A 56541-nucleotide genomic window follows, 5' to 3' on the forward strand; every position below is an offset into this window, starting at 1 on the left:
TCTGGCCATCCAGGAGGGGCGGGAACGGGGACATGTTCGGACGACGCAGGGCTGCGGACATGACGGTGTCCGAACTGACCGAGCTGGACCGGTCGCGCACGCGGGCCGACCTGCTGTGGGAGCTCTTCCGGCACGCCGAGGCGGAGGTGACGTCGGCGATCGGCTGGTATCTGGCCCGGCGCAGGGGGCCGTCGTTGTGGTCACGTTCGCTGCGGGCGCTCGCCACGCTGCTGGGCATCGTCGGCAGCCTCACACCGCTGGTGCACGCGGCCGCGCCCACGGCCGTGCAGCCCGAGTGGGGTTTCGTGTTCCTGGCCGGTGGCGCCGGCTGCGTCCTCTTCGACCGGATCTTCGGCTTCTCGGCGTCCTGGACCCGCTACATCCGTGCGGAGCTGGCGTTGCAGCAGATCCTCAAGAAGGCGCAGTCCGACTGGGCGCAGGCGTTCCTGAGGACCACCGACTCGCCCAGCGACAAGGAGCAGGCCGCCCTGCTCGGGGTGATCGAGCGACTGCGGGCCGACGCCCAGCGGATCATCGAGGACGAGGGCACGGCGTGGGTCGGCTATCTGGCCGACGGCGTCGAGGAGCTGACCCGCTCCACCAGCGCCGCCGGCGGCCAGCGCTCCCACACCGCGGGCCTGTTCCGCCTCGACCGGACGCCCGGCCGTGACCGGGGCGGCGAGGTCCCGGTACCGCGGTCCCGGGACACGGCGATGTGACACGCGCCCCGGGCACCCGCTCCCGGCGGGAGCGCGGCTACTGCGCCGGAGCGACCCCGGCGCGCAGCAACCCGTAGGTGTACGCGTCCTCCAGGGCCTGCCAGCTCGCGGCGATGACGTTCTCGGCGACGCCGACCGTCGACCACTCGCCCGTGCCGTCGGACGTGGAGATCAGTACGCGGGTCGTGGAGTTGGTGCCGTGCTTGCCCTCCAGGATGCGGACCTTGTAGTCCACCAGCTCCAGCTGGGCGAGCTGGGGGTAGATCTTCTCCAGGCCCACGCGCAGGGACCGGTCGAGGGCGTTGACCGGGCCGTTGCCCTCGGCGGTGGCGACGATGCGCTCACCCTTGGCCCAGAGCTTGACCGTGGCCTCGTTGGCGTGGGAGCCGTCGGGCCGGTCCTCGACGATGGCCCGCCAGGACTCGACCTCGAAGTAGCGCAGCGGCATGCCCTGCACCTCGGCGCGCAGAAGCAGTTCGAAGGAGGCGTCGGCCGCCTCGTACGTGTAGCCCTGGAGTTCGCGCTCTTTCACCCGCTCCACCACCCGGCCGACCAGTTCGCGGTCGCCGCCGAGGTCGACGCCGAGCTCCTTGCCCTTGAGCTCGATGGACGCGCGCCCGGCCATGTCGGAGACGAGCATCCGCATGGTGTTGCCGACCAGTTCGGGGTCGATGTGCTGGTAGAGGTCCGGGTCGACCTTGATCGCGGAGGCGTGCAGACCGGCCTTGTGGGCGAAGGCGGAGAGGCCGACGTAGGGCTGGTGCGTGGAGGGGGTGAGGTTGACGACCTCGGCGATCGCGTGCGAGATGCGGGTCATATCGCGCAGCCGCCCCTCGGGCAGCACCTTCTTGCCGTACTTCAGCTCCAGGGCCGCCACGACCGGGAAGAGGTTGGCGTTGCCGACGCGCTCGCCGTAGCCGTTGGCGGTGCACTGCACGTGGGTCGCGCCCGCGTCGACGGCGGCCAGCGTGTTGGCGACGGCGCAGCCGGTGTCGTCCTGGGCGTGGATACCGAGGCGGGCGCCGGTGTCGGCGAGGACCGTGGAGACGACGGCCTGGATCTGGGCCGGGAGCATGCCGCCGTTGGTGTCGCACAGGACGACCACGTCCGCGCCCGCCTCCGCCGCGGTGCGCACGACCGCCTTGGCGTACTCCGGGTTGGCGCGGTAGCCGTCGAAGAAGTGCTCGCAGTCGATGAAGACGCGGCGGCCCTGCTCCTTGAGGAAGGAAACGGTGTCGCGGACCATGGCGAGGTTCTCGTCCAGGGTCGTGCGCAGGGCGAGCTCGACATGGCGATCGTGTGACTTGGCGACCAGCGTGATCACCGGCGCGCCCGACTCCAGGAGTGCCCTGACCTGCGGGTCCTCGGCGGCGGTGGTGCCGGCGCGGCGGGTGGAGCCGAACGCGACGAGCTGGGCGTGCCGGAAGTCGATCTCCTGCCGGGCGCGGGCGAAGAACTCGGTGTCCCGGGGGTTGGCGCCGGGCCAGCCGCCCTCGATGAAGCCCACGCCGAAGTCGTCCAGGTGCCGTGCGATGGCGAGCTTGTCGGCGACGGTGAGGTTGATGCCCTCCCGCTGGGCGCCGTCGCGCAGGGTGGTGTCGAAGACGTGGAACGAATCGTCGAGCTCGCTGCTAGCGGTCATGGTCTCAAGGCTCCTGAGGATGGGATCTCGGTCGTACCGGAATGACCGGCTCCACCGCCCTCACATACTCCCTCGCGCTCTCGTCTCCGGCTGTGGGTGGGCCAGAAATGCGAAAAACCTCTCGCGGGTGCGAGAGGTCTGCGCGCGGGTCGAGGACGACGGTGTCCGCCCGTACCTGGTCGTACGTGGCGGTCACTGCGGACCGGCGCGCCTGCTGCCAATAATCGTGGCGAACGAGAGCACGGGGGAAGTGTGACACAACCCCCGCGCTTCGCTCACCGCCGTCTCAGGATGCGGTCGGTCACCTCAGGTGCGGACGTGGCCCTCATGGTGCTGTTCCCCCTGTGTTCCCCGTGGACGCTTCTCCCCCGGCCCCGGGCCGAGGCTCACAAGCTCCGACGTCACCACCGACCGGAGGGTCAATCCGCCGTATCGAGTACAACCCGGGCGGGCGCTCGGGCGCCCGCGAGGAGGCTTTCGGCGAGGAACTCGCGTACGTGCCGCAGGACCTGCGCCCGGTCGGTGCCGCGCAGGCCGATCGCCACATGGATGGAGAAGCCGTCCAGCAGCGCCCCGGCCGGACGTCCCGGCCGCCCTGTCCTGGGCGGCCGGTGCGACGGTCGGAGTTCCTGCCGCCGCTCATGGGGCCGACGAGGTGACCTCTGCTGCTTGCCCGACCCGATCGGGCGGTGGGTCGGCATAGGCCCCGGGGGCCGGGGGCCGAGGCCCCGGGACCAAGACGGGGCATAGGCCCCGGGACGAGGACGGGGCATAGGCCCCGGGGCCAGGACGAGGCATAGGCCCCGGGGGCCCGGGGGCATAGGCCCCGGGCCCGGGTCGGCTCAGCCCAGCCGGTGCATCCAGCCGTGCTTGTCCTCGGCCGTACCGCGCTGGATGTCCAGCAGCGCCTGGCGCAGCCGCAGCGTGACCTCGCCCGGCTCTCCCCCGCTCTGCTTCCACTCCGCCCCGGCCCGCTTCACCGTACCGACCGGAGTGATCACCGCGGCCGTACCGCAGGCGAAGACCTCCGTGAGCGACCCGTTCTCCGAGTCCCGCTGCCACTGGTCGACCGAGACCCGGGTCTCCTCCGCCTCGTACCCGAGGTCACGGGCGACGGCGAGCAGGGAGTCCCGGGTGACGCCCTCCAGGATCGACCCGGTGAGCGTCGGCGTGACGATCTTGTTCCCGTACACGAAGTACAGGTTCATGCCGCCCAGCTCCTCGACCCAGGTGTGCTCCACGGCGTCGAGGTAGCAGACCTGGTCGCAGCCCTTGGTGGCGGCCTCGGCCTGCGCGAGCAGGGACGCCGCGTAGTTGCCGCCCGTCTTCGCGTCGCCCATGCCGCCGGGGACGGCCCGGACCCGGTCCTCGGAGACCCAGATGGACACCGGCTTCACACCACCGGGGAAGTACGCCCCGGCCGGGGAGGCGATCACCAGGAACAGGTACTCGTTGGCCGGCTTCACGCCCAGCCCGACCTCGGTGGCGATCATGAACGGGCGCAGGTAGAGGGACTCCTCGCCGCCGTGCGCCGGGACCCATGCCTTGTCCTGCCGGACCAGGGCGTCGCAGGCCTCGATGAACGTCTCGACGGGCAGCTCGGGCATCGCGAGCCGACGGGCGGAACGCTGGAAGCGCTCGGCGTTCTTCTCGGGACGGAAGGTGGCGACGGACCCGTCGGGCCGGCGGTAGGCCTTCAGCCCTTCGAAGATCTCCTGCGCGTAGTGCAGGACCGTGGTGGCGGGGTCCAGGGAGATCGGCGCGTACGGCACGAGCTGACCGTCGTGCCAGCCGCGGCCTTCCGTCCACTTGATCGTCACCATGTGGTCGGTGAAGTGGCGGCCGAACCCGGGGTTGGCCAGGATCGCCTCGCGGTCCACGGCGGAGAGCGGGTGGGCGGAGGGCTTGAGCTCGATCGTGGGCGTCGTCATGGAGTGATGTCCTTCACCGGTTGTAGTGACGGGCCGCGCTCGGTACTGCTCTGATGGTGACCAGTGCTAGGACGTCCGAGCATTCCCTCATTCCGCGGCCTCGCGTTCGATTATCGCCCGGGGGCGGCGGCGGAAGGAACGGGGTGAATGCGGCCCGGTGGTCGATGGTGGCACCCGGCGGGAACATGCGGAAGCCGCCGGGCGCGGATGCGACCCGGCGGCTTGCGGTGTGCAGCGGCGGGTCAGCCGGCTACGCGTACGGCGAGGGCGTCGCCGATCTCCGAGGTGGAGCGCGCGGGCTTGCCGGTGCGCTCGGCGAGGTCGGCGGCGACCGCCTCGTCGATGCGGGCGGCCTCGGCCTCGTAGCCGAGGTGGCGCAGGAGCAGGGCGACGGACAGCACGGTGGCGGTCGGGTCGGCCTTGCCCTGGCCGGCGATGTCCGGGGCCGAGCCGTGGACGGGCTCGAACATCGAGGGGAACTCGCCGGAGGGGTTGATGTTCCCGCTCGCGGCGACGCCGATGCCGCCGGAGACGGCCGCGGCGAGGTCGGTGACGATGTCGCCGAAGAGGTTGTCGGTGACGATCACGTCGAAGCGCTCGGGCTGCGTGACGAGGTAGATCGTCGCCGCGTCCACGTGCATGTACTCGGTGGTGACCTCGGGGAACTCCGCGGCCACCTTGTTGAAGATGTTGGTCCACAGGTGACCCGCGAAGGTCAGCACGTTGTTCTTGTGGATCAGCGCCAGCTTCTTGCGGGGGCGGGCCTGGGCCCGTGCGAAGGCGTCACGGACCACGCGCTCGACACCGAAGGCCGTGTTCACGGAGACCTCGGTGGCGACCTCGTGCTCGGTGCCCTTGCGGATGGTGCCGCCGTTGCCGGTGTACGGGCCCTCGGTGCCCTCGCGGACGACCACGAAGTCGATCTGCGGCTCGCCGGCGAGCGGGGTGGCGACACCCGGGAGGAGCTTTGACGGACGCAGGTTGACGTGATGGTCGAAGGCGAAGCGGAGCTTGAGCAGGAAGCCGCGCTCCAGCACGCCGGACGGCACGGACGGGTCGCCGATCGCGCCGAGCAGGATGGCGTCGTGCCGCTTCAGGGCGTCGAGGTCGGCGTCGGTGAGGGTCTCACCGGTGGCGTGGTAGCGCCGGGCGCCGAAGTCGTACTCCTCGGTCTCCAGCTTCACATCCTGCGGAAGGACGGCGGAGAGGACCTTCAGACCTTCGGCCACGACCTCCTGGCCGATGCCGTCACCGGGGATCACTGCGAGATTGATGCTGCGAGACATGCGGGCACCCTACTCCTCGTCCCATGGGATGACATGCGGTGTCCGTGATGCGGACAGCCGGGAGGCACCGGACCGGGGGACGGCACGCGTCCGCCGGGTGCCGTTCACCCGTATGTGGTGGGGCCGTTGACCTCCGCTGGGAAGTTCACCGGACATGGAGATCCCTCACTTCGGCATCCCGCCCGAGCTCGCCCGCCGGATGAGCATGGCCGAGCAGCACGAGTACCTGCGGACACGACTGTCCCGGCGGCGCACCCTGGTGACCGCGGGCGCGGTGGCGAGCGGACTGCTGACCGGCTGCTCGGGTGCCGGCTCGCGTCCCGGGCAGGGCGGCGCCACGGCGGCCGGGGGCCCGTCACCCGCCACCTCGCAGGCGCCCGGTTCCCTGATCACGCCCTTCGGCCGCCATCTCGCCTTCGGCGCCGACCCCAAGACCCAGATGCGGATCTCCTGGCAGGTGCCGCTCGCCGTGAAGAAGCCGTACGTCCGGGTGGGCCCGCGCCCCGACGACCTCGGCCGCAAGGTCGAGGCGGAGCTGCGTGACCTGCACACCCCGGAGCTGCAGGGCATCCGGGCGGCGGTCGACCAGTACTACCCGCACGCCGCCCTGGACGGTCTGCGCCCGGACACGACGTACTACTACGGCGTCGGCCACGAGGGTTTCGACCCGGCCTCCCCGCAACACCGGCCGACCGTCGCGTCCTTCCGCACGGCACCCGCGCGCCCGCCGGAGCGGTTCGTGTTCACCGCCTTCGGCGACCAGGGCGTCGGCGCGGAGGCGGCCCTCAACGACCGGACGCTGCTGCGCCAGAAGCCCGCCTTCCATCTGCACGCCGGCGACATCTGCTACGCCGACCCGACCGGCAAGGGCAAGGAGTCGGACGTCTTCGACGCCGGACAGTGGGACCGGTTCCTGAAGCAGACCGAGCCGGTGGCCAGGTCGGTGCCGTGGATGGTGACGACCGGCAACCACGACATGGAGGCCTGGTACTCACCGGACGGCTACAGCGGCCAGCTCGCCCGGTTCTCCCTGCCGGACAGCGGTTTCGACGCGCGCACGGCACCGGGTGTGTACGCCTTCACGTACGGCAACGTCGGCGTGGTCGCGCTGGACGCGAACGACGTGTCGTACGAGATCCCCGCCAACTTCGGCTACACGGAGGGGAGGCAGACCGGGTGGCTGGAGAAGAAGCTCGGTGAACTGAGGTCCTCCGCGGACGTCGACTTCATCGTCGTGTTCTTCCACCACTGCGCGTACTCGACGTCCACCCACGCCTCCGACGGCGGGGTGCGCGCCGAGTGGCTGCCGTTGTTCGCCCGGCACCAGGTGGATCTGGTGATCAACGGGCACAACCACGTCTACGAGCGGACCGACGCCATCCGGGACGGCGAGGTGGGCAGGCCGGTGCCGGTCGGCGGGACGACGGATCCGCGGCGGGACGGGATCGTGTACGTCACCGCGGGCGGCGGCGGCAAGGAGCTGTACGGCTTCCCCGGCGGAGTGAAGGAGAGCTACGAGGGGAACACCGCGGACCACGAGCCGGTCGCCACGTTCCGGTGGACCAAGTCCCGGGGCACCAGGGCGGAGTCGGTGCAGTGGTCGCGCGTGCGCTACCGCGGCTTCTCGTTCCTGTCGGTGGAGGCGGAGAGCGGCGCCAGGCCGAAGCTCAAGGTGTCGGCGCTGGCGTCGAGCGGTGAGCGGATCGACCACTTCGAGGTGCGGCGCGGGGCGTGAGGCCCCGCACCGCGCCTCGTCGGGCGGCTCCCGTTCCCGCGGCGGCTCAGTGGCCGCTGGATCCGCCGTTGTCCCTGCGGTCGAGGGCGCGCTGGAGCGCCGCGGCGGCGTTCTTGCGGTCCGACTCGGTCGTACGGGAGATGTGACGGACTCGGCGGACGGTCGTCTCGGCCATGGGAAATCGACTCCTTCGACAGCACGGAGTGCACAGAGAGGGTTGCGAGACGCCGGAAGGGGCGGGGAGCGGTGCCGCAGGGGTTGCCTGCACGGGGCCCGGCTCACGACCGCCATTCGCTTGGTCGAGCGAGACGTTCGGCTCCTACAAAGCTAAGGGAGCGCGGAGCGTCTGTCTCCACAATTACTCGGACTTCCTACTATCTGAGACGGCGAACCGGGGCAGACCGTGCTGAGCTGCGATGATCTCTAGAGCACGTCGCCGTCCCGCCAGTCGAAGAGGAGCGGGTGGGCGGGGTCGAGGGAGCCGGCGGGGGTGGTCCGCACATGGGTGCTCCCCTCCTCGTCCGGCATCCGGACGACTCCGTCCCGAGGGCTCAGGACGTACACCTCCCCCGTCCACGGCTGCCAGCCGCGAGAGGTGTAGAGCCGGGCCCCGTCGTCGCTGGCGGAGAGGGCGCCGAGGTCGTAGGCGCGGTCGACGACACGCTCCAGTTCCGCCATGACCCGGCCGCCGAGGCCGGTGCGGCGGGCGTCGGCGCGGACGGCGACGTTCTCGACGTAGCCGGTGCGCAGCCACCGGTCGCGGTGCCGCACCCGGCGCATCACGACCGCTCCGTGCGCGGCGAGCCCCGAGCCGTCGTGCACGAGGACGTGTACGCCGCCCAGGCCGTGGTCCCAGTCCTCGTCGCCGAAGTCGCCGTCGAACGCGGCGTCCAGGAGGCCGCGTACGGCGTCGAGTTCGGCGGGCGTGAGGTCGGCGGTGTGGGCGGTGCGCGCTCGGGTGGTCATCGGGCCAGTCTTCCGCGCGGACACGCCGACGGGCCAGGTCGTTTTTCGCGACCTGGCCCGTCGGTGAGGCCGGGTGTCAGCCCATGTGCGGGTAGGTGTAGTCGGTCGGCGGGACCAGCGTCTCCTTGATGGCGCGGGTCAGGGTCCAGCGCATCAGGTTCTGCGGGGCGCCGGCCTTGTCGTTGGTGCCGGAGGCACGGCCGCCGCCGAAGGGCTGCTGGCCGACGACGGCACCGGTCGACTTGTCGTTGATGTAGAAGTTGCCGGCGGCGTAGCGCAGCCTGTGAGCCGTGTGGGCCGCCGCGGCGCGGTCGCCCGCGATGACCGAGCCGGTCAGGGCGTAGTCGGAGACGGCCTCCATCTGGGTCAGCATCTCGTCGTACCTGTCGTCCTCGTAGACGTGCACGGCGAGGATCGGGCCGAAGTACTCGGTGCGGAAGACCTCGTTCTCCGGGTCGGTGCACTCGATGACCGTCGGACGGACGAACCAGCCCTCGGAGTCGTCGTAGGTGCCGCCCGCGACGATCGTGCAGGAGGTGTCGTCCTCGGCGCGGTCGATGGCGGCCTTGTTCTTGGCGAAGGCCCGCTCGTCGATGACGGCGCCGATGAAGTTCGACAGGTCGGTGACGTCACCCATCTTGATGCCGTCGACCTCGGCGGCGAACTCCTCCTTGAAACCGGAGTTCCAGATAGAGGCGGGGATGTACGCCCGGGACGTGGCGCTGCACTTCTGGCCCTGGTACTCGAAGGCACCGCGGGTCAGGGCGGTCTTGAGGATCGCCGGGTCGGCCGAGGGGTGGGCGACGAGGAAGTCCTTGCCGCCGGTCTCGCCGACGAGGCGCGGGTAGGTGCGGTACTTCTCGATGTTCGCGCCGACCGTCTTCCACAGGTACTGGAAGGTGGGGGTCGAGCCGGTGAAGTGGATGCCGGCGAGGTCGCGGTGCTCCAAGGCGACCTTGGAGACCTCGATGCCGTCACCGGTGACGAGGTTGATGACGCCCTTGGGCAGACCGGCCTCCTCCAGCAGCTGCATGAGCAGCACGGCGGCGTGCGTCTGCGTCGGGGACGGCTTCCAGACGACGACGTTGCCCATCAGGGCCGGGGCCGTCGGCAGGTTGCCCGCGATCGCGGTGAAGTTGAAGGGCGTGATCGCGTAGACGAAGCCCTCCAGCGGGCGGTGGTCCAGACGGTTCCACACGCCCGGGGCGTTGGCCGGGGGCTGCTCGGCCAGCAGGGCGCGGGCGTAGGAGACGTTGAACCGCCAGAAGTCGATCAGCTCGCAGGGCGTGTCGATCTCGGCCTGCTGGGCGGTCTTGGACTGGCCGAGCATGGTCGAGGCGGCGAGCGTCTCGCGCCAGGGGCCGGCCAGCAGCTCGGCGGCGCGCAGGATGATCGCCGCGCGGTCGTCGAAGGACATGGCGCGCCAGGCGGGCGCGGCGGCCAGGGCCGCGTCGATCGCGTCCTGGGCGTCCGCCTGCGTGGCGTTGCGGTAGGTGCCGAGCACGGCCTGGTGGTGGTGCGGCTGGACGACCTGGAAGGCTTCGCCGCCGCCCATCCGCTTCTCACCGCCGATGGTGCAGGGCAGGTCGATCGGGTTGTCGGCCAGCTCCTTCAGCCGGGCCTCCAGCCGCGCCCGTTCCGGCGAGCCGGGGGCGTAGCCGCGCACCGGCTCGTTGACGGGGGTGGGGACCTGGGTCACAGCGTCCATGTTTTCCGTAACTCCTTACTGAGCGGTGATTCGGTCTCAGCCCTTGGTGAGCATGCTTCGGGCGAAGAAGCGCAGGTTCGCCGGCTTCTCCGCGAGTCGGCGCATGCTGTGCCTTCCCGGGGGGCGACCCCCGGACCCCTGGGAGGGGCCGCGGCACAGGCTCGTTCCATCAGCCACGTGTGATCACACTCCTGGCGAAGAAGCGCAGGTTCGCCGGCTTCTCCGCGAGTCGGCGCATGAAGTAGCCGTACCAGTCGGTGCCGTAGGCGGTGTACACCCGCATCCGGTGGCCCTCGGCGGCCAGCCGGAGGTGCTCTTCGCCGCGGATGCCGTAGAGCATCTGGAACTCGTACTCGTCGGGCTTGCGCCCGGCCCGGTGGGCGAGCTCCTGGCCGATCGCGATCAGGCGCGGGTCGTGGGACCCGATCATCGGGTACCCCTCCCCTTCCATCAACGTCCGCAGGATCCGCACGTATGCCCGGTCGATCTCCTGCCTGTCCTGGTACGCGACCGAGGCCGGTTCCTTGTAGGCGCCCTTGACCAGACGGACCCGGCTGCCGCTCGCGGCGAGGCGGCGGGCGTCGTCCTCGGTGCGGAAGAGGTAGGCCTGGACGACGCAGCCGGTCTGCGGGAAGTCCTTCCGCAGTTCCTCGTGGATGGCGAACATCGAGTCCAGCGTGGTGTGGTGCTCGGCGTCGAGCGTGACCGTGGTGCCGATCTCGGCGGCGGCCTCGACGACCGGGCGGACGTTCTTGAGGGCCAGCTCATGGCCGTCCTGAAGCGCCTGACCGAACATCGACAGCTTCACCGACATCTCGGCGCGGGTGCCGAGCTCCAGCGGTTTGAGGCGGTCGACGAGCTCCAGGTAGGCGTCCCGGGCGGCGGCGGCCTGCGCGGGGTTGGTGATGTCCTCGCCGACGACGTCCATCGTCAGCTCCAGGCCCTGCCCGGTCAGCTTCCGGATGACGGGCACGATGTCGTCGACGTCCTCGCCCGGGATGAAGCGGTCGACGACCTGCTTGGTCACCGGGGCCGCCGAGATCAGGCGTCGCAGCCGGTCGCTGCGCGACGCGGCGAGAATCACGGGACCCAGCACGGGGCACCTCCAGAGCACAAGCAACGTGAGGGCCGGACCTCTCGCGGACGACGCGTCGGGTACGGCACGGAGAACCACCGTGAAACCTAAGGATCCCTTCGATCGTCTGCCATCGACAGCTGTCACGCATCCGTGCCGCAGATCTCAGACAGATGTATGAAGGGGTTCGGGAAGTGCGGGACAATGTCCGGGTGACGTCGGAACACAGGGGCGACTACGAGGAGCTGGTCGACGAGATCTCGGAGCTGCTCGGCGCGCCCGCGACCCTGGAGAACCGGGACTTCGAGCTGATCGCCTTCGGGGCGTACGACAGTGAGGGCGACCTCGATCCGTCGGCCCTGGACCCCGTGCGCACCCGCTCGATCCTCACCCGCCGCTCGACGGCGGCGGTCCGCGCCTGGTTCGAGGGTTTCGGCATCACGCGGGCGACGGGTCCCGTCCGTATTCCCCCGACCCCGAAGGCCGGTGTCTACCGGGGCCGGATCTGCCTCCCCGTCCGCCACCGGGGCGTGGTCCACGGCTATGTCTGGCTCCTGGACGACGATCCCGGCCCGAGCGAGCGCCGGCTCTCCGACGCCATGCGGGTCACGGCCCGCATCGGTGCCCTGCTCGCGGACGAGGCGCAGCACGGCGCCGACCTCAGCCGCGAGCTCCGGGCCGTGCTCACCGCCGAGCGCGGCTGGCAGAGCGACATGGCCGTCGCCGAGCTCCGCACGGCCCTCGGTCCCCGAGCCGACGGCCCGCACACCCTGGTGTGCGTCGCCCCCTGGCCCTCGGCCGATCCGGACGACGCCCCGTCGGTCCGCGCGGTGCCGGGCGCGACGGCCCTGTGCACCCTGCCGTGGGGGACGACGGCCCAGTGCGTGGCCGTGCTCCTGCGCCTGCGCTCCCCCGAGGTCCTGACTCCGGCCACCACGGCGGCGGGGCGGCTGCTGGAGCGGGTGCGCGGGGCGGGCGGCCCGGCGAGCGCGGCCGGGCAGGGGCCGGGTTCGGCTGGTCCGGGCGGAGCCGTCGCAGGCGGTTCGGACGGCGCGGCGAACGGGGTGGGCGGGCCGGCCGGGATGTCACGTTCCGCCAGGTCCCGCCCCACGGCGTCGGCCGACGGAGCGACCGGTGCCACCCCGTCCGGCCGCCGCGGTGGCGCGTCACCCGACACAGGCGGCCCCGCCGCCGGTGTCGCCGCCGGTGTCGCCACCCCCCGTTCCGGCCTCGCCGACCTGGCGGCCGCCTGGTGGGAGGCGTCGGCGGCCGCCCGGGCGGCGCTGGCCGAGGCGCGGCTGGGGCCCGTCGCGCAGTGGGCGTCGATCGGGCCGTTCCGGCTGCTGACCGCCGTGCCCCCGGAGATCGCCCGCGACCCCGTCGCCCGGACCCTGCTCGCTCCGGTCCACCACGAACTCGCCCGGACGGCCGAGGTCTACCTCGACTGCGCAGGCCAGGCCGCCCGGGCCGCCGCCGAGCTGGGCGTCCACCGCCAGACCCTGTACTACCGCCTGTCCCGGATCGAGAAGCTCACCGGACTCGACCTGGACGACGGCGAGGACCGCCTGCTGCTGCACATGACCCTGAAGGCACACCGGCTGTGAGGACCGCCTCATCCCTGCCTCTGCTGCTGGACCTGGACACCACCCTGGCCGGTGGCCGGGACGCCACGTTCCGCGCGGCGGTGGCGGACTTCCTGGCGTTCGCACCCTGCCCGCGCACGACGCCGAGTGGGTGATGACCGTCGAGGCCGCCGGCCGCACGCCCCGCGCCGAGGCGGCCCGGACCGCGGTCGGCGCCACCCGGGCCGCCCCCGACACCGCGTCCGCCATCGACCCACCCGTCGACGCCCCCGGGTGAGCGGGACGCGTCACCTCCCCTCGGCGGCCTCGATCACCCGGCGGAGCCCGGCGGCGCGTTGCTCCGCCTCCGGCGCGCTCTTCGGGTCGAAGGTCCACTGCGCCATGAGCCCCATCATCAGGGTCAGGTAGAAGTACCCGAGGGTGTCCACCTGCTCGTCCGTCACCTCGTCCTCGTGCCCGCCGCGGCCCGCGAGACCCTGGGCGGCGCCCTGGCCGTGGCCGACCGGCTTCCGGGGCGCGCGGGGGACGCCCTGGCGACGGCGGCACGCGAGGCCTTCACCAGCGGCATGCACACGGCGGCGGTCACGGGCGTGGTCCTGCCGGCCGGGGCGGCGGCAGCGGCGGCGGTGACCCTGCGGCGGGTCCCCGCCCGGGTGCCGGTGCGGGAAAACGCCGAACGGGCCGACACTGTCAGCCCGCCCGGGGTGTGAGGATCAGCCCGCTCGCAGTGAACGGGGGCCCGGGGGCGAAGCCCCCGGGAAGGTCAGGCCAGGTTCACGGAACGCGCGGACGTGGCACCGATCTCCGCCGCGACCTCGGCCAGCACGCCCGCGGTCACCGTGTCGTCCACGGTCAGCACCGCCAGCGCCTCGCCACCGGCCGCCGCCCGCGACACCTGCATGCCGGCGATGTTGAGACCCGCCTCGCCGAGGATGCGGCCCACCGTGCCGACGACGCCCGGCCGGTCCTCGTACTTCAGCACGATCATGTGGTCGGCGAGCGCGAGGTCGACGTCGAACTCCCCGACGGCGACGAGCTTCTGCAGGTGCTTGGGGCCGGCCAGCGTGCCGGACACCGACACCTCCTCGCCGTCGGCGAGAGTGCCGCGCACCGTGACGACGTTGCGGTGGTCGGTCGCCTCGGAGCTGGTGGTGAGGCGCACCTCGACACCCCGCTCCTGGGCGAACAGCGGGGCGTTGACGTACGACACCGTCTCGTCGACGACGTCCTCGAAGACACCCTTGAGCGCGGACAGCTCCAGCACCTTCACGTCGTGCTGGGTGATCTCGCCGTAGACCTCGACGTCGAGGCGGACCGCGACCTCACCGGCGAGCGCGGTGAAGATCCGGCCCAGGCGCTCGGCGAGCGGCAGGCCCGGCTTGACGTCCTCGGCGATGACACCGCCCTGCACGTTCACCGCGTCCGGCACGAGCTCACCGGCGAGGGCGAGGCGCACCGAGCGGGCGACGGCGATACCGGCCTTCTCCTGCGCCTCGTCGGTGGAGGCACCGAGGTGCGGGGTGCAGACGACCTGGTCGAACTCGAACAGCGGGGAGTCCGTGCAGGGCTCCTTCGCGTAGACGTCGAGACCGGCACCGGCGACCCGGCCCTCCTTGAGGGCGGAGTACAGCGCCTCCTCGTCGACGATCCCGCCGCGCGCGGCGTTGACGATGCGCACGCTCGGCTTGACCTTGCGCAGCGCCTCGTCGCCGATCAGGCCGAGGGTCTCGGGCGTCTTGGGGAGGTGGACGGTGATGAAGTCGGAGACCTCGAGCAGTTCGTCCAGCGACAGCACCTTGACGCCCATCTGCGCGGCGCGGGCGGGCTGCACGTAGGGGTCGTAGGCGACGACCTTCATACCGAAGGCCGACATGCGCTGTGCGACGAGCGCGCCGATGCGGCCGAGGCCGACGACACCGAGGGTCTTCTCGGCCAGCTCGACGCCCGTGTACTTGCTCCGCTTCCACTCGCCGTTCTTCAGCGCGGCGTTCGCCTGCGGGATGTTGCGGGCGGTGGCGACGAGCAGACCACAGGCCAGTTCGGCGGCGGTCACGATGTTCGAGGTGGGGGCGTTGACGACCATCACGCCGGCCTTGGTGGCGGCGGAGACGTCCACGTTGTCCAGGCCGACGCCGGCTCGTGCGACGACCTTCAGCTTGTTCGCGGCGGCGATCGCCTCGGCGTCGACCTTGGTGGCCGAACGGACCAGGATCGCGTCCACGTCGGCGATGGCCGGGAGCAGCTCGGCCCGGTCCGCGCCGTTGCAGTGGCGGATCTCGAAGTCCGGGCCCAGGGCGTCGACGGTGGCGGGCGACAGCTCTTCAGCGATGAGTACGACGGGTTTCGAGCTCACGTGAGTCCTCACAAATCCAGTGCTGCGGACGGCCGTCCCGACGGCCGCAGGCGGTGGAGGGTTGCTTGCCGCGTGGAAGACGCACGACGCTGTGGGCCTGACGCGTATGTGTGCAGCAGTCTAGTGGCGCCGGGGGCATCGTCCTGTGCCGCTGCGGAAGGATCACCCGTCCGTGGCCGGACGAGATGGACAACGCCGTACCACCGACGTTACCCGGGGTTCGCCGAAGGGGCCGGAGCGGGATGCTCCGGCCCCTCGGGTCCTGCCGTCACCTTCCCGCCTGCCCGGCGGGCGGACGACGGGAAGGTGACGGCAGGACCCGGGCAGGCGGCTTACGCCTCCTCGTCGACCCAGCTCATGAGCTTGCGCAGCTCCTTGCCCGTGGTCTCCAGCAGGTGCTCGGAGTCCTGCTGCTTGTACTCGTTGTACTTCTTCAGACCGCCGTGGTACTCGTCCATCCAGGCCTGCGCGAAGGTGCCGTCCTGGATCTCGGCGAGGACCTTCTTCATCTCGGCCTTGGTGGCGTCCGTGATGATCCGCGGGCCGGTGACGTAGTCGCCCCACTCGGCGGTCTCGGAGATCGACCAGCGCATCTTCTCCAGGCCGCCCTCGTACATGAGGTCCACGATCAGCTTCAGCTCGTGCAGGCACTCGAAGTAGGCGATCTCCGGCTGGTAGCCAGCTTCGGTCAGCGTCTCGAAGCCCGCCTTGACCAGCGCCGCGGTGCCACCGCAGAGGACGGCCTGCTCACCGAACAGGTCGGTCTCGGTCTCCTCGGTGAAGGTCGTCTTGATGACGCCGGCGCGGGTGCCGCCGATGCCCTTCGCGTACGACAGGGCCAGCGCGAAGGCGTTGCCCGTGGCGTCCTGCTCGACGGCGGCGATGCAGGGAACGCCGCGGCCCTCCTCGTACTGGCGGCGGACCAGGTGGCCCGGGCCCTTGGGGGCGACCATGCAGACGTCGACGCCGGCCGGGGGCTTGATGAACCCGTAGCGGATGTTCAGGCCGTGGCCGAAGAACAGCGCGTCGCCGTCGTTCAGGTTCGGGGCGATGTGCTCCTCGTAGACCTGCGCCTGGATGGGGTCCGGGACGAGGATCATGATGACGTCGGCCTCGGTGGCGGCCTCGGACGGGCTCACCACGCGCAGGCCCTGCTCCTCGGCCTTCGCCTTGGACTTGGAGCCCTCGTGCAGACCGACGCGGACGTCGACACCCGAGTCACGGAGCGACAGCGCGTGGGCGTGGCCCTGGCTGCCGTACCCGATGACCGCGACCTTGCGGCCCTGGATGATGGACAGGTCGGCGTCGGCGTCGTAGAACAGCTCGGCCACTTTGGGTTCTCTCCTCGGGAGTGCAGGTGTTGCGTCCCACCGTATGACGGGGGGCGGAAGGGAAGCTTGAGGGTCTCGGAATACGGGCGGCCGGCGGCGCGCCGACCGCCCGCTTTCGGGTCTTACGCCGACCGGTCCAGGGCACGCAGCGACCGGTCCGTGATGGAACGGGCACCGCGGCCGATCGCGATGGTGCCGGACTGGACCAGCTCCTTGATGCCGTACGGCTCCAGCATCTTCAGCATCGCGGACAGCTTCTCGCCGGAGCCGGTGGCCTCGATGGTCACGGCCTCCGGGGAGACGTCGACGGTCTTGGCGCGGAACAACTGGACGATCTCGACGATCTGGGAGCGCGTCTCGTTGTCGGCGCGCACCTTCACCAGGACGAGTTCGCGCTGCACCGCCTGCGACGGCTCCAGCTCGACGATCTTCAGCACGTTGACGAGCTTGTTGAGCTGCTTGGTGACCTGCTCCAGCGGCAGGTCCTCCACGCCGACGACGATGGTGATGCGGGAGATGTCGGGGTGCTCGGTGACACCGACCGCGAGCGAGTCGATGTTGAAGCCGCGGCGGGAGAACAGGGCGGCGATCCGGGCGAGGATGCCGGGGGTGTTCTCCACCAGGACGGAGAGCGTGTGCTTGGACATGATCTGCTTCCTTTACGGCTCTCAGTCGTCTTCGTTGTCGCCGAAGTCGGGGCGGACGTCCCGGGCGGCCATGATCTCGTCGTTGGAGGTGCCGGCGGCGACCATCGGCCACACCATCGCGTCCTCGTGGACGATGAAGTCGACGACGACCGGGCGGTCGTTGACGGAGTTCGCCTCTTCGATGACCTTGTCGAGATCGTCCGGGGACTCGCAGCGGATCGCGTAGCAGCCCATGGCCTCCGACAGCTTCACGAAGTCGGGGACGCGGGTGCCTCGGGCCTCGGGGTTGACGTCGTCCGGGCCGGAGTGCAGCACGGTGTTGGAGTACCGCTGGTTGTAGAAGAGGGTCTGCCACTGGCGGACCATCCCGAGGGCGCCGTTGTTGATGACGGCGACCTTGATCGGGATGTTGTTCAGGGCGCAGGTGGCGAGCTCCTGATTGGTCATCTGGAAGCAGCCGTCGCCGTCGATGGCCCAGACCGCCCTGTCCGGCGCGCCGGCCTTGGCGCCCATGGCGGCCGGGACGGCGTAGCCCATGGTTCCGGCGCCGCCGGAGTTCAGCCAGGTGCCCGGCTTGTCGTACTCGATGTAGTGCGCGGCCCACATCTGGTGCTGGCCGACGCCCGCCGTGAAGATCGTGCCCTCGGGGGCGAGCTGTCCGATGCGCTCGATGACCTGCTGCGGGGAGAGCGAGCCGTCATCGGGCTGGTCGTACCCGAGCGGGTAGGTCTCGCGCCAGCGGTTCAGGTCCTTCCACCACATGCCGTAGTCGCCCCGGTGGCCCTCGCTGTGCTCCTTCTGCACGGCCTGGACCAGGTCGGCGATGACCTCGCGGGCGTCACCGACGATCGGCACGTCGGCGGCGCGGTTCTTGCCGATCTCGGCCGGGTCGATGTCGGCGTGGACGATCTTGGCGTGCGGGGCGAAGCTGTCCAGCTTGCCGGTGACGCGGTCGTCGAAGCGGGCGCCGAGGGCGACGATCAGGTCGGCCTTCTGCAGGGCGGTGACGGCGGCCACCGAGCCGTGCATACCGGGCATGCCCAGGTGCTGCGGGTGGGTGTCCGGGAACGCGCCGAGCGCCATCAGGGTCGTGGTGACGGGCGCGCCGGTGAGCTCGGCGAGGACCTTCAGCTCGGCGGTGGCCTGGGCCTTGAGCACCCCGCCGCCGACGTACAGCACGGGCCGGCGGGCCTGGGTGATCAGCTTGGCGGCCTCGCGGATCTGCTTGGCGTGCGGCTTGGTCACCGGGCGGTAGCCGGGCAGGTCCATGGCCGGCGGCCAGGAGAAGGTGGTCTTCGCCTGGAGGGCGTCCTTGGCGATGTCGACCAGGACCGGGCCGGGACGGCCGGTGGAGGCGATGTGGAAGGCCTGGGCGATGACCCGCGGGATGTCATCGGCCTTGGTGACGAGGAAGTTGTGCTTGGTGATCGGCATGGTGATGCCGACGATGTCCGCCTCCTGGAAGGCGTCCGTGCCGATCGCCTTGGAGGCCACCTGCCCGGTGATCGCGACCATCGGCACCGAGTCCATGTGCGCGTCGGCGATCGGCGTGACCAGGTTGGTCGCGCCGGGGCCCGAGGTCGCCATGCAGACGCCGACCTTGCCGGTGGCCAGCGCGTACCCCTCGGCCGCGTGACCGGCGCCCTGCTCGTGGCGCACCAGGACGTGGCGGACGCGGGTGGAGTCCATCAGCGGGTCGTACGCCGGGAGGATGCAACCACCGGGAATGCCGAATACCGTGTCGGCGCCGACCTCCTCGAGGGAGCGGATGAGGGACTGCGCGCCCGTCACCTGCTCGGCGGCGGAGTGTCCTCCGGATCGGGGCCGGGGCTGCGGGTGGTGGGCCCCGGTGGCCTGCTCGGTCATCGGCATTCTCTTCTCAGATGCTGAGGGTTTTTGCGAGGTTTGGACGGTCTTCGGCTGCCGCACGAGAGGCGCCTGTGCAACAAAAAACCCCTCGTGCCATGAGGCAAGCGAGGGGAGCGCGCCGGGTGGGGTCGCTGAGCGGTCGAGGCTCAGCGTCAGCCGACGCGCTTTCCAAGTACGAGAATTCGGGTGCGCATGGCACTGACCCTCCCCCCGGCACGCACTCACTGTCAAGTGGGTGGGACGGGAGTCTCATTATGTGAACGGAGGGCCGTGCCGCCTCCGATGACGGCGGACACACCTGAGCTGTACACCCGCGGTTTGCCCCCCGCGAACGCCGGTTCGACCGGTCCGGTGGGCACCGGATAGCGGCCGGAAGCGAGCGACCGGCGCAGCCGGTACTCGTCGAGCGGCCCGGAGAACGCCATGCCCTGCCCGTGGGTGCAGCCCATCGCGCGCAGGGCGATGACCTGCTCGGGCAGATCCACCCCCTCGGCCACGGACTTCAGCCCGAGATCGCCGGCGATGCGCAGCAGCCCGCTGGTGATCTTGTACAGCCGTGCGGACTCGACGACGCCGTCGACCAGGCCGCGGTCGAGCTTCAGGACGTCGACGGGGAGCCGCCTGAGGGCCGTGATCGCCGCGTAGCCGCTGCCGAACCCGTCGAGCGCGATCCGTACACCGACCCGCCGCAGGGCGCTCAGGCGCCGCTCCAGCTCGTCCAGCGAGACCCTGGGGTCGGCGTCCGACAGCTCGATGATCAGCGCCCCGGGCGGCAACCCGTGCCGCGTGAGCAGCGCCTCGATCGAGCCCGCAGGCATCGACCGGTCCAGCAGCCGGCGGGCACTCATCCGGACGACGACCGGCACGGACAGCCCGGTCGCGTGCCGCTCGGCGGCCTGCTCGACGGCCTCCTCGATCATCCAGCGGCCCAGCTCGGCGGTCTTGTCGCTGTCCTCGGCAACCCGCAGGAATTCCGCGGGGGTGAAGAGCACCCCCTGCGAGGAACGCCAGCGCGCCTGCGCGGACACCGACGTGATCCGGCCGTCTTCCAGGGACACCACCGGCTGGTGCAGCAGGGCGAACTCCCCGTCGTGCAGCGCGGCCCGCAGGCGGGTGGCCAGCTCGGCCTTGCGGACGACGTCCTGCTGCATCTGCGGCTTGTACAGCTCGACGCGGCCCTTGCCGCCGGCCTTGGCGCGGTACATGGCCAGGTCGGCGTTGCGCAGCAGTTCGCCCGCGCCGAGGCCGGCGTCCGCGAAGGCGACGCCGATGGAGGCGTTGACCCGGACATCGTTGCCGTCGATGAGGTAGGGCTGGGACAGCGTCGTCCTGAGGCGGTCGGCGAGCTCCAGGATGTGCCGCTCCCGGGCCTCCCGGTCGCGGGTGTTGTCTCCCGCGATGAGGGCCGCGAACTCGTCTCCGCCGAGCCGGGAGGCGGTGTCGCCGTGCCGGACGGATTCCTGGAGTCTGCGGGCTGCCTGGACGAGCAGTTCGTCCCCGGCCTGGTGCCCGATCGTGTCGTTGACGGCCTTGAAACCGTCGAGGTCGATGAAGAGCACGGCCGTGTTCCGCAGGGCCACGCCCCGGTCGGAGGCGCGGCGGCCCGAGAGGGCGTGCTGGACGCGCTTGGTGAACAGGGCGCGGTTGGGCAGGTCGGTGAGCGGGTCGTGTTCGGCGTTGTGCTGCAACTGGGCCTGGAGCCGCACCCTTTCGGTCACGTCCCGGCTGTTGAAGATGAGGCCGCCGTGATGGCGGTTGACGGTCGACTCGACGTTCAGCCAGCCTCCGTCGCCCGAGCGGAAGCGGCACTCGATGCGGGTGGTGGGTTCCTCGCCGGGGTGGGCCGCGAGGAATCTGCGCACCTCGTGCACGACGCACCCCAGGTCCTCGGGGTGGATCAGGCCGGCCAGTTCCGTACCCACCAGCTCCTCCGCCGAGCGGCCGTACACTCCGGCGGCGGCCGGGGAGACGTACCTGAGGACGCCGCTGGGAGCGGCGATCATGATGACGTCGCTGGAGCCCTGCACCAGGGAGCGGAAGTGGTTCTCCTTCTGCGCCAGTTCCTGGGTGAGGGTGATGTTGTCGAGCAGCATGATGCCCTGGCGCACGACGAGCGCGAGGACCACGGTGCCCCCGGTCAGCAGGACCACGCGGTCGACGCTGCGACCGTTGAGGACGTTGTAGAGGATGCCCAGGGTGCACACGGCGGCCGCGAGGTACGGCGTGAGGGCGGCGAGGGAGCCGGCGATGGGCCGGGAGGCCGGGTACCGGCTGTGCTCGGTGCCCGGCAGCGGCGCCTGGTGGGATCCGCCGCGCTGCCCGGGCACGTGCTCGTGCACCACGCGGGTGTGCCCCGTGCCGTGCCGGTCGGCGTCCCGGGTCCCGGCCCACGGGGCGTACGCCAGGAGCAGCGAGCCCGCGAACCAGCCCGCGTCGAGCAGCTGGCCGGAGCGGTAGTCGTAGCGCATGAGCGGCGAGGTGAACAGGGCGTCGCACATCACGGTCAGCGCGAGGGCACCGATGGCGGTGTTGACCGCGGAGCGGTTCACCGCGGACCGCCTGAAGTGCAGGGCGAGCACCATGCTGACCAGCGCGATGTCGAGCAGCGGATAGGCCAGCGACAGCGCGATGTGCGCCACCCCGGGACCTTCCGACCTCGCGGCCTGGGCGAGGGCGAGGCTCCACGCCAGTGTGAGCAGCGAGCCGCCGATCAGCCAGGCGTCCAGCCCGAGGCAGACCCAGCCGGCCTTGGTCACCGGCCGCTTGGCGAGCACGAGCAGCCCGACGATGGCGGGCGGCGCGAAGCAGAGGAAGAACAGGTCGGCGTAGCTGGGACTGGGCACGGGCAGTCCCAGGACCACCTCGTACCACCCCCAGACCAGGTTGCCCAGGGCGGCCATGGTCGAGGACAGGCCGAACAGCAGCCAGGCGGATCGAAAGCGGGTGCGGCGGCTGCGAGCGTAGAGGAAGCACGAGACGGCGGCGGTGCCGGCCGCTGCGCTCAGCCCGAAGTCCCCCATGAACAGGGCCACTTCGTTCGAGCCCCAGCCGAGCGCGGCACCGATGGCGTATACCGCGCAGACCAGGGCGAGGGCGAGTTGGAGGGCCGGGCCCGGCCGGCGGCCGGAGACCGGCGTGCGAGGCAGCAGCGCGCTCGGTGACGAAGGCTGTGCTCGCAGCGCTCCGTCCAGCGTGGGGGTGGGGGGCGCGCTCACCGGGTGCTCCCGGTCCGCACCGCTCCGGGGTCCCGGTGGACCGGCTGGTGCTGCCTTCTGCGGCTGCCGGGCCTGCGGGGGCCGTGACTCTGTTCGGTGTGGTGTGCGCTGCGGCGTTCGCTGTGGTGGGTGTGGTGGCCGCCGTGACCGGCGTGGTGACCGCGTCCGCCGGCGGTCGTCCGCCAGGGTCGCCGCCGGCCGCCCCGCCCCATCGGATCGCTCGTCCAAAGGCCGTGCATCGCCTGTCGCCCCCCTCACAGTCTGAAGTGTCCGTCCCCGGCGCCGAACGGTCCCCGGCGCTGCCCCTGTCGGGACGATACACCAGTCTCGTCACTCAGGGACATAGGTTCTCTACGCTCCGTAACGATCAACAGGTATATGAGTACCCACCGCGCCCGAAGGATTGCGGACGGTACTCGAAGGTCTCTCAGTCGGTTGATGCACCCGTCGTGAGAATCACGTTGCGGAGCGGCTCCCGGTTCATATATCGGCGCACCTGGTCCACCAGGAGCCGCTTGGCGCGCGGGAGGAACGCGGAGGTGGGTCCGCCGACATGTGGACTGATGAGTACCCCCGGCGCACGCCACAGGGGGTGTTCGCGCGCCAGCGGCTCCGGGTCCGTGACGTCGAGGGCTGCGGTGATGCGGCCGGTCTCCAGCTCGGCGAGCAGGGCCTTGGTGTCGACGACCGGGCCGCGGGCGACGTTGACGAGGAGCGCGCCGTCCTTCATCCGGGACAGGAAGTCGGCTCCGGCCAGGCCACGGGTGGTTTCCGTGAGCGGAGTGGAGAGGATGACGACATCCGCCTCCGGCAGCAGGGCGGGCAGTTCGGTGAGCGGATGCACGGGACCGCGCGCCGTGGTGCGCTCGGAGCGCGCGACGCGCGCCACCCGCGCCACCTCGAACGGAACGAGCCGGTCCTCGATGGCCTCGCCGATCGAGCCGTATCCCACGATGAGGACGTTCTTGTCGGCGAGCGCGGGCCGGAACCCGCCGAGCCACTCCCCCCGGTCCTGCGCGCGGACGAAATCGGGGATCCCGCGCAGCGAGGCGAGGATCAGCGCGAGGGTGAGCTCGCCGGTGCTGGCCTCGTGCACCCCACGCGCGTTGCACAGCCGCACGCCCGCGGGCAGGTGCCCGAGCCCCGGCTCCACGTGGTCGATGCCGGCGGAGAGGGTCTGCACGACCCGCAGGTTGCTCATCCGCCCCAGGGGACGCACGCAGAGCGGACTGGGCTTCATGTAGGGGACGACGTAGAAGACGCAGTCGGCCGGGTCCGCGGGGAAGTCCTCGGCGCCGTTCCAGAACCGGTAGTCCGGACCCTCGGGGAGTCCCTCGATCTCGTCCGGCGGGATGGGCAGCCACACGTCAGCAGTCATGCTCTGGAGGCTATGTCAGGAGCGTGCGACGGCAGAGGTTAGGTTGGGTGGCCGGAACAGGGAGGGTCACGACCAGGTGGAGCGCAGGACGATCGGCGCGGCGGCGCTCGCGGTGGGGGCCGTCGGACTCGGATGCATGCCGATGAGCTGGGCCTACAGCGCGTCGCGACGCCGCGGCGACGAGTCGCTCAGGGCGGTGCACCGGGCGCTCGACCTGGGCGCGTCCCTGCTGGACACGGCCGACATGTACGGCCCCTTCACCAACGAGCTGCTGGTGGGGCGGGCGCTGAAGGAGCGGCGGTCCGACGCGTTCGTGTCGACGAAGGTCGGGCTGCTCGTGGGCGACCAGCACATCGTCGCCAACGGCCGCCCCGGGTATGTGAAGCGGGCCTGTGACGCGTCGTTGCGGAGGCTCCAGACGGACGTCATAGACCTCTATCAGTTGCACCGGGCCGACCCCGAGGTGCCGGTCGAGGAGACCTGGGGCGCGATGGCGGAACTCGTCCGGGCCGGGAAGGTACGGGCGTTGGGCCTGTGCGCGGTGGGCGCGCGGGCCGGCCGCCGCGCCGGGACCCGGCTGCACGACGGGACGATCCGGCAGCTGGAGCGGGTGCAGCAGGTCTTTCCGGTGAGCGCGGTGGAGGCGGAGCTCTCGGTGTGGTCGCCGGAGGCGCTGGAGGCCCTGCTGCCGTGGTGCCGGACGCGGGGCGTCGGTTTCCTCGCCGCGATGCCGCTGGGCAACGGCTTCCTGACCGGCAGACTGCGGCCAGGCGCGGGCTTCGAGGCGGACGACCTGCGCGCCCGCCACCCCCGCTTCACGGCCGAGATGATGGCCGCGAACCAGCCGTTCGTCGCGGGCCTGCGCCGCGTGGCCCGCCGGCACGGCGCGGACGTCACGCCCGCCCAGGTCGCCCTCGCGTGGGTGCTGGCCCAGGGCCCGCACGTGGTCCCCGTCCCGGGCACCAAGCAGGAGCGCTGGGTCACGGAGAACGCGGCCGCGACGGCACTGCGCCTGACCCCCGACGATCTCCGGGAGATGGCCCGGCTGCCACCGGCCCAGGGGTCGTGGGACTGAGCCGGCCCCCGCCGGGCGCGTATCGGGCAAACCCCGTGTTCTCGTTTCGGCCTTGCGTGATCGGGAACTTCGGAGCCGTGAGCGGTGTATGACAGGGAGAAGACCTGCCCCGTCGAAGGGACCATGATCGTGCATCGTCGAGCCGTCCCGGCCGTGCTGGCCGCCGCCGCGCTCCTGCTGACGGCAGGTTGCTCCAACGACGGCGAAGGGCCGTCCGGTGCCGACGACGGCTCCTCCCCCGGCCGTACGGCGCCGGGGTCGTCCGCGCCACCGCGGCAGGTCGCCGAGGAGCCACCTCCCGCGAAGGGCTCGGTGAAGGTGGTGCGCACCGTCGCCGAGGGCCTGGAGTCCCCCTGGGGCCTCGCTCCGCTGCCGGACGGCGACCTGCTCGTGTCGTCCCGGGACGAGGGGACGATCGTCCGGGTCGACGAGAAGACCGGCGAGAAGACCGAACTGGGTGAGGTGCCGGGGGTTTCGGCAGCCGGCGAGGGCGGTCTCCTGGGGCTCGCCCTGTCCCCCCAATACGCCTCGGACCACATGGTCTACGCGTACTTCACCTCGGCCTCCGACAACCGCATCGTCCGCATGGTCTACGACGAGGAGAAGCCCCCCGGCGAGCAGCTCGGCGCGCCCGACACGGTCTTCCGGGGCATCCCCAAGGGCTTCGTCCACAACGGCGGGCGCATCGCGTTCGGCCCGGACAAGATGCTGTACGTGGGCACCGGCGAGAGCGGTGACACCGGTCTGTCCCAGGACAAGGACTCCGTGGGCGGCAAGATCCTGCGCCTGACCCCGGAGGGCGAGCCGGCGCCGGGCAACCCGTTCCCGGACTCGCCGGTGTACTCCTACGGCCACCGCAATGTGCAGGGCCTCGCCTGGGACGACGAGCAGCGGCTGTTCGCCTCGGAGTTCGGCCAGGACACGTGGGACGAGCTCAACGCGATCAAGCCGGGGGACAACTACGGCTGGCCGGAGGCCGAGGGCCGATCCGACGACAAGCGGTTCCACAACCCGGTCGACCAGTGGAGCACGGCCGAGGCCTCCCCCAGCGGCATCGCCTTCGCCGAGGGGTCGATCTGGATGGCGGGGCTGCGCGGCAAGCGGCTGTGGCGCATCCCGCTGAACGGCACCGAGACCTCGGCCGAGCCGCAGGCCTTCCTGGAGGGCGAGTACGGCCGACTGCGCACGGTGGTGCCGGCGGACGGCGACCGGCTGTGGCTGGTGACCAGCAACACGGACGGCCGGGGCGACCCGAAGGACGGGGACGACCGGATCCTCGAATTGAAGGTGGGCTAAGGGGTCCTTTCACTATGAGCGTCCGATCAGGGCACGTGGTCTGGTGCCGTGCATCGCAAGGCGCCGGGAAGCCCTCGTAGCGGAGCTACTAGGGCGTTTCGGCAACGCGGCGAGGTGCGGTGCCAGGCCGCGCGACCCGGACGGGCATAGTGAAAGGACCCCTAAGGCCCTTCTGATGGATCTCCGTGGGAGGAGGAGCGGCGTTCGGTGCGTGCTCTGGGGGTCCCCCCCTGCTCGAAGAGCTTGGGGGAGTGCCGCGGGGAAGCCCTCGTAGCGGAGCTACCTGGGCTTTCGCGCGGTGCGGCGGTGGGGGCCCCTCCCGTTCGAGCGAAGCCGAGAGCGGGGGAGCGTGCCGGGCGTCGCGACGCCGCGGAGATCCGTCAGAAGAGCCTTAGCGGCCCGGATCCACCGGGTGTTCCGGGCTCTCCGGCTCCTCCTCGGGCGGGCGCACGACGACCTTCCCGGACGCGAGATCTATCGGCCCGCGTCCGGGATCGCCGTCCCCGACGTCCTCGCGGGTCAGTTCCAGGCGGTTCTGCTCGTCGCGGGTGTGCTTGCGCCCGGGTGAGAACAGTTCCTCGAACACGTTGAACAACTCAGCCTCCCAGGGCCGCGGGGCCCGCGGCATCCGCGACGCCCCTGACAGCGTATGCCTCAGCCCGCCGTACCGGGCAAGAGCATGTCGGCCGGGAACAGCCCCAGTCGGTGGGCCACCGCCGCGGCCTCGCCCCGCCCGGAGACGCCGAGCTTGCCGAGGATGTTGGAGACGTGCACGCTCGCGGTCTTCGGCGAGATGAACAGCTCCTTCGCTATCCGGCGGTTGGTGTGACCCGCGGCGACCAGGCGCAGCACGTCCCGTTCCCGGCTGGTGAGGCCCAGGGCCTCCACGGGGTCGGCCGCATCGGGGTCCGGTCCCCCGGCACGCGTGAGCGGGAGGCGGGCGCGCCGGCCGAGCGCACGGGCGGCGTCGGCGAGCGGCCGGGCACCGAGGTGGCCGGCGACGGTGTGGGTGAGGCGGAGCAGTTCCGTGGCGCGGTCACGCTCGTCCTCGCCGCCGACCGCCAGCAGGGACTCGGCCAGGCGGTACCGGACGCGGGCGAGGTCGTAGGGCCGGTCCAGGGATTCGAAGGCGGTGACCACCTCGGACCAGGCGTCCGGGGTGCTCCGGCCCTCGGCGCGGTGGAGTTCGGCCCGGACCCACTGCTCGTGGGCCAGCCAGACGGGGGCGTGGGTGGTGAGGCGCTTGACGGCCCCGAAGATGCCGTCCAGAACGCCCTCGCGGCCCTCGCGGGCGGCCGGCAGCGCCCGGGAGTCGGCCTCGGCGATGGCCGCTGCGAGCAGCAGGGGCCAGGCGTAGCGCTGGGTGCCGAGCGGGAAGCCCGATTCGAGGGTGCGGGCCAGTTCGGCGCGGGCGTCGGCCAGGCGTCCCTCGGCGGCGGCGAGCGCGATGGTGAGCCAGGAGACCGGCAGGTCGTGCTGCGGCATGGGGTCGTGCGGGCCGTAGGCGGCGCGGCCCTGGGCGAGATGGCGGGCCGCCTCGGGCACCTGCCCGCGCGCGAGCGCCAGGAAGGCCAGGCAGTTGGCACCGGACCCGTGCGGACCGGCTGTCTGTCCGCGTCGCTGGGCGTTGCCGGCGGCCTCGGCGGCCTCGTCCCAGCGGCCGAGGGAGAGGAGCGATTCGGCGAGGTTGCTCCAGATCCAGGCCTCGGCGTCCCGCAGGCCCATCGACCCCGTGAGCCGCAGGCCCTCGCGCAGGATGCCGACGGCCTCCTCGGAGCGGCCGACGCCTTCGAGGACGGAGGGCAGGTTCACATGGCTGCGCCCCGCGATCGCCGCGAGGCCCCGGGCGACCACCTCGTCCCGGACGTCGTACATGTGGCCGAGACCGGTGTCGATCTGCCCGGCGTCGACCATCAGTCCGCCGAGGGTGAGCCGGGCGTTGGACTCGATGTCGTCTGCGCCGACCATGCGCGCGTACTCGACGGCCCGCTCGGCGGCCGTCAGGGCGTCCGGGCCCGGTTCGCGGAGCATCGACCAGTGGGCGGCCGTGGCCAGCACCTCGGCGTGCACCTCGGACGGCGGCAGGCCGCGGACCAGTTCCTGCGCGGTGGCGATCTCCTTCCAGCCGTCGCCCCGGGCCAGCCCCTGCACCAGCCGGGAGCGCTGGATCCAGAACCAGGCGGCACGCTGGGGGTCCCCCCTGCTCTCCTCGTCCAGCAGGCGCAGCGCCCGCTTGGTGATCTTCAGGGCGCGTTCGCGTTCCCCGCAGAGCCGTCCGGCGACGGCCGCCTCGGCCAGCAGGTCCAGGTAGCGCAGGGCGGTGGTGGCCGGATCACATCCGCAGGGAGGGTAGACCTCGGCGTAGTCGACCGGGCGCAGGGTGCGGCGTACGGCGTCGGGGGCGCTGTCCCACAGTTCCATCGCCCGTTCCAGCAGCCGGAGTTGCTCGGCGTAGGCGTGCCGGCGGCGGGCGGAGACGGAGGCTTCGAGGACGGCGGGCAGGGCCTTGGCGGCGTCGTGGGCGTGGTACCAGTAGCTGGCCAGGCGTGTGGTCCGCTGGTCGGCGGGGACGAGGGCCGGGTCGCTCTCCAGGGCTTCGGCGTAGCGGCGGTTGAGGCGGGAGCGCTCGCCGGGCAGCAGGTCGTCGCTGACTGCCTCGCGGACCAGGGAGTGCCGGAAGCGGTAGCCCTCGTCGCCGGGCGCGGGGGCGAGGATGCCGGCGTTCACGGCGGCCCGCAGCGCCTCGATGAGGTCGTCCTCGGTGAGCCGGGCGACGGCGGCCAGCAGCCGGTACTCGACGGTGGAGCCGCCCTCGGCGACGATCCGGGCGACCTGCTGGGCGGGTTCCGGCATTCTTTCGACGCGGACGAGCAGCAGATCGCGCAGCGAGTCGGTCAGACCGGTCCGGCAGCCCTCGTGCGCGGCGACGGCGAGTTCCTCGACGAAGAAGGCGTTGCCGTCGGAGCGTTCGAAGATCGCGTCGACCTGGTCCGGTTCGGGATCGTGGGCGAGGATCCCGGCGATCTGGTGGCACACCTCGTCGCGGTTGAAGCGGGCGAGTTCGAGGCGGCGGATCGTGCGGAGCCGGTCGAGTTCGGCGAGCAGGGGCCGCAGCGGATGGCGACGGTGGATGTCGTCGGAACGATAGGTGGCGAGGACGACGAGCCTGCCGGTGCGCACGGTGCGCAGGAGGTAGGAGAGCAGATGCCGGGTGGAGGCGTCGGCCCAGTGCAGGTCCTCCAGGACGAGGACGACGGTGTGCTCGGCGGAGACGCGTTCCAGCAGGCGTGCGGTGAGCTCGAAGAGGCGGGCCATGCCGTCCTCGTCGTGCCGTTCGGCCCGCGACTCGCCCAGTTCGGGCAGCAGGCGGGCCAGTTCCCCCTCCTGGCCGGCGGCCGCGGCGGCCAGCTCACCGGGGAGTTCGCGGCGCAGTGCGCGCAGCGCGGTGGAGAAGGGAGCGAAGGGCAGCCCGTCGGCGCCGATCTCCACGCAGCCGCCGAGCGCGATCACCGCCCCGCGGCGGCGGGCGGCTGCGGCGGACTCCTCGACCAGGCGGGTCTTGCCGACTCCGGCCTCCCCGCCGATGAGCAGCGCCTGGGGCTCGCCCTCGCCGGCGCGGACGAGCGCGTCGTGCAGCGTGCCCAGCTCCTCGGCTCGGCCGACGAACACGGGGCTGACGGACCTGGTCTCCACGGCCCCGAGCATCGCATGCGGGCCGGACGGCGCGGCACCGGTTTTCCGGTGAACGGCCGGAGCGGCGGCCGCCGTTCCGGTGCGAACGACGGCCGCTGCCCCGCGGGCGGCCATGACGGTGGCCGGTCCCGCCCCGGTGTTCACGCCGTCCGGGCGGACCGGAGCCGGCGGAAACGGCGGCTATGGCTCTCGTGCTCGGCGGAGTGTTCCTCCGCCGGGTGCCGGGCCGCGCGGCGGGCCCGGGCGGCCTCGCGGACCAGGCGCTCGTGGTCGGCGCGGCGGATGAGGTCGGCGGTGCGCAGCTGCTGGAGCTCGTACTCGTACATGGTGTGTCCTTGGTGAGAGGGCCGGTCACGGAGGGTTCCTCCGCTCTGACCTCACTCTCGTCTCCCAGGTGGGGCGGCCACATCGGGAGAGTTCCGCATCTTCGGCGCCACGAGGGGCCTTAGACACGGCCGAGGGGCCTCAGGGGCTTCCGTAAGGTGCTTACGAAGCCCTGAGACCCCTCGGGACGTGCGGTGGCTCAGCTCGCGGACGGCAGTCCGAGCAGGATGCCGGTGTACTTGAGCACGGCCAGGAACAGGCCGATGACGCCGAGCGCGACTCCGGCCCAGGCGACGGACTTGATCCAGGGGGCCTGGATCCTGCCGGGCGTGCCGAACGCGGGGCGGGCGAGCGTCACGACGCCGACGACCAGCGCGATCAGCGCGAACAGGCCGCCCCACAGGGCGGTGGTCTGCCAGGCGTCGCCGTAGACCGCCTGGATCTGCTGGGCCACGCCCGCGTTCTGCGCGGTCTCCAGCTGACCGATGAGGTTCTGGCGCGCGGAGGCCACGGTGCCGATCCAGCTGCCGGTGAGCGAGACGACGCCGAGCGCGGCGGAGACCACGGCGGCGGCGCCCTGGCCGACGCCGGAGGGGCTCTCGTTCTTGGTCTGCGCGTCCTCGGCCGTGGCCGGGACCTCGCTCTGGGGCACCTGGTCGGACTCCGTGGTGTCCACCGCCCTCTCGTCGGTCGTGGCCTTGGTGGCCTCGGTCTCGTCCACTGCGTTCGTTGGCATGTCTCGCACCGTAGGGTCGCTGTCTGAGAAGTCTCTTAATGATCGTCGTGAGCGGCACGCGCGCGTGCGGCGCGCCACTCGGGCGCCAGCACCGACCAGACTTCGAGATCGTGCCGTACGCCACCATAGGGGTGTGCCTCGCGCCGCACACCGTCACGGGTCATTCCGAGTCGCCGCGCCACGTTCAGGCTCGGCTGGTTGCCGGAGGCGGCGACCCACTCGACGCGGTGGATGCCACGCTCCTCGACGGCCCAGTCGATGAGGACCCGCATGGCGCGGGTGACCAGGCCCCGGCCCGTTCCGGCGGGCTCCAGCCAGCAGCCGACCTCGCAGTTCCCGCTCGCCGCGTCGAAGTTCAGGAACAGCACCCCGCCCACCAGCGTCCCGTCCAGCCACAGGCCGTGCAGGGAGCCCGTGTCGGCGGCGCGCAGGTCGGCGTACCGCTGGAGCTTGGCCCGCGCCGAGGCCGGGTCCGTCTCGGTGGTCCCGAACGGGATGTACTGCCCGATGAACTCCCGGCCCCGTTCCAGGTGCGCCAGGAACTCTCCGGCGTGCCAGGGCTCCAGGGGCCTCAGCTCGGCGTCGTCACCCAGGGATATCGCGTACATCCCGCTGCCGCTCCTCCTCCGTCAGGACGTCCGCCACCTCGGCGTCCGTCGCGGCGGCCAGCCTCTCATGGGCGGCACGGCTCTCGGGCGGCTCGATGCTGATGCGCGGCATGCGCTTGTCGAGCCAGCGGGGCAGCCACCAGTTGGCCCCGCCGAGCAGGTGCATCAGGGCGGGGACCAGGAGGGTGCGCAGGACGAAGGCGTCCAGGGCGACGGCGGCCGCGAGGGCGATGCCGAACATGGCGATGACCCGGTCGCCGCTGAGGACGAAGGCGAGGAAGACGGAGATCATGATGACCGCCGCCGAGTTGATCACCCGGCTGGTCTCGGCGAGGCCGACGCGCACGGCCCGTCGGTTGTCCCCGGTCTCCAGCCACTCCTCGTACATCCGGCTGACCAGGAAGACCTGGTAGTCCATGGAGAGGCCGAACAGCACCGACACCATGATCACGGGCAGGAAGGGCTCGATGGGCCCCGCGCTGCCGAGGCCGAGCAGTTCGCTGCCCCAGCCCCATTGGAAGATCGCGACCACCACGCCGAAGGCGGAGGCCACGGCGGCGACGTTCATCACGGCGGCCTTCAGCGGTATGCCGACGGACCGGAAGGCCAGCAGGAGCAGCAGACAGCCCAGGCCGATGACGACCCCGACGAACGCGGGCAGCTTGGAGACGATGACGTCGGCGAAGTCGTCGTAGCCGGCCGTCATCCCGCCCACCTGCACGTCCAAGGCGGTGCCCGCCTCGGCACGCGGCAGCACCTCGCCGCGCAGCCGGTCGACGAGGTCGCTGGTCGCCTGCGACTGCGGGGAGGACTCCGGGACGACGGTGAGGTACGCGGTGTGGCCGCCGGAGTCGAAGGTCACCGGGGTGACCGCGGCGACGCCGTCGGTGGTGCGGAGGGCGCCGTCGAGGTTGTCCAGGGCGAGCTTGTCGCCCGCTCCGTCGACCTTCGTGACGAGGGTGAGCGGGCCGTTCACGCCGGGGCCGAAGCCGTCGGCCAGGAGGTCGTAGGCCTGCCGGGTGGTGGCCGTCTTCGGGCCGTTGCCCTGGTCGGAGGTGCCCAGGTGCAGGGAGAAGGTGGGCAGCGCGAGGACGGTCATGACGGCCAGGGCGACCGCGCCGAGCACCTTGGGGTGGCGCTCCACGAAGGCCGACCAGCGGGCCGCGAAGCCGGTGGGCACCTCGGGTTCCGGTCCATGCTCGGCGAGACGGCGGCGCTCGCGGCGGCTGAGGGCGCGCATGCCGATGAAGGACAGCAGGGCGGGCAGCAGGGTCACGGAGGCGGCGACGGTGAGGACCACGGTGAGGCTGGCCGCGACGGCGACGCCGTTGAGGAAGCTCAGCCGCAGGATCAGCATGCCCAGCAGGGCGATGCAAACGGTGGCACCCGCGAACACGACCGCCCGTCCCGTGGTCGCGACGGCGTTCGTGGCCGCCTCGGTGACGGACAGCCCGCGTTTCAGCCCGCGCCGGTGTCTGGTGACGATGAACAGCGCGTAGTCGATGCCGACGCCGAGCCCGATCAGCATGCCCAGCATGGGCGCGAAGTCGGCGACGGTCATGGCGTGTCCGAGCAGCACGATCCCGGCGTAGGCGGTGCCGACGCCGACCAGGGCGGTGGCGATGGGCAGCAGGGACGCGGCGAGCGAGCCGAAGGCGAGGAACAGCACCACCGCGGCGACGATCACGCCGACGATCTCGGCGAGGTGCCCGCCGGAGGACTCGGTGAGCGCGACGGCGCTGCCGCCCAGCTCCACCCGGAGCCCGTCGGTCTCGGCGCTCTTCGCCGTGTCGACGACGGCCTGTGCCTGGCCCTCGCCGATGTCCTCGGCCCGGTCGTCGAAGGTGACCGAGGCGTACGCGGTGCGGCCGTCCGCGCTGATGCGGCCCTCGCCCGGCCCGTCGTAGGGGCTGGTGACCGAGGCCACGCCGGGGAGGTTCTCGATCCGGTCCAGGGTGCGGGTCATCGTCTGCTCGACGTCGGCGGCGCGGACGCTGCCGGAGGTGTGCCAGACGACGGTGTCGCTGTCCCCGCCGAGCTGCGGGAACCCTTCGTGCAGCAGTTCGGTGGCACGGCCCGACTCGGTGCCGGGGACCTGGTAGTCGTTCGAGTACGAGGTACCGGCGACGGCGGCGCCGGCGGCGATCCCCGAGAAGGCGAGGAGCCACAGCAGGACGCTGAGCAGACGGCGCTGGACACACCAGCGTGCGAGGGCTGCCACGAGACGTGCTCCCGGAGTTGCCTTGGGTGGATCTTTGACCGGGAACAGTCGTGCACGAACTGAACGGCCAGCAAAGAACGCATGAGCAATGCGCTGCCACTCTTACAAACGCGAGAGATCATTTGTCGGTTTCGTGGGCTTATTCACAGCGTCCGGCCTCAGTCGAACTGGTCCCCCAGCGCCATCACCATCACGCCCGCGACCAGCAGCCACAGCGCACGCCGGGTGCGGCCACGGGAGCCCAGCACTGCTGCGGCAGCGCAGACGGCGGCCCCGCCGGCGTACGCGGCGGGGACGAGCGCCGGCGCGGATCCGGTGAGGCGGAGCAGCGCCGCGGCGAACCCCGCCAGGGTCAGTGCGGCGCCGGTGGCCGCCGCCGTCCAGCGGGCCCGGCGCGCGTCTTCCCTGAGGTCATCGGCCTCGTCCTGCCCGGCGGCCCTCTCCGCGTCCGCTATCGCGGGATCGGTGTCGGAATCAGCACGTCCACTCATGGCCGAGACGGTAGCGCGCCGGGCGGGGAAAACCGGGTGCGGGGCCGGTCAGCGGGCTGTTAGCGTCCGCTCGTCCGAGTCATGCCCGCGGCATCCCGCCGCCCGGCCGAAGCAGGTGCTTTGTTTGACGGTCCGACCGAGCTCCGCCGCATCCCCCTTCTTCCTCAAGGACTCAAGGAGCCCGTCCACCGATGTCGGACATCACTTCCCGGACCTCGAACGACCCCCTCACTGACCGTGTGCGTCACCCCGGCTATCCGCGCAGCAACGGCTACGCCGCCCGCTGGACCATCGACCACCAGATGGGCCCGCACGCACTGTGGCTGCTGGAGTGGCTGGCCCCCGCCCTGGGGCTCGACACCCTGAGCCCCGGATCCCGCGTGCTCGACCTGGGCTGCGGCCGCGCCATGACGTCGGTCTTCCTCGCCCGGGAGTACGACGCCCAGGTCACCGCCGCCGACCTGTGGGTCAAGCCCGGCGAGAACGCCGGGCGCATCGCCGAGGCGGGTGTCGCCGACCGCGTCCTGCCCGTGTTCGCCGAGGCGCACGATCTGCCGTTCGGCGAGAGCAGCTTCGACACGATCGTCTCGATCGACGCCTACCAGTACTTCGGCACCGACGACCTCTACCTGCCCCACCTGACACGGCTGCTGAAGCCCGGCGGGCGGATCGGCGTCGTCGTACCGGCGCTGCGCGAGGAGATCGACGGCGTCGAGCCGCCGGAGCACCTCAAGCCGTACTGGCAGCCCGACTTCTGGTGCTTCCACACCGCGGCGTGGTGGCGACGCCACTGGACCCGCAGCGGGGCCGTGGACGTCGAGACGGCCGACTGGCTGGAGGACGGCTGGCGCGACTGGCTGCGCTGGTGCGAGGTCGTGGCCGAGGAGCACACGGACGAGTGGCACATCCGGATGGCCCGGCAGTGCGCCGAGATGCTGCGCCTCGACCGGGGCGAGACGCTGGGCTTCGTCCGGGTCGTGGGGCGTCGCCGCTGAGCGCGTGACGAAGGGGGGACGCGCCGGGTTCGGCGCATCCCCCCTTCGGTCGCGTCGGCGGGGCTCAGCCCTCGCTGACGCCCAGCTTCTGCAGGATCAGCTCCTTGACGCGGGCCGCGTCGGCCTGCCCCCGGGTCGCCTTCATGACCGCGCCGACCAGGGCGCCGGCCGCGGCCACCTTGCCGCCGCGGATCTTGTCCGCGATGGCCGGGTTGCCGGCGATGGCCTCCTCGACGGCGGTGGTGAGGGCGCCCTCGTCGGAGACGACCTTCAGGCCCCGCTTGTCGACGACCTCGTCCGGGGTGCCCTCGCCCGCGAGGACACCCTCGATGACCTGCCGGGCCAGCTTGTCGTTCAGGTCGCCCTTCGCGACGAGCTCGGTGACCCGGGCGACCTGGACCGGCGTGATCGCCAGCTCGTCGAGCGCCTTGCCCGACTCGTTGGCGCTGCGGGCCAGCTCGCCCATCCACCACTTGCGGGCGGACGCCGCGTCGGCCCCGGCCTCGATGGTGGCGACGATCGGCTCCAGCGCACCGGCGTTGAGGATCGCCTGCATGTCGGTGGCCGAGACGCCCCACTCCTCACGGAGCCGGTTGCGGCGGACCAGCGGCAGCTCGGGCAGCCCGGCGCGGATCTCCTCGACCCACTCACGGGAGGGAGCCACCGGGACGAGGTCGGGCTCCGGGAAGTACCGGTAGTCCTCGGCCTCCTCCTTCACCCGGCCCGAGGTCGTCGACCCCGTGTCCTCGTGGAAGTGGCGGGTCTCCTGGATGATCGTGCCGCCGGACGACAGCACGGCCGCGTGCCGCTGGATCTCGAAGCGGGCCGCGCGCTCCACGGACCGCAGCGAGTTGACGTTCTTCGTCTCCGAACGCGTGCCGAACTTGTCGGTGCCGTGCGGCCGCAGCGACAGGTTCACGTCGCAGCGCATCTGGCCCATCTCCATCCGGGCCTCGGAGACGCCGAGCGCCTTGATGAGCTCGCGCAGCTCACGGACGTAGGCCCGCGCGACCTCGGGGGCACGCTCGCCCGCGCCCTCGATCGGCTTGGTGACGATCTCGATGAGCGGGATGCCGGCGCGGTTGTAGTCCAGCAGGGAGTGGGACGCGCCGTGGATGCGGCCGGTGGCGCCGCCGACGTGGGTCGACTTGCCGGTGTCCTCCTCCATGTGGGCGCGTTCGATCTCCACGCGGAAGGTCTCGCCGTCCTCCAGCTGGACGTCGAGGTAGCCGTTGAAGGCGATCGGCTCGTCGTACTGGGAGGTCTGGAAGTTCTTCGGCATGTCCGGATAGAAGTAGTTCTTCCGGGCGAAGCGGCACCACTCGGCGATCTCGCAGTTCAGCGCGAGGCCGATCCTGATGGCGGATTCGACGCCGGTCGCGTTGACGACCGGGAGCGCGCCGGGCAGGCCGAGGCAGACCGGGCAGGTCTGCGTGTTGGCGTCCTGGCCGAGAGCGGTCGAACAGCCGCAGAACATCTTGGTCTTGGTGCCGAGTTCGACATGGACCTCAAGGCCCATGACGGGGTCGTACGACGCGAGTGCGTCCTCGTACGACACCAGGTCGGTCGTGGTGGTCACGGTGAGTACTTCCCTCTCAGCCCAGCAGAACGTCGTCGTCGCCCAGCTGCTTCAGCTCGCGATAGAGAATGGCCAGGTTGGTGACGACCGCGGCTCCGGTCACGACGGCGTCGAGCAGCCGCAGCGTGTCGTTGTCTCCGCGGGCCTTCTTGATCTGCTTGTAGACCCCGACGGCGCCGAACGCCGACGTGGCCATCGAGATGTACAGACCGGACTTGGACTTCTTGAAGCCCTTGGCCTTGGACAGTGCGCTCACAGTGACGGAGCCTCCTCGATCAGCGGGTGGCCCCACTTTTCCACGAAGGCGGCCTCGACGGCCGCACCCACCTTGTACAGGCGGTCGTCCTTCATGACGGGGGCGATGATCTGCAGACCGACCGGGAGGTTGTCCTCCGGGGCGAGACCGCACGGCAGCGACATGGCCGCGTTGCCCGCCAGGTTGGTCGGGATGGTGCACAGGTCGGCGAGGTACATCGCCATCGGGTCGTCGGCGCGCTCGCCGATCGCGAAGGCGGTGGTCGGGGTCGTCGGAGAGACGATCACGTCGACCTGGTCGAACGCCTTGTCGAAGTCCTGCTTGATGAGCGTGCGGACCTTCTGGGCGCTGCCGTAGTAGGCGTCGTAGTAACCGCTCGACAGGGCGTAGGTGCCGAGCATGATGCGGCGCTTGACCTCGGGGCCGAAGCCGGCCTCGCGGGTGAGGGAGGTGACTTCCTCGGCGGAGCGCGTGCCGTCGTCGCCGGTCCGCGCGCCGTAGCGCAGGCCGTCGAAGCGGGCGAGGTTGGAGGAGCACTCGGAGGGCGCGATCAGGTAGTACGCCGACAGCGCCAGGTCGAAGGACGGGCAGTCCAGCTCGACGATCTCGGCGCCCAGCTCCTTGAGCAGCGCGACGGACTCGTCGAACCGCTGGATGACACCGGCCTGGTAGCCCTCGCCGCGGAACTGCTTGACGACGCCGACGCGCATGCCCTCGACCGAGCCGTTGCGGGCGGCCTCGACGACCGGCGGGACCGGGGCGTCGATCGACGTGGAGTCGAGCGGGTCGTGCCCCGCGATCACCTCGTGCAGCAGGGCCGCGTCCAGGACCGTGCGGGCGCAGGGGCCGCCCTGGTCGAGGGAGGAGGAGAAGGCCACCATGCCGTAGCGGGACACCCCGCCGTACGTCGGCTTCACACCGACCGTGCCGGTGACGGCGGCGGGCTGGCGGATGGAGCCGCCCGTGTCGGTGCCGATGGCGAGGGGGGCCATGTGCGCGGCCAGCGCGGCGGAGGAACCGCCACCGGAGCCGCCGGGGATCTTGGTCAGGTCCCAGGGGTTGCCGGTCGGACCGTAGGCGCTGTTCTCGGTGGAGGACCCCATGGCGAACTCGTCCATGTTGGTCTTGCCGAGGATGACCACGTCGGCGGCCTTCAGACGCTGGGTGACGGTCGCGTCGTACGGCGGGATCCAGCCCTCGAGGATCTTCGAGCCGACCGTGGTCGGGATGCCCTCGGTGGTGAAGATGTCCTTCAGCGCGAGGGGCACACCGGCCAGCGGGCCGAGCTTCTCGCCCTTGGCGCGCTTGTCGTCGACGGCACGGGCCTGGGCCAGGGCGCCCTCGCGGTCGACGTGCAGGAAGGCGTGCACCTTCTCGTCGACGGCCTCGATGCGGGCGAGGTGGGCCTCCGTGACCTGGACCGCGGTGAGCTCGCCGGAGGCGATCTTCGCGGCGGTCTCGGCTGCCGTGAGCTTGATGATGTCCGTCATGGCTGTTAGTCCTCCCCCAGGATCTGCGGCACCTTGAAACGCTGCTGCTCCTGGGCCGGGGCGCCGGAGAGCGCCTGCTCGGGGGTGAGCGACGGACGGACCTCGTCCGCGCGCATGACGTTCGTCAGCGGGAGCGGGTGCGAGGTCGGCGGTACGTCTTGGTCGGCGACCTCACTGACGCGGGCGACCGCGCCGATGATGTCGTCCAGCTGTCCCGCGAAGTGGTCGAGCTCTTCGGGCTTCAGCTCCAGACGCGCCAGCCGGGCGAGGTGGGCGACCTCCTCGCGCGTGATGCCAGGCATGCAGCGATCCTCTGGGGTGAGTGAAATGGATTTGGCCCAATCCTATGGGGCGAGGGGCCGTGCCCGTGAAACGGTTTGGCCCGGCCGTCGGCGACGGCGGGTTCTCCCGGGCCGCGCGCCTCAGGATGTGGCCCTCGTGCGGCGCCCGTCGAGCCGCCGGATGACGGCCCGGACGCACTCGGACGGCGACGGCAGTGGAAGAGCGTCACCCTCGCCCGAACCGCCGAGCCGGGCGAGAGCCCCGGACTGGAGGGCCGACCGCCCGGCAACCCGACGGGAGAGCTTCACCTCGCCCGAGTCACCAAGCCGGGCGAGAGCCCCGGACTGGAGGGCCGACCGCCCGGCAACCCCGACGGGGGGCTTCGCGCTCGCCCGAACCGCCGAGCCGGGCGAGCAGACCCCGGGCTGTAGGGCCACCGTCGTCGGCGGTTGGGAGGGCCGGGCCCTCCTTCGCCGACCCGCGGGCAGTACCTTCACCGGCGGGAGGCAGGACCGCCATCTCCCACCGGCGGGCGGGAGGGGTACCATCCACCGGTGCCGGGGAGGGCCGCCTCCGTTCGCCGGCGGGCAGGACAGGCGCCATCCACCAGTGCTCAGGAGGACCGCCTCCCTTCCCCCACGGGCAGGACAGGCACCATCCACCAGTGCTCAGGAGGACCGCCTCCCTTCCCCCACGGGCAGGACAGGCGCCATCCACCAGTGCTCGGGAGGACCGCCTCCCTTCCCCCACGGGCAGGACAGGCACCATCCACCAGTGCTCAGGAGGACCGCCTCCCTTCCGCCACGGGCAGGACAGGCACCTCTCGTGCGCACCACGGAGCCGTGCGGGCGGCACGGCCGGGGCGCAGGCCTACTCGTCGGCCGTCGCGGCGGGCAGCGCGGCACGCGGCCGCTGCCACCCCCGGGGCCCCCGCGCCCGCAACCACGCCGTGGTCTCCTCCGGTGGCATCGCCGCGGCGACCAGCCAGCCCTGGACTGCGTCGCAGCCGAGGTCGCGCAGGCGCTCCCAGGTCTCGTCGTCCTCGACGCCCTCGGCGACCACGAGCAGGCCGAGGGAGTGGGCGAGGTCGACCGTGCAGCGCACGATCTCCGCGTCCTCGGTGTCGATCGCGAGCCGGGCCACGAACGAGCGGTCGATCTTCAGCTCGCTGACCGGCAGGCGGCGCAGGTGCACCAGCGAGGAGTAGCCCGTACCGAAGTCGTCGAGGGACATCTTCACGCCGTGCGCGGTCAGCTGGTTGAGGGTGTCGGCGGCGCGCTGCGGGTCCTCCAGGAGGACGTGCTCGGTGATCTCCAGTTGGAGCGCTCCCGCCGGGACGCCGTGCCGGGCCAGCCGGGCGGCGACGGAGCCTGCGAAGCCGGGGGTGTGCACATCGCGCGGGGAGACGTTCACCGCGACCGGGACGAACAGGCCCTGGCTCCGCCAGTGCGCGACCTGGCCGAGGGCGGTCTCCAGCACGTACTCGGTGAGGTGGGGCATCAGGCCCGAGGACTCGGCGATCGCTATGAATTCGTCCGGCGGCACCTTGCCCCGCTCGGGGTGCACCCAGCGGACCAGGGCCTCCAGGCCCGCGACCTGACCGTCGAAGCGGACCTTGGGCTGGTAGTGCAGATGCACCTCGTGGGCGTCGAGGGCGCGGCGCAGATCGCCCAGCAGGCCGAGACGGTCGGGGGTGTTGGAGTCGCGCTTGGACTCGTAGACCTCCACCCCGGTGCGGTCCCGTTTCGCCTGGTACATCGCCACGTCCGCCCGCCGCAGCAGCCCTTCGGCGTCCAGGGCGTGGTCGGGGAAGACGGCGACTCCGGCGCTGGCCTCCAGCACGAGGGTGAGGCCGTCGAGGTCGAGCGGGGAGCTGAGCGCGGCGACGAGGTTGCGGGCGACGCGGGTCGCGGAGGTCGTGGAGTCGGCGACGGGCAGTAAGACGGCGAACTCGTCCCCGCCGAGCCGGGCTGCCTCCGCCCCGCGCGGCAGCGCCACCCGCAGCCGGTCGGCGATCTGCAACAGCAGCCGGTCACCGGCGAGATGACCGAGCGTGTCGTTGACCGACCGGAACCGGTCGAGGTCGATCAGCATCAACGCGGCGCGGGCGTTGATCCGCTCCGCGTCGTCCAGTGCGGTCCAGATGCGCTCCAGCAGCCACTGACGGTTGGGCAGCCCGGTCAGCGGGTCGCGCAATTGCTCCTCCGCGCGGGCCCGGGCTATCCACAGGGTGGAGTCCAGGGCGATGAGCGGGATGGCGAACAGCGGCAGCAGGATCGGCTTGGCCGCGGCGACCACGCAGACCAGCGGCGCGATCCCCAGCAGCGCGACCGCGACCAGGCCCTGTCTGACCAGGGCGGTGCGGGCGACGGTGGGCAGGCCGGGGCGCGGGGCGTACAGATACCAGAGCAGGACGCGGCTGACCGTCAGATAGGCGACGGCGACCAGGGCCACTTGGGGTCCGGTGGCCAGTGTCCAGGCGGCGGGCTCCGCCGGGGACTCGACGGAGGGCACGCTGCCGAAGACGCCCAGCACGAGCGCGCCGGCGCCGATGCCGAGGAGGTCGACGGCGCCGTGCAGCACGCCCTGGCGCCAGCGGTTGCGGCGGGCTATCCCGACGAGCACGACGACCGTCAGGCTGACCATGCCGGCCGGAACCCAGCCGTAGAGCAGCAGCACGGCGAGGGTGAGGGCGGCACCCGAGCCGGTGCCGCCCCACCAGCGGGAGCGGCCCAGCATGACGAGGTGGCCGACGATGACGCCGGTCAGCACGGCCAGCGACCAGCCGGCCGCGCCGGACGGGAAGAGGGCGTGGCCGTCGGTGAAGGCACGGTAGAAGCCCGCGCCCAGGACGAAGCCGGCCGCGGCGACGACGGCCGCGGGCAACGCGGGCCAGGAGTGCTGCCGTTCACCGTCCGCGTCCCCGCCGACCAGTCCGGAGGTGTGGTCGGTGATCGGTGGTGCGCCGGGGCCGCCGGCGGCCCGCCCCGCGCCGGCCCGCCCGTCCGGGGTGTACTGTCCGACGGCGCGCACCTCCGCACCCGGACGTCCCGCCGGCCGCCCGGCCCCACGGACTGCACGCCATGCGACCGCCATGCGGCGCAGACGCAGCCGTGAGCCCGGCACGGCGCTCTCGGTCGGTTCCATTCCCGTCCCTCTCACAGCCGGCGGTGCCCACGCCCCGCGGCCCGGTGCCCGACATCCCTCAACGGCCCGCGCTGGAAAACCCTTCCCCGCGCTCTGTGCGAGCACGAAGTTGCCCCGACCGCAGCTGGGCACGGCAGGCGCACATCTCAACAGTAGGCCGCGAAAGGCTTCCTCGGGCAGCGGTCGCCGACGGTTGCCCGAATGCGCCCCGGCCACCCGTATGCATCTGGTATGCGCCGAACGGGTGGCCTTCAACCGCTACTCCTCGGCCGAAAGCGCGACGTCGGCCGCCGCGTCCGGTCCTTGCTCCAGCAGGACGCCGAAACCCTCCTCGTTCAGGACCGGAACCTTCAGCTGCATCGCCTTGTCGTACTTCGACCCGGGACTGTCCCCCACCACGACGAACGAGGTCTTCTTCGAGACCGAGCCGGTCACCTTCGCTCCGCGGCTCTGCAACGCCTCCTTGGCGCCGTCCCGCGTGAAGTGTTCGAGCGTGCCGGTGACGACGACGGTGAGGCCTTCGAGGGGGCGCGGCCCCTCGTCCTCGCCGGTGCTCTCGGCCTCCAGACGGACGCCCGCGGCCTTCCACTTACGGATGATGTCGCGGTGCCAGTCCTCGGCGAACCACTGCTTGAGGGAGGCGGCGATGATCGGGCCGACGCCCTCGGTGGCCGCCAGCTCCTCCTCCGTGGCCTGGTCGATCCGCTCGATCGAGCGGAACTCGCGGGCCAGCGCCTCGGCCGCGACGGGGCCGACGTGACGGATCGACAGGCTGGTGATGACGCGGGCGAGGGGGCGCTCCTTGGCCGCCGCGATGTTCTCCAGCATGGCCACCGCGTTCTTGCGGGGCTTGCCCTCCTGGTTGGCGAAGATCCTGGCGACCTTCTCCTCGCCGGTCTTCGGGTCGCGCTTGGGCAGACCGCTGTCCGGGTCGAGGACGTACGCCTTGATGGGCAGCAGCTGCTCGATGGTGAGGTCGAACAAGTCGCCCTCGTCGACGAGCGGCGGGGTCTTCGGCTCCAGCGGGGCGGTGAGGGCGGCGGCGGCGACGTAGCCGAAGTGCTCGATGTCCAGGGCCTTGCGGCCCGCGAGGTAGAACAGGCGCTCGCGCAACTGGGCCGGGCAGGTGCGGGCGTTCGGGCAGCGCAGGTCGACGTCGCCCTCCTTCATCGGCCGCAGCGGCGTGCCGCACTCGGGGCACTCGCTCGGCATCACGAACTCGCGCTCGCTGCCGTCGCGCAGGTCCGCGACGGGGCCGAGGATCTCCGGGATGACGTCACCGGCCTTGCGCAGCACGACCGTGTCCCCGATGAGGACGCCCTTGGCCTTCACCACGTCCTGGTTGTGCAGCGTGGCGAACTCGACCTCGGAGCCCGCGACCGTGACCGGCTCGACCTGGGCGTACGGGGTGACGCGGCCCGTGCGGCCCACACCCACACGGATGTTGACGAGCTTGGTGTTGACCTCCTCCGGCGCGTACTTGTACGCGATCGCCCAGCGCGGCGCGCGCGAGGTGGAGCCCAGGCGGCCCTGAAGGGGGATCTGGTCGAGCTTGACGACCACGCCGTCGATCTCGTGCTCCACGGAGTGGCGGTTCTCGCCGAAGTGGGCGATGAACTCCCGTACGCCCTCCAGCCCGTCGACCACCTTGTTGTGCCGGGAGGTGGGCAGGCCCCAGGCCTTGAGCAGGTCGTAGGCCTGGGAGAGACGGGTCAGGCCGGTGAAGCCCTCCAGGGCGCCGATGCCGTGGACCACCATGTGCAGGGGCCGGGTGGCGGTGACGCGCGGGTCCTTCTGGCGAAGGGAACCGGCCGCCGCGTTGCGCGGGTTGGCGAAGGGCTTGTCACCGGCCTCGACGAGGCGGGCGTTGAGCTCCTGGAACTTCTCCATCGGGAAGTAGACCTCGCCGCGGATCTCCACGAGGTCGGGGACGTCGTCGCCCTTGAGGCGGTCGGGGATCTCGGCGATCGTCCGCACGTTCGGTGTGATGTCCTCACCGGTGCGGCCGTCGCCGCGGGTGGCAGCGCGGGTGAGACGGCCGTGCTCGTAGGTGAGGTTCACGGCGAGGCCGTCGACCTTCAGCTCGCACAGGAAGTGGTACTCCTGGTCGCCCAGTTCCCTGGCGATGCGCTCCGTCCAGGCGGCCATCTCCACGTCGTTGAACGTGTTGTCGAGGGAGAGCATGCGCTCGCGGTGCTCGACCGCCGTGAACTCCGTCTCGTACGAGCCGGACACCTTCTGCGTCGGCGAATCCGGAGTGCGCAGCTCCGGGTGCTCCTCCTCCAGCGCCTCCAGGGAACGCAGCAGCTGGTCGAACTCCGCGTCGCTGACGACGGGAGCGTCCTTCACGTAGTAGCGGAAGCGGTGCTCCTCGATCTGCTCCGCGAGGCGCGCGTGCTTCTCCCGTGCCTCGGCGGGCACCGTCGTCGTCTCCGCTTGCTTGTCGCCGGCCACCGTGTCGTCCTCCCGTTACTCTGGGTTGTCCGCGAGGGATCTCGCCGCCCGGGCGCAGTGCGCGAGAGCCGCGCGCGCGTACCCGGGGGAGGCCCCCGCGAGTCCGCACGACGGGGTGACCGTGACCGCCTCCGCGAGAAGCCCCGGAGACAGCCCCAGCCTGCGCCACAGCGTCCTGACACCCATGACGCTACCGGCAGGGTCTGACAATGGACCCTCCGCGCCCGGGACGACACCGGTGAAGAGCCGGGTGCCCGCTTCCACGGCCTCCCCGATCACTTCGTCGTCACGCTCGGTGAGCAAGGAGAAGTCGAAGGAGACGGCGGCCACCCCGGCCCGGCGGAGCAGGACGAACGGCACGTCGGGGGCGCAGGAGTGCACCACGACCGGGCCGTCGGTGTGCGTGCCGACGAGGTCGCGCAGCGTCTGCTCGACGACCTGCCGGTCGGTGGCCCGGTGGGTGCGGTAGCCGCTGGCGGTCTTCACCTGGCCGCGCAGGACGGCGGTGAGGGACGGCTCGTCGAGCTGGAGGACGAGCTGCGCGCCGGGGACCCGCCGCCGCACCTCGGCGAGGTGCAGACGCAGGCCCTCGGCGAGGGAGGCGGCGAGGTCGCGGCAGGCACCGGCGTCGGAGAGGACGGCCTCCCCGTTGCGCAGCTCCAGGTTGGCCGCGAGGGTCCAGGGACCGACGGCCTGCACCTTCAGCGGCCCCGCGTACTCCTGCGTGAACTCCTCCAGCGCGTCGAGGTCCTCGCCGAGCCAGGAGCGCGCTCGTCTGGTGTCGCGCCCCGGCCGGTCCCCGAGCCGCCATCCGCTGGGCTCCACGCGCGCGTAGAGCTCGACGAGCATGCCGGCGGTCCGCCCGATCATGTCCGCACCGGGGCCCCGGGCGGGCAGTTCGGGCAGGAAGGGGAAGTCCTCGAAGGTGCCGGTGACGGTCTTGACGGCCTCACGGGCGTCGCCGCCCGGCATGGATCCCACGCCGGTGGCGGCGCCGAACCTGAACTGGCTGTTTTCGCTCACCGGAGCAGCCTACGCAGCGCCGTGACCGGGGTCAGCCTCCCGGGCGCACCGTCAGGTCGTTGACCTCCGCGTCCCTCGGCAGGTCCAGGGCCATGACGATGGTCGTGGCGACCGACTCGGGGTCGATCCACTTCGAGGCGTCGTACTCTTTGCCCTCCTGCTGGTGGACCTTGGCCTGCATGGGGCTGGCGGTGCGGCCGGGGTAGACCGAGGTGACGCGGACGCCGCCCGCGTGCTCCTCGTGGCGCAGGGAGTCGGCGAGCGCCTTCAGGCCGTGCTTGGAGGCGGCGTACGCGGACCAGTCGGCGTGGGCGCTCAGGCCGGCGCCGGAGTTGACGAAGAGCACGTGCCCGCGGGCGGCGCGCAGCTGGGGCAGGAAGTGGCGGGTCAGCTCGGCGGGTGCGATCAGGTTGACGTTGAGCTGGTGGCGCCAGGCTTTGGGGGTGAGCTCGCCGACCGGGCCGAGGTCGACGACGCCGGCGATGTGCAGCAGCGAGTCGACGCGGTCCGGCAGCGACTGGTGGGAGAAGGCCCAGGACAGCTTGTCGGGGTCGGCGAGGTCGCCCACCAGGGTCCTCGCGCCGGGGAACTCGGCCGCCAGTTCCTTCGCGCGGCCCGCGTCGCGCGCGTGCAGCACGAGGTCGTCCCCGCGCGCGTGCAGGCGGCGGGCCACGGCCGCGCCGATGCCGGAGCCGGCTCCGGTGATCACATGAGTAGCCATGCCCGCCATGCTCGCATCAGTACCGGGTCATCCGATGCCCCGGCTCTCCTCCAGGTACGCCAGCGCCCCCACCGGCTCCTCGGCGAAGAACACCAGGTCGGTGAGCGGCCGGGGCAGGAAGCCCTCGGTGTCCATGCGGCGGAACTGCTCCTTCAGGCCGTCGTAGAAGCCCGCGGTGTTGAGCAGGACCACCGGCTTGTCGGTGTGGCCGTGCTTCTTCAGCTCCAGGATCTCGGTCGCCTCGTCGAGCGTGCCCGTGCCGCCGACCATGATCACCACCGCGTCGGCCCGCTCCAGGAGCAGCCTCTTGCGCTCGGCGAGGTCCTTGGCGATCACCATCTCGTCGACGCCCGGGCGGGCCTTGGCCGCGAGGAACTGCACGGAGACGCCGGCCAGCCGGCCGCCCGCCTCCTGCACCCCGTCGGCGACCACCTTCATGAGGCCGACGTCGGAGCCGCCCCACACCAGCGTGTGGCCGCCCTTGCCCAGCAGCGTGGCGAACTCCCGCGCGGGGCCGGTGTAGCGCTCGTCGAGGTCGGCGGCGGACAGGAAGACACAGATGTTCATGAACCCACCGTAGGGGCCCGGTCCACCGTGACGGTGACCCGCAGTTTGGACTGCCGGTGCGGCAGGCGCTCCCAGTCGTCCATGAACCGGGCGGACAGGCCGTGCCGCGCGGCGAGGTCGGTGAGGGTCCGCGTGCGGTAGTAGAAGTCCTCGTGCAGGACCTGGTGCTCCTGGCCCTCGGTACGGTCGAACGTGAAGTCGAAGAACCCGCCGGGTGCGAGGATCCGGCCGACGTGGGCGAAGCACTCCTCGATGACGTGCAGCGGAGAGTGCGAGAAGACGCTGTGCGCGTGTACGACGTCGAAGTGCGCCTCCGGCAGGAAGGCGAAGGTGAGGTCGTCGGCGAGCGCCAGATAGGGCAGTTTGGGCTGGAGCTTCTCGGCCACGAGGGTGTCCTGGGCGGCCAGCAGGATGGGGGGCGAGATGTCGATGCCGTAGTAGTTGCCGGTGTCGAGGTAGTCGATGAACAGCCGGCCGGCGCGCAGATTGCCGCAGCCGATCTCCAGGAGGCGGTGGTGCGGCCGGAGGCCGTGGCCCACCAGGTAGTCGAACTGCATGCGGCCGATGCGCGCCCACTGCTCGCGCGAGGGGTTGTGCCCCACCGCGGCTTCGGTGCTGCGGGCCGCGTCCGAGGCCATCACGGCCCGGTAGTAGGCGATGTGGTCGGGGTGGCGCAGCCGCAGCCAGGCGTCCCGCGCCGCGCGCCGGGCGTGCGCGGGCACCCGCTCCGGGTGGCGCAGGGCGTACCGGACCTGGTGCAGCAGGCTGGAGCGGTTTCCGGCCGGTTCCGTAGCGCGCATGGGGACCTCCTGCGGCGAGGGAAGAACTCCGCTTCAGCCTGCGCTGTACCCGAGGAGTCGGCTACCCGAGGAGGGACGATCGTGACGACAGGGCATCGCATCACCGTCGAACGGAGTGGCGGGCACGTGCGCGTGGTACACGACGGGCAGGTGCTCGCGGAGAGCGACCGGTCGCTGGTCCTGCGCGAGACGGGCTGCCCCGAGCGGTACTACATCCCGGCCGAGGACGTGCGCCTGGACCTGCTGACGCCGTCCGGCACGCGGACGTACTGCCCGTTCAAGGGCACCGCCTCCTACTGGTCGCTGCCGGACGCGGCGGACCTCGTCTGGGCGTATCCGGACCCCAAGCCGGACGTCGTCGACATCAAGGACCACCTGTGCTTCTACGAAGTGGAAGTGTTCTGATCGGCGGACGCGCCGCCCGCCTCATCGATGAACACCCCGGCGTGCGGCAGTCTGCATGGGCATGGACAAGAAGACCCTTTCGGGCGACGGCACCCGCATCGCCTACGAGAGCACCGGACGCGGCCCCACGGTCGTCCTGGTGAGTGGCGCGATGTCGACGGGCGGCACCCTGGCGCCGCTGGCCGTGTCGCTCTCGGACCGTTTCCAGGCCGTCGTGTACGACCGCCGGGGCCGCGGCGCCAGCGCGGACACCGCGCCGTACGCCGTGGAGCGTGAGGTCGAGGACCTGGCCGCCGTGATCGAGGCGGTGGGCGGCGAGGCACATTTGTACGGCATCTCCTCGGGCGGGGCCCTCGCGCTGGAGGCGGCGGCGAGCGGACTGCCGGTGCGGCGCGTGGCGGTCTACGAGACGCCGTACGCGATGTCCGAGGAGGGCGCCAAGGAGCGCGCGGACTACACCCGGCGGCTGAGGGAAGCGCTCGGGGAGGGCCGGCGCGGGGACGCGGTGGAGTTGTTCCTGCGCCTGACGGGCCTCGGCGAGGGCGTGATCCAGGGCGCCCGCCAGTCCCCCATGTGGGCCGGCATGGAGGCCATGGCGTCGAGCCTCGCCTACGACGACGCCGTCATGGGCGACGGCCGGGTGCCCCGCTCCCGGCTGGGCTCGGTCGGCGTCCCCGTCCTGGCGGTCGCGGGGGACGCGAGCCCCGGGTGGCTGCGCGAGGCGGCCAGGGCGATCGCGGACTCCGTCCCCGACGGTTCGTACCGCACGCTCCAGGGCCAGACGCACATGGTCGAGCCGAACGTGCTGGCGCCGGTGCTGACGGAGTTCTTCAGCCGGAACTGAGCCGGGGGCGCGGGGGCACGCGCGCGCGGAGCCCGCCCCCGGGCCCCGCCGCGGGGTCAGGCCACGCCGGCCGTCGCGCGGGTCGTCGACGCGATCGTCGCCGAGCCGACCACACGCGTGCCGTCGTACAGGACGATCGCCTGGCCGGGCGCGACGCCGCGGACCGGCTCGGCGAAGGTGACCTCCAGGCAGCCGTCGACGACTTCGGCGGTCACCTCGGTCTCGCCGCCGTGGGCGCGCAGCTGGGCCGTGTAGGTGCCGGGGCCGGCGGGGGCGACGCCGCACCAGCGGGGCTTGACGGCGCTGAGGGCGCTGACGTCCAGGGCGGACGCCGGGCCGACGGTCACCGTGTTGTCCACCGGTGAGATGTCGAGGACGTAGCGCGGCTTGCCGTCGGGGGCCGGGGTGCCGATGCGCAGTCCCTTGCGCTGGCCGATCGTGAAGCCGTACGCCCCCTCGTGCGTGCCGAGCCGGTTGCCGGACTCGTCGACGATGTCGCCCTCGGAGCGGCCGAGCCGCTTGGCGAGGAAGCCTTGGGTGTCGCCGTCGGCGATGAAGCAGATGTCGTGCGAGTCGGGCTTCTTGGCCACCGCCAGGCCCCTGCGCTCGGCCTCCGCGCGGATCTCGTCCTTGGTGGTGACGGTGTCGCCGAGCGGGAACATCGCGTGGGCGAGCTGCCGGTCGTCGAGCACCCCGAGGACGTACGACTGGTCCTTGGCCATGTCGGAGGCGCGGTGCAGTTCGCGGGTGCCGTCCTCGCGGACGATCACCTGGGCGTAGTGGCCGGTGCAGACCGCGTCGAAGCCCAGTGCGAGCGCCTTGTCGAGGAGGGCGGCGAACTTGATCTTCTCGTTGCAGCGCAGGCAGGGGTTGGGAGTGCGGCCGGCCTCGTACTCGGCGACGAAGTCCTCGACGACGTCCTCGCGGAAGCGGTCGGCGAGGTCCCACACGTAGAACGGGATGCCGATGACGTCGGCGGCGCGGCGGGCGTCGCGCGAGTCCTCGATGGTGCAGCAGCCCCGCGCGCCCGTCCGGAACGATTGGGGGTTGGCGGAGAGCGCGAGGTGGACGCCGGTCACGTCGTGACCCGCTTCGGCCGCGCGGGCGGCGGCGACGGCGGAGTCGACTCCGCCGGACATGGCGGCCAGGACGCGGAGGGGGCGGGGGCGCTGCGGGGTCTCAGTCATAACCCTTCCAGGGTACGGGGGCGCGGGAACCAGGACCGCCGGGTATCCGTTGACGATCACATGGGACAGCGGAAGGCTTCGAGGGACGGCGACCGCAAGGTCGGCCGCCGCGCGCTGCTGATCGGCGGCACGGTGGCCGCGGCGGGCTCCGCCGTGCTGGCCCGGGACGAGTTGGCGCGCCTGTGGTGGCGTGCTCCGGGTGTCGAGAAACCGCGCGAGGAGGGCGAGGTCGACTACGCGGGGGCGCGCTGGGTGGCGGCGTCGGACGCCAACTGGCGCCGTGCGGACCGCCCCGACGACTACGGCATAGACATGGTGATCGTCCATGTCACGCAGGGCAGCTTCGACAGCGCGGTGAAGGCCTTCCAGGACCCGGGTCACAGGGCGGCGACGCACTACATCGTCCGGCAGGACGGGCACGTCGCGCAGATGATCCGCGAGCTGGACGTGGCCTACCACGCGGGCAACCGCGACTACAACGAACGCAGTGTCGGCATCGAGCACGAGGGCTTCGTGGACCGCCCGCAGGACCTCACGGACGAGATGTACGAGGCCTCGGCCCGGCTCACGGCCCGGATCTGCGCCCGCTACGACATACCCGTCGATCGCGAGCACATCATCGGCCACGTGGAGGTCCCGGGCACGGACCACACGGACCCGGGGCGGCACTGGGACTGGGAGAAGTACATGCGTCTGGTGCGGCGGGCGGGTACGACACCGGCCTGACCCGCCCGGGCCCGTCGGCAGCACCCTTCAGGTCAGTCCCGCCGCCCGCGCCCGTTCCACCGCCGGGCCGATGGCCTTCGCCAGGGCCTTGATGTCGGCCTCCGTGGAGGTGTGGCCGAGGGAGAAGCGGAGGGTGCCGCGGGCCAGGTCGGGATCGGTGCCGGTGGCGAGCAGGACATGGCTGGGCTGGGCGACGCCGGCGGTGCAGGCGGACCCGGTGGAGCACTCGATGCCCTGTGCGTCGAGCAGGAGCAGCAGGGAGTCGCCCTCGCAGCCGGGGAAGGTGAAGTGCGCGTTGGCCGGGAGGCGGCCCTGCGGGTCCGGGTCGCCGCCGAGGATCGCGTCCGGCACGGCCGAACGGACCGCGTCGACAAGGGCGTCGCGCAGGGCGCCGATCTCGCGTGCGAACCACTCGCGTTGCTCGGCGGCCAGCCGCCCGGCGACGGCGAAGGAGGCGATGGCGGGCACGTCGAGGGTGCCGGAGCGCACATGGCGCTCCTGGCCGCCGCCGTGCAGTACCGGGACGGGGGTGTGCTCACGGCCGAGGATCAGCGCGCCGATGCCGTAGGGGCCACCGATCTTGTGGCCCGAGACCGTCATCGCGGCGAGGCCCGAGGCGGCGAAGTCCACCGGGATCTGGCCGAAGGCCTGGACGGCGTCCGAGTGCAGCGGGACCCCGTACTCGGCTGCCGCGGCGGCGAGTTCGCGGATCGGCAGGATCGTCCCGATCTCGTTGTTCGCCCACATGACGGTGGCGAGGGCCACGTCGTCGGGGTTGCGGGCGATCGCCTCGCGCAGGGTGTCGGGGTGGACGCGGCCGTGGGAGTCGACCGGCAGGTACTCGATGGTGGCGCCCTCGTGTTCGCCCAGCCAGTGCACGGCGTCGAGGACCGCGTGGTGCTCGACGGGGCTGGCGAGGACGCGGCCGCGGGCCGGGTCGGCGTCGCGGCGTGACCAGTAAAGGCCCTTGACGGCGAGGTTGTCGGCCTCCGTGCCGCCCGAGGTGAAGACGACCTCGCTGGGGCGGGCGCCGAGGGCTTCGGCGAGGGTCTCGCGGGCCTCCTCGACGGTGCGGCGGGCCTGCCTGCCGGATGCGTGCAGGGAGGACGCGTTGCCGGTGGCACCCAGCTGGGCGGTGAGCGCCTCTGCCGCCTCCGGGAGCATCGGGGTGGTCGCGGCGTGGTCGAGGTAAGCCATGGTGAGCCCGATTCTACGGCTCCCCGTTCACCGGCCTCAGATCAAGGCTGGCCGAACGTGAACCGCTTGCCGGCGCGGCGACGGTCCGTCGTCCTCGGGCCCGGCCGCGGCGTACCGGCGGACGGCTGTCCGACGGTGGCTCACAAGCTCCACGAGATGGTGCTGTCGAACTCCATGAAGGCCGCGAGGACCAGCAGGTCGGCGACGCCCAGGCCCAGGCCCAGCAGCGCGCGGCCGCGGCGCTCGGTGCCGCGCCACAGGGCGATGCTCGCCAGCACGATCGCGATCGGGCCGAGGAAGAGGTTGAGCACGAGCAGGCCCAGCAGGCCCAGGATGAAGGACGCGACGGCCATGCCGTCGGTGTCGCGGATGCCGGTGCGGCGCGATGCCGGAGCGGTGAGCTGCATGGTGATCGGCTCCTGGATGCGGATCGAAGGGGGGGCGGTCGGTGTCAGTGGGCCTGCGTGTGGCGGCGGCGGCCGCGCTCGCGGAGCGCGAAGACGCCGAGCCAGACGGCGATGACGGCGCCGAGGGCGACGGAGAAGGTGAGCGGCGCGTGGGCCACGGTGCCCAGGACGACACCCAGCAGCAGGAGTGCGGCGACGAGGAACAGCACGGGAATCAGCCCCCAGGGTGCGGTGAACGCTTGCGGGTACAGTTGTTCACTGACTTCCCAGTCTAACGCTTCTCATGACTTTGCAATTCCAGAGAACAGTTGTTAACTGCATGGTATGAGTCACACCCTCGGCATCCGGCAGGCCCAGAAGCAGAAGACCCGGCAGGCACTCCTCGACGCGGCCCTCGGACTGCTGGAGGGGCAGAGCCTGAGCAGCCTGGGACTGCGCGAGGTCACTCGCGCCGTCGGGGTCGCCCCGACCGCCTTCTACCGCCACTTCCGCTCCACGGCGGATCTGGGCGTGGCCCTGGTCGAGGAGGCGCTGGGCAGCCTGCACCCGATGATCCGGACAACGGTGTCCGCGACGGGCGACCACGAGGAACGCATCACGCGCACCATCGAACTGATCGCCCGTCATGTCGACGGGTACCCCGCTCATGTCCGCTTCATCGCCCGTGAACGACATGGCGGAGTCCTGCCGGTACGAGAAGCCATACGGGAGCAGCTCGCCCGGTTCGCCCAGGAGGTCAAGGACGAACTGGCCAAGGACCCGGTCTCCGAGGGCTGGAGCGAGGACGACCTGCTGATGCTCGCGCATCTCTACGTCGACCAGATGCTGGGCACGGCGTCACTCTTCCTGGAAGCCCTGGAAGGCCCGGAGGAGGAGCGCCCCGACCGGACCCGGCGCGTCGCACAGCTGGCGACCCGCCAGATGCGGCTGATCGGCCTCGGCCGCCGGCATTGGCTGGATTGACACCCCCGGACCACACACAGGGGTGGCGCACCCGTTCGCCGGCGCGCCACCCCTGCCGCACACCGCCCCGGGTGGGGCCCGAGTCGACCTCCTGCGCCGACCGCGCCTCTTGCCCTGCTACTCCTGCTACTCCTACTGCTCCTACTGCTCCTACTGCTCCTACTGCTCCTACTGCGACTGAGGCTGCCGCCCCGGCCCGCCCACGGTCTGGCCACCGCCGCCCGGGCCGCCGCAGCCACCGCCCTGACCGCCACCGGGACCGCCCTGGCCGCCGCCCGGCACGCCGCTGGGCATCGCCGAAGGCACCCCGGACGGCTCACCAGTCGGCTTGGATCCGGCGGAGACGGCCCCGAGGGGGCCCTGAGGGCGCGCCGGACGGAACACCCGAGGGCGCACCCGGAGCCGCACCCGACGACGCCTGGCAGGACTGCCGCCCGACCCGCCCCCACTGTTCGAGGACGACGAGGAGTCGCCCGACCCGCAGGCCGCCAGGGCCCGGGGCGAGAGCACCGGCAGCGCCAGGAGCCTGTGAAGTGCCGGTCAGTGCCGCGGAGTTCAGCCCAGCCGGACCCTCGCCAGCTGCCGGGACTGCGCCACCAGCCGGTCCGCGCTGTCCCACACCTCGGCGTCCTCCTCCAGGAAGCCGCCGGCGAGGTTGCGCGTGACGATCGACACCCGCAGCGGACCCGGTGCCGGGCGGCACCGGACGTGCACGGTCAGCTCGACGGTCGGCACCCAGCCCTTCAGCCCGAGTTCGAAGGCCGTGGGCGGCAGGGCGTCGACCGCGAGCAGCAGGGAGAGCGGGTCGGGATCACGCCCGTCCTTGAGTCCGAACCAGGCCCGCATCTCGCCCTTGCCGGAGGGCTGCCCGAGGGCCCAGCCGAGCGTGGACGGGTCGAGCTTGAGCATCAGACGCTCGGTGATCGCCGAGCTGCCGTCGACGGGGGCGGGTCCGTCCTCGGGGCCGAAACAGTGCTCCGGCGGCGCGATCGCGGGCGGCCGGGCCGTCGTACGGACGTCGTCGGGCAGGGTGTCCAGGTCGCCGTAGGAGGCGAGGACGCGGATGCGCTCCACCTCGCGGCCCTCTTCGTCGTACTGGAAGAGGGAGGCCTGGCCGGTCGACAGGGTGCGGCCGGTGCGGACGACGTCCGTGCGGACGACCGCGGGGCCGGGCTGGGACGCGGTCAGGTAGTGCGCCGAGATCGTGAAGGGATCGGCGTGCGGCAGGGCGTCCGCGAGGGCGCGGCCCAGGACGGCCAGCAGGTAGCCGCCGTTGACGGCGCTGATGATCGTCCAGCCGGCGGAGAGGTCGATGTCGTAGACGCCCGGCGCGCGGCGGGTGAGGGCGGTGTCGCGGTCGAACTCGCTGTCGCCGATCGTGGCCCGGGCGGCCGGGGCGGTGGCTGCTTCTGGCATGGCTGAACAGTACAAGAACTGACTACTAAGCGGTAGCTTTCCATTGGCACCCTGCCCGGCGGCCCCGCGGGCGCGCCTTGGTGAGACACGGGACATTTCTCGGTAAGTGTCCTCCTCGTCCGTGAACCCCGCGCCCGCGGCCGTCCTCTGCAGGGACATGAGCCTCACCGGGACACCGTTCCTCTGCACCCTGGTCGTACTGTCCGTCACCGCCGTCGTCCTGCCGCTGTTCCTGTGGTCGCGCATCCGCGGGCCCCAGGCTCTGCGTGCCGCGGCCCGGGCGCTGATGCTGCTGTTCGCTCAGGGGACCGCCGTGGCCCTGGTCTTCACGCTGGTCAACAACGCCAACAACCTGTACGACAACTGGGCCGACCTGCTCGGCACCGGCGACCATGTGCAGCAGGCGGCCGATCTGGGCACCGACGGCACCGGCGGTATCTCGCTCAAGCGGCTGCCCAAGGTGCGCCAGGCCTTCGCTCCCGCCACCGGACCCGGAATGGGCGCGGCCGGCGGGGTGCGGGTGACCCAGCTCAAGGGCCGGGTGTCGGGTGTCAACGCCGAGGTCTACGTCTGGCTGCCCCCGCAGTACGGCGAACCGGCCTACCGGCACCGCAGGTTCCCGGTCGTGGAGTTGCTGCCCGGCTACCCCGGCTCGGCGAAGGCGTGGTTCGGCTCACTGCACGCACACGAACAACTGGAGCCGCTGATGCGCGACGGCCGGGTGGCCCCGTTCCTCCTCGTCGCACCCCGCACGAACCTGCTGGCCGGGGTCGACACCGGGTGCGCCAACATCCCGGGCACGGTCGACGCCGACACCTGGCTGAGCGTCGACGTGCCGAAAATGGTCATGGACAACTTCCGCGCCCAGCCGGCCCCGCGGGGCTGGGCCGTCGCCGGTTACTCGGCCGGGGCGCACTGCGCCTCCAGACTCGCCGTCGCCCACCCCGACCGCTACCGGGCCGCCGTCAGCATGTCCGGTTACAACGACCCGATCGGCGAACGCGACTCGCTCACCGCGCAGAACCCCACCCTGCGCGCCGAGAACAACCCGTATCTGATGCTGCGCCGGGCGCCCGTCCCGCCACGGATCGCGCTGTACCTCTCCGGCCAGCCGCACGACGGTTACGAGGCCGCCGTGGCCCTGGAGCAGATCGCGAAGGCGCCGACGACCGTGCACGTGGTCTACATCCCGAAGAGCGCGGGTGGCCACAACATGGCCCTGTGGCGGCCCCAGGTCGTCCCGGCGTTCCGCTGGCTGACCGAGGAGATGGGCGCCCGCGTCACGGCAGGACCGGCTGCTCCTCCTCGCCCACCGTCGACCGCCGGTGCCACGCCCGCGGAGCTCGCCAGTGGTACCGCATCGCGAGCAGGCGCAGTACGAAGGCGGTGATGACCGCCAGACCGCTGGTCACCGGGTTCAGGACGTCGTAGCGGATGCACAGGGCGGCCAGGGCGGAGCCGACGATGGCGGGGACCGCGTACAGGTCGCGGTCCCAGCGCAGCAGCGAGGGCACCTCGTTGGCGAGGACGTCCCGCAGCACACCACCACCCACGGCGGTGGTCAGGCCCAGCCCGGCGGAGGCGGTCAGGCCCAGCCCGTACTCGTACGCCTTGATGCTGCCGGCGACGCAGAACAGGCCGAGGCCGGCCGCGTCGAAGACGTTCACCGCGCCCTGGATGCGCTCCACCTGGGGGTGCAGGAAGAAGACCAGGAGGGTGGCGAGCAGCGGCGTGAGGAAGTACCCCAGGTCCGTGAAGGCGGCGGGCGGCACGGCCCCGATGACCAGGTCGCGGAACAGCCCCCCGCCCAGCGCGGTGATCTCGGCGAGGACGGCCATGCCGAACACGTCGAAGTTCTTGCGCACGGCCAGCAGGGCGCCGGAGATCGCGAAGACGAAGATGCCGATCAGATCGAGCGTGTGCTGGACGGACGGGCTGAAGAGTTGCTGGAGCACCCGTGCATCTTCCCCCACGGGTGAGCCCTCGCCCCGATGTGCGAGGGCGAGGGCTCGGCCGGACTCACTTCTCGACGGTCGCCGTGTCCTTGCCGGCGGTCTTGCCCAGGACGTTCTCCCCGGCCGCCTCCTGCGCCGAGGCCAGCAGTTCGGTGTCCTGCGGCTGCTGGTCCGCGAAGTTCTCCGGGTGGTGGCAGGCGACCTGCTGGCCGGCCCGCAGCTCCACCAGCGGCGGCTCGGTCGTC

51 protein-coding genes and 1 pseudogene (1 of these 52 cut by a window edge) are annotated in these 56541 nt (G+C 71.8%); 14 read left to right on the forward strand and 38 right to left on the reverse strand.

From position 1 onward, the window contains the following. Positions 1 to 32 precede the first annotated feature (32 nt). Positions 33 to 719, forward strand: coding sequence for an SLATT domain-containing protein (locus ABTX62_RS04605; protein ID WP_352114786.1), 687 nt, complete (start codon positions 33 to 35; stop codon positions 717 to 719). A gap of 37 nt (positions 720 to 756) precedes the next feature. Here ABTX62_RS04605 and cimA read toward each other — a convergent pair whose 3' ends face one another. The 3 genes from cimA to ABTX62_RS04620 form a co-directional block, all read right to left on the reverse strand. Beyond that, a complete protein-coding gene (gene cimA / locus ABTX62_RS04610) occupies positions 757 to 2361 on the reverse strand; it encodes a citramalate synthase (RefSeq protein WP_352114787.1) in 1605 nt (534 codons plus the stop codon). An 842-nt stretch (positions 2362 to 3203) separates the two neighbouring features. After that, on the reverse strand, positions 3204 to 4292 hold the full coding sequence (locus tag ABTX62_RS04615) for a branched-chain amino acid aminotransferase (protein WP_352114788.1): 1089 nt from the start codon (positions 4290 to 4292) through the stop codon (positions 3204 to 3206). 242 nt (positions 4293 to 4534) lie between these two features. Next, on the reverse strand, positions 4535 to 5578 hold the full coding sequence (locus ABTX62_RS04620; RefSeq protein WP_352114789.1) for a 3-isopropylmalate dehydrogenase: 1044 nt from the start codon (positions 5576 to 5578) through the stop codon (positions 4535 to 4537). A gap of 154 nt (positions 5579 to 5732) precedes the next feature. Between ABTX62_RS04620 and ABTX62_RS04625 the strand changes: the two genes are divergently transcribed. After that, positions 5733 to 7313 carry a purple acid phosphatase family protein gene (locus ABTX62_RS04625; protein ID WP_352114790.1) on the forward strand — a complete coding sequence of 527 codons (1581 nt, stop codon included), beginning with the start codon at positions 5733 to 5735 and terminating at the stop codon, positions 7311 to 7313. A 46-nt stretch (positions 7314 to 7359) separates the two neighbouring features. Here ABTX62_RS04625 and ABTX62_RS04630 read toward each other — a convergent pair whose 3' ends face one another. The 4 genes from ABTX62_RS04630 to ABTX62_RS04645 all read right to left on the reverse strand — a co-directional run bounded on the left by ABTX62_RS04630 (position 7360) and on the right by ABTX62_RS04645 (position 11083). Continuing rightward, on the reverse strand, positions 7360 to 7488 hold the full coding sequence (locus tag ABTX62_RS04630) for a hypothetical protein (RefSeq protein WP_283970182.1): 129 nt from the start codon (positions 7486 to 7488) through the stop codon (positions 7360 to 7362). A gap of 248 nt (positions 7489 to 7736) precedes the next feature. Further along, positions 7737 to 8279 carry a GNAT family N-acetyltransferase gene (locus tag ABTX62_RS04635; protein WP_352114791.1) on the reverse strand — a complete coding sequence of 181 codons (543 nt, stop codon included), beginning with the start codon at positions 8277 to 8279 and terminating at the stop codon, positions 7737 to 7739. 76 nt (positions 8280 to 8355) lie between these two features. Beyond that, on the reverse strand, positions 8356 to 9987 hold the full coding sequence (gene pruA, locus ABTX62_RS04640) for an L-glutamate gamma-semialdehyde dehydrogenase (RefSeq protein WP_352114792.1): 1632 nt from the start codon (positions 9985 to 9987) through the stop codon (positions 8356 to 8358). Positions 9988 to 10156: 169 nt separating this feature from the next. Next, positions 10157 to 11083, reverse strand: coding sequence for a proline dehydrogenase family protein (locus ABTX62_RS04645; protein WP_352114793.1), 927 nt, complete (start codon positions 11081 to 11083; stop codon positions 10157 to 10159). 173 nt (positions 11084 to 11256) lie between these two features. Between ABTX62_RS04645 and ABTX62_RS04650 the strand changes: the two genes are divergently transcribed. The 3 genes from ABTX62_RS04650 to ABTX62_RS04660 are packed head-to-tail and all read left to right on the forward strand — an operon-like array spanning position 11257 to position 12922. Next, entirely contained in the window at positions 11257 to 12666 is a 1410-nt protein-coding gene (locus ABTX62_RS04650; RefSeq protein ID WP_502997901.1) for a PucR family transcriptional regulator, read from the forward strand. Next, the gene (locus tag ABTX62_RS04655) at positions 12663 to 12800 is read left to right on the forward strand and encodes a hypothetical protein (protein WP_352114795.1); all 138 of its coding nucleotides are present in this window, start codon (positions 12663 to 12665) and stop codon (positions 12798 to 12800) included. Before ABTX62_RS04650 ends, ABTX62_RS04655 begins: the two co-directional genes overlap by 4 nt. After that, positions 12800 to 12922, forward strand: coding sequence for a hypothetical protein (locus tag ABTX62_RS04660; protein ID WP_352114796.1), 123 nt, complete (start codon positions 12800 to 12802; stop codon positions 12920 to 12922). The genes ABTX62_RS04655 and ABTX62_RS04660 overlap by 1 nt, the downstream gene beginning before the upstream one ends. A 10-nt stretch (positions 12923 to 12932) precedes the next feature. Here ABTX62_RS04660 and ABTX62_RS04665 read toward each other — a convergent pair whose 3' ends face one another. Beyond that, entirely contained in the window at positions 12933 to 13088 is a 156-nt protein-coding gene (locus ABTX62_RS04665; protein WP_502997902.1) for a hypothetical protein, read from the reverse strand. 12 nt (positions 13089 to 13100) lie between these two features. Here ABTX62_RS04665 and ABTX62_RS04670 point away from each other — a divergent pair. Next, positions 13101 to 13355 (forward strand): annotated as a pseudogene (locus ABTX62_RS04670) (MFS transporter); the annotation flags it as partial. A 53-nt stretch (positions 13356 to 13408) separates the two neighbouring features. Here the strand turns inward: ABTX62_RS04670 and serA are convergent. The 6 genes from serA to ABTX62_RS04700 all read right to left on the reverse strand — a co-directional run bounded on the left by serA (position 13409) and on the right by ABTX62_RS04700 (position 23438). Continuing rightward, positions 13409 to 14998 (reverse strand): phosphoglycerate dehydrogenase, encoded by a 1590-nt coding sequence (gene serA / locus ABTX62_RS04675; protein WP_352114797.1) that lies wholly within the window; start codon positions 14996 to 14998, stop codon positions 13409 to 13411. Between the two features lie 332 nt (positions 14999 to 15330). Next, entirely contained in the window at positions 15331 to 16329 is a 999-nt protein-coding gene (gene ilvC / locus ABTX62_RS04680) for a ketol-acid reductoisomerase (protein ID WP_352114798.1), read from the reverse strand. 122 nt (positions 16330 to 16451) lie between these two features. Next, positions 16452 to 16976, reverse strand: a complete 525-nt coding sequence (gene ilvN / locus ABTX62_RS04685; RefSeq protein WP_010048631.1) for an acetolactate synthase small subunit — start codon at positions 16974 to 16976, stop codon at positions 16452 to 16454. A 21-nt stretch (positions 16977 to 16997) separates the two neighbouring features. After that, positions 16998 to 18842, reverse strand: coding sequence for an acetolactate synthase large subunit (locus ABTX62_RS04690; RefSeq protein ID WP_352114799.1), 1845 nt, complete (start codon positions 18840 to 18842; stop codon positions 16998 to 17000). Between the two features lie 230 nt (positions 18843 to 19072). Continuing rightward, positions 19073 to 22060 carry a putative bifunctional diguanylate cyclase/phosphodiesterase gene (locus ABTX62_RS04695; RefSeq protein WP_352114800.1) on the reverse strand — a complete coding sequence of 996 codons (2988 nt, stop codon included), beginning with the start codon at positions 22058 to 22060 and terminating at the stop codon, positions 19073 to 19075. 427 nt (positions 22061 to 22487) lie between these two features. Continuing rightward, the gene (locus ABTX62_RS04700) at positions 22488 to 23438 is read right to left on the reverse strand and encodes a 2-hydroxyacid dehydrogenase (RefSeq protein ID WP_352114801.1); all 951 of its coding nucleotides are present in this window, start codon (positions 23436 to 23438) and stop codon (positions 22488 to 22490) included. Positions 23439 to 23514: 76 nt separating this feature from the next. Between ABTX62_RS04700 and ABTX62_RS04705 the strand changes: the two genes are divergently transcribed. Together ABTX62_RS04705 and ABTX62_RS04710 are read left to right on the forward strand one after the other, a co-directional pair. After that, positions 23515 to 24513 (forward strand): aldo/keto reductase, encoded by a 999-nt coding sequence (locus tag ABTX62_RS04705; RefSeq protein WP_283970168.1) that lies wholly within the window; start codon positions 23515 to 23517, stop codon positions 24511 to 24513. A gap of 123 nt (positions 24514 to 24636) precedes the next feature. Beyond that, positions 24637 to 25809 (forward strand): PQQ-dependent sugar dehydrogenase, encoded by a 1173-nt coding sequence (locus ABTX62_RS04710; protein ID WP_352114802.1) that lies wholly within the window; start codon positions 24637 to 24639, stop codon positions 25807 to 25809. Between the two features lie 391 nt (positions 25810 to 26200). Here the strand turns inward: ABTX62_RS04710 and ABTX62_RS04715 are convergent, their stop codons facing one another. The 7 genes from ABTX62_RS04715 to ABTX62_RS04745 form a co-directional block, all read right to left on the reverse strand. Then, positions 26201 to 26437, reverse strand: a complete 237-nt coding sequence (locus ABTX62_RS04715) for a DUF6191 domain-containing protein (protein WP_352114803.1) — start codon at positions 26435 to 26437, stop codon at positions 26201 to 26203. 26 nt (positions 26438 to 26463) lie between these two features. Further along, complete coding sequence (locus ABTX62_RS04720; protein ID WP_352114804.1) at positions 26464 to 29514, reverse strand: helix-turn-helix transcriptional regulator; 3051 nt, start codon at positions 29512 to 29514, stop codon at positions 26464 to 26466. Between the two features lie 128 nt (positions 29515 to 29642). Then, positions 29643 to 29828, reverse strand: a complete 186-nt coding sequence (locus tag ABTX62_RS04725; protein ID WP_352114805.1) for a hypothetical protein — start codon at positions 29826 to 29828, stop codon at positions 29643 to 29645. Positions 29829 to 30025: 197 nt separating this feature from the next. Further along, the gene (locus ABTX62_RS04730; RefSeq protein WP_352114806.1) at positions 30026 to 30562 is read right to left on the reverse strand and encodes a hypothetical protein; all 537 of its coding nucleotides are present in this window, start codon (positions 30560 to 30562) and stop codon (positions 30026 to 30028) included. A 35-nt stretch (positions 30563 to 30597) separates the two neighbouring features. Beyond that, positions 30598 to 31170 carry a GNAT family N-acetyltransferase gene (locus ABTX62_RS04735; RefSeq protein WP_352114807.1) on the reverse strand — a complete coding sequence of 191 codons (573 nt, stop codon included), beginning with the start codon at positions 31168 to 31170 and terminating at the stop codon, positions 30598 to 30600. Further along, entirely contained in the window at positions 31148 to 33391 is a 2244-nt protein-coding gene (locus ABTX62_RS04740) for an MMPL family transporter (RefSeq protein WP_352114808.1), read from the reverse strand. The genes ABTX62_RS04735 and ABTX62_RS04740 overlap by 23 nt, the downstream gene beginning before the upstream one ends. 158 nt (positions 33392 to 33549) lie before the next feature. Next, positions 33550 to 33882: a hypothetical protein gene (locus ABTX62_RS04745; protein ID WP_352114809.1), complete on the reverse strand. Its 333-nt coding sequence runs from the start codon at positions 33880 to 33882 to the stop codon at positions 33550 to 33552. Positions 33883 to 34073: 191 nt separating this feature from the next. Here ABTX62_RS04745 and ABTX62_RS04750 point away from each other — a divergent pair, with 191 nt between their 5' ends. Continuing rightward, on the forward strand, positions 34074 to 34877 hold the full coding sequence (locus ABTX62_RS04750; RefSeq protein WP_352114810.1) for an SAM-dependent methyltransferase: 804 nt from the start codon (positions 34074 to 34076) through the stop codon (positions 34875 to 34877). Positions 34878 to 34941: 64 nt separating this feature from the next. Here the strand turns inward: ABTX62_RS04750 and gatB are convergent, their stop codons facing one another. From gatB to ABTX62_RS04800, 10 genes are all read right to left on the reverse strand, one after another. Then, positions 34942 to 36456, reverse strand: coding sequence for an Asp-tRNA(Asn)/Glu-tRNA(Gln) amidotransferase subunit GatB (gatB, locus tag ABTX62_RS04755; RefSeq protein WP_352114811.1), 1515 nt, complete (start codon positions 36454 to 36456; stop codon positions 34942 to 34944). Positions 36457 to 36472: 16 nt separating this feature from the next. Next, positions 36473 to 36712 (reverse strand): hypothetical protein, encoded by a 240-nt coding sequence (locus ABTX62_RS04760; protein WP_030851407.1) that lies wholly within the window; start codon positions 36710 to 36712, stop codon positions 36473 to 36475. Then, complete coding sequence (gene gatA / locus ABTX62_RS04765; RefSeq protein ID WP_283970157.1) at positions 36709 to 38202, reverse strand: Asp-tRNA(Asn)/Glu-tRNA(Gln) amidotransferase subunit GatA; 1494 nt, start codon at positions 38200 to 38202, stop codon at positions 36709 to 36711. The genes ABTX62_RS04760 and gatA overlap by 4 nt, the downstream gene beginning before the upstream one ends. Positions 38203 to 38207: 5 nt before the next feature. Then, the gene (gene gatC, locus ABTX62_RS04770) at positions 38208 to 38504 is read right to left on the reverse strand and encodes an Asp-tRNA(Asn)/Glu-tRNA(Gln) amidotransferase subunit GatC (protein WP_018531282.1); all 297 of its coding nucleotides are present in this window, start codon (positions 38502 to 38504) and stop codon (positions 38208 to 38210) included. A gap of 850 nt (positions 38505 to 39354) precedes the next feature. Beyond that, entirely contained in the window at positions 39355 to 41631 is a 2277-nt protein-coding gene (locus tag ABTX62_RS04775) for a putative bifunctional diguanylate cyclase/phosphodiesterase (RefSeq protein WP_352114812.1), read from the reverse strand. A 258-nt stretch (positions 41632 to 41889) separates the two neighbouring features. Further along, positions 41890 to 44085: an NAD-dependent DNA ligase LigA gene (gene ligA / locus ABTX62_RS04780; protein ID WP_352114813.1), complete on the reverse strand. Its 2196-nt coding sequence runs from the start codon at positions 44083 to 44085 to the stop codon at positions 41890 to 41892. 15 nt (positions 44086 to 44100) lie between these two features. After that, on the reverse strand, positions 44101 to 45108 hold the full coding sequence (locus tag ABTX62_RS04785) for a methionine synthase (protein ID WP_352114814.1): 1008 nt from the start codon (positions 45106 to 45108) through the stop codon (positions 44101 to 44103). Positions 45109 to 45139: 31 nt separating this feature from the next. After that, on the reverse strand, positions 45140 to 45838 hold the full coding sequence (locus ABTX62_RS04790; RefSeq protein WP_352114815.1) for an SDR family oxidoreductase: 699 nt from the start codon (positions 45836 to 45838) through the stop codon (positions 45140 to 45142). A gap of 18 nt (positions 45839 to 45856) precedes the next feature. Next, on the reverse strand, positions 45857 to 46396 hold the full coding sequence (locus ABTX62_RS04795) for an LOG family protein (RefSeq protein ID WP_352114816.1): 540 nt from the start codon (positions 46394 to 46396) through the stop codon (positions 45857 to 45859). Beyond that, positions 46393 to 47196: a class I SAM-dependent methyltransferase gene (locus ABTX62_RS04800; RefSeq protein ID WP_352114817.1), complete on the reverse strand. Its 804-nt coding sequence runs from the start codon at positions 47194 to 47196 to the stop codon at positions 46393 to 46395. Before ABTX62_RS04800 ends, ABTX62_RS04795 begins: the two co-directional genes overlap by 4 nt. 81 nt (positions 47197 to 47277) lie before the next feature. Between ABTX62_RS04800 and ABTX62_RS04805 the strand changes: the two genes are divergently transcribed. Together ABTX62_RS04805 and ABTX62_RS04810 are read left to right on the forward strand one after the other, a co-directional pair. After that, positions 47278 to 47601: a DUF427 domain-containing protein gene (locus tag ABTX62_RS04805; protein ID WP_352114818.1), complete on the forward strand. Its 324-nt coding sequence runs from the start codon at positions 47278 to 47280 to the stop codon at positions 47599 to 47601. 61 nt (positions 47602 to 47662) lie between these two features. Next, positions 47663 to 48445, forward strand: coding sequence for an alpha/beta fold hydrolase (locus ABTX62_RS04810; protein WP_352114819.1), 783 nt, complete (start codon positions 47663 to 47665; stop codon positions 48443 to 48445). A 56-nt stretch (positions 48446 to 48501) separates the two neighbouring features. Here ABTX62_RS04810 and mnmA read toward each other — a convergent pair whose 3' ends face one another. Continuing rightward, entirely contained in the window at positions 48502 to 49632 is a 1131-nt protein-coding gene (mnmA, locus tag ABTX62_RS04815; protein ID WP_352114820.1) for a tRNA 2-thiouridine(34) synthase MnmA, read from the reverse strand. Between the two features lie 60 nt (positions 49633 to 49692). On the opposite strand from mnmA, the gene ABTX62_RS04820 reads away from it, so the two are divergent. After that, positions 49693 to 50358 (forward strand): N-acetylmuramoyl-L-alanine amidase, encoded by a 666-nt coding sequence (locus ABTX62_RS04820; RefSeq protein ID WP_352114821.1) that lies wholly within the window; start codon positions 49693 to 49695, stop codon positions 50356 to 50358. A gap of 27 nt (positions 50359 to 50385) precedes the next feature. Here ABTX62_RS04820 and ABTX62_RS04825 read toward each other — a convergent pair whose 3' ends face one another. The 3 genes from ABTX62_RS04825 to ABTX62_RS04835 all read right to left on the reverse strand — a co-directional run bounded on the left by ABTX62_RS04825 (position 50386) and on the right by ABTX62_RS04835 (position 52171). Beyond that, on the reverse strand, positions 50386 to 51555 hold the full coding sequence (locus tag ABTX62_RS04825; protein WP_352114822.1) for a cysteine desulfurase family protein: 1170 nt from the start codon (positions 51553 to 51555) through the stop codon (positions 50386 to 50388). A 140-nt stretch (positions 51556 to 51695) separates the two neighbouring features. Further along, entirely contained in the window at positions 51696 to 51962 is a 267-nt protein-coding gene (locus ABTX62_RS04830; RefSeq protein WP_283970145.1) for a DUF4190 domain-containing protein, read from the reverse strand. A gap of 44 nt (positions 51963 to 52006) precedes the next feature. Next, positions 52007 to 52171, reverse strand: a complete 165-nt coding sequence (locus ABTX62_RS04835) for a hypothetical protein (protein WP_352114823.1) — start codon at positions 52169 to 52171, stop codon at positions 52007 to 52009. Positions 52172 to 52286: 115 nt separating this feature from the next. On the opposite strand from ABTX62_RS04835, the gene ABTX62_RS04840 reads away from it, so the two are divergent. Then, positions 52287 to 52925 (forward strand): TetR family transcriptional regulator, encoded by a 639-nt coding sequence (locus ABTX62_RS04840; protein WP_352114824.1) that lies wholly within the window; start codon positions 52287 to 52289, stop codon positions 52923 to 52925. 555 nt (positions 52926 to 53480) lie between these two features. Here the strand turns inward: ABTX62_RS04840 and ABTX62_RS04845 are convergent. Beyond that, positions 53481 to 54341 carry a thioesterase family protein gene (locus ABTX62_RS04845; RefSeq protein WP_283970141.1) on the reverse strand — a complete coding sequence of 287 codons (861 nt, stop codon included), beginning with the start codon at positions 54339 to 54341 and terminating at the stop codon, positions 53481 to 53483. A 157-nt stretch (positions 54342 to 54498) separates the two neighbouring features. Here ABTX62_RS04845 and ABTX62_RS04850 point away from each other — a divergent pair, with 157 nt between their 5' ends. Further along, positions 54499 to 55731, forward strand: a complete 1233-nt coding sequence (locus ABTX62_RS04850; protein ID WP_352114825.1) for an alpha/beta hydrolase — start codon at positions 54499 to 54501, stop codon at positions 55729 to 55731. Here ABTX62_RS04850 and ABTX62_RS04855 read toward each other — a convergent pair. Together ABTX62_RS04855 and ABTX62_RS04860 are read right to left on the reverse strand one after the other, a co-directional pair. After that, positions 55622 to 56296 carry a trimeric intracellular cation channel family protein gene (locus tag ABTX62_RS04855; protein WP_352114859.1) on the reverse strand — a complete coding sequence of 225 codons (675 nt, stop codon included), beginning with the start codon at positions 56294 to 56296 and terminating at the stop codon, positions 55622 to 55624. The two genes, ABTX62_RS04850 and ABTX62_RS04855, sit on opposite strands and share 110 nt — an antisense overlap. Before the next feature lie 64 nt (positions 56297 to 56360). Continuing rightward, positions 56361 to 56541, reverse strand: partial view of an ABC transporter ATP-binding protein gene (locus ABTX62_RS04860; protein ID WP_352114860.1) — the final stretch only. Its footprint extends 962 nt past the window's final position; the window shows 181 of its 1143 coding nt (coding positions 963–1143); the start codon falls outside the window, past its right edge; the stop codon is at positions 56361 to 56363.

The organism is Streptomyces sp. NPDC096046 (assembly GCF_040303285.1).
GTDB lineage: Bacteria > Actinomycetota > Actinomycetes > Streptomycetales > Streptomycetaceae > Streptomyces.

Excerpts from the sequence above, each read along its gene's own strand:
- ABTX62_RS04605 (WP_352114786.1), top strand. The coding sequence starts at position 33 with ATGTTCGGACGACGCAGGGCTGCGGACATGACGGTGTCCGAACTGACC.
- cimA (WP_352114787.1), bottom strand. The coding sequence starts at position 2,361 with ATGACCGCTAGCAGCGAGCTCGACGATTCGTTCCACGTCTTCGACACC.
- ABTX62_RS04615 (WP_352114788.1), bottom strand. The coding sequence starts at position 4,292 with ATGACGACGCCCACGATCGAGCTCAAGCCCTCCGCCCACCCGCTCTCC.
- ABTX62_RS04620 (WP_352114789.1), bottom strand. The coding sequence starts at position 5,578 with ATGTCTCGCAGCATCAATCTCGCAGTGATCCCCGGTGACGGCATCGGC.
- ABTX62_RS04625 (WP_352114790.1), top strand. The coding sequence starts at position 5,733 with ATGGAGATCCCTCACTTCGGCATCCCGCCCGAGCTCGCCCGCCGGATG.
- ABTX62_RS04630 (WP_283970182.1), bottom strand. The coding sequence starts at position 7,488 with ATGGCCGAGACGACCGTCCGCCGAGTCCGTCACATCTCCCGTACGACC.
- ABTX62_RS04635 (WP_352114791.1), bottom strand. The coding sequence starts at position 8,279 with ATGACCACCCGAGCGCGCACCGCCCACACCGCCGACCTCACGCCCGCC.
- pruA (WP_352114792.1), bottom strand. The coding sequence starts at position 9,987 with ATGGACGCTGTGACCCAGGTCCCCACCCCCGTCAACGAGCCGGTGCGC.
- ABTX62_RS04660 (WP_352114796.1), top strand. The coding sequence starts at position 12,800 with ATGACCGTCGAGGCCGCCGGCCGCACGCCCCGCGCCGAGGCGGCCCGG.
- ilvN (WP_010048631.1), bottom strand. The coding sequence starts at position 16,976 with ATGTCCAAGCACACGCTCTCCGTCCTGGTGGAGAACACCCCCGGCATC.
- ABTX62_RS04690 (WP_352114799.1), bottom strand. The coding sequence starts at position 18,842 with ATGACCGAGCAGGCCACCGGGGCCCACCACCCGCAGCCCCGGCCCCGA.
- ABTX62_RS04700 (WP_352114801.1), bottom strand. The coding sequence starts at position 23,438 with ATGACTGCTGACGTGTGGCTGCCCATCCCGCCGGACGAGATCGAGGGA.
- ABTX62_RS04710 (WP_352114802.1), top strand. The coding sequence starts at position 24,637 with ATGATCGTGCATCGTCGAGCCGTCCCGGCCGTGCTGGCCGCCGCCGCG.
- ABTX62_RS04715 (WP_352114803.1), bottom strand. The coding sequence starts at position 26,437 with ATGCCGCGGGCCCCGCGGCCCTGGGAGGCTGAGTTGTTCAACGTGTTC.
- ABTX62_RS04720 (WP_352114804.1), bottom strand. The coding sequence starts at position 29,514 with ATGCTCGGGGCCGTGGAGACCAGGTCCGTCAGCCCCGTGTTCGTCGGC.
- ABTX62_RS04725 (WP_352114805.1), bottom strand. The coding sequence starts at position 29,828 with ATGTACGAGTACGAGCTCCAGCAGCTGCGCACCGCCGACCTCATCCGC.
- ABTX62_RS04730 (WP_352114806.1), bottom strand. The coding sequence starts at position 30,562 with ATGCCAACGAACGCAGTGGACGAGACCGAGGCCACCAAGGCCACGACC.
- ABTX62_RS04735 (WP_352114807.1), bottom strand. The coding sequence starts at position 31,170 with ATGTACGCGATATCCCTGGGTGACGACGCCGAGCTGAGGCCCCTGGAG.
- ABTX62_RS04745 (WP_352114809.1), bottom strand. The coding sequence starts at position 33,882 with ATGAGTGGACGTGCTGATTCCGACACCGATCCCGCGATAGCGGACGCG.
- ABTX62_RS04750 (WP_352114810.1), top strand. The coding sequence starts at position 34,074 with ATGTCGGACATCACTTCCCGGACCTCGAACGACCCCCTCACTGACCGT.
- gatA (WP_283970157.1), bottom strand. The coding sequence starts at position 38,202 with ATGACGGACATCATCAAGCTCACGGCAGCCGAGACCGCCGCGAAGATC.
- gatC (WP_018531282.1), bottom strand. The coding sequence starts at position 38,504 with ATGCCTGGCATCACGCGCGAGGAGGTCGCCCACCTCGCCCGGCTGGCG.
- ABTX62_RS04775 (WP_352114812.1), bottom strand. The coding sequence starts at position 41,631 with ATGGAACCGACCGAGAGCGCCGTGCCGGGCTCACGGCTGCGTCTGCGC.
- ABTX62_RS04790 (WP_352114815.1), bottom strand. The coding sequence starts at position 45,838 with ATGGCGGGCATGGCTACTCATGTGATCACCGGAGCCGGCTCCGGCATC.
- ABTX62_RS04795 (WP_352114816.1), bottom strand. The coding sequence starts at position 46,396 with ATGAACATCTGTGTCTTCCTGTCCGCCGCCGACCTCGACGAGCGCTAC.
- ABTX62_RS04800 (WP_352114817.1), bottom strand. The coding sequence starts at position 47,196 with ATGCGCGCTACGGAACCGGCCGGAAACCGCTCCAGCCTGCTGCACCAG.
- ABTX62_RS04810 (WP_352114819.1), top strand. The coding sequence starts at position 47,663 with ATGGACAAGAAGACCCTTTCGGGCGACGGCACCCGCATCGCCTACGAG.
- mnmA (WP_352114820.1), bottom strand. The coding sequence starts at position 49,632 with ATGACTGAGACCCCGCAGCGCCCCCGCCCCCTCCGCGTCCTGGCCGCC.
- ABTX62_RS04820 (WP_352114821.1), top strand. The coding sequence starts at position 49,693 with ATGGGACAGCGGAAGGCTTCGAGGGACGGCGACCGCAAGGTCGGCCGC.
- ABTX62_RS04825 (WP_352114822.1), bottom strand. The coding sequence starts at position 51,555 with ATGGCTTACCTCGACCACGCCGCGACCACCCCGATGCTCCCGGAGGCG.
- ABTX62_RS04830 (WP_283970145.1), bottom strand. The coding sequence starts at position 51,962 with ATGCAGCTCACCGCTCCGGCATCGCGCCGCACCGGCATCCGCGACACC.
- ABTX62_RS04840 (WP_352114824.1), top strand. The coding sequence starts at position 52,287 with ATGAGTCACACCCTCGGCATCCGGCAGGCCCAGAAGCAGAAGACCCGG.
- ABTX62_RS04845 (WP_283970141.1), bottom strand. The coding sequence starts at position 54,341 with ATGCCAGAAGCAGCCACCGCCCCGGCCGCCCGGGCCACGATCGGCGAC.
- ABTX62_RS04850 (WP_352114825.1), top strand. The coding sequence starts at position 54,499 with ATGAGCCTCACCGGGACACCGTTCCTCTGCACCCTGGTCGTACTGTCC.